Genomic DNA, 50015 nt, shown 5'->3' on the forward strand with positions numbered 1-50015 from the left:
GAACGATACTGAAGAAGATCATACTTACTGGCTTGAAAAACAATTAGGTTTGATTGAGCTAATTGGTTTACAGAATTATATTCAATCTCAAATGTAAGACACACTAAGCTTCTTGCTTAAGGTGAGACGTTTTAGATTAAAAAAGCCTTTAGACATTCATCTAAAGGCTTTTTTTATACTTCAGTCTTCATTTTTTTGAAAACTTCTGAATATCCGCTAAAACTTGATCAGCATGGGTTTGAGTATTTACACTACTATAGTGATAAACAATTGTTCCTTGTGGATCAATCAAAAAAGTTTCTCGTTTTGCTATTTTGGTGATACCTAAGTTTCGGATAATTCCAAATTGCTCTGCGAGTTGATGATTACTATCGGCAAGAATTGGAAAATTTAGTCCCAGCTTTTCGGAGAATTTTTGATGAGATTTCACATCATCCAAACTTACACCGAGTACCACCGCATTGTTTTTTATAAATTGTGGGTAGAGTGATTTAAACTGATTGGCCTCTTGAGTACAGCCAGGTGAATCATCTTTTGGGTAAAAATATAAAACAACCCATTTACCTTTATATTGACTCAGATCATGCCATTTTGAATTTTGATCTTGTAGTTTAAAACTTGGTGCAGGCTTACCTACCCATTGCTTTTGGTTGGAATCCAGTTTGGAGAGGATAGAGCTTTCCGCATGGCTGGGCGTGTTCAATACGCATAAAGCTGAAACGGAAAGTAAGCTAATACTGAACAGTCGTGATAATTTCATGACAAACACTTTCCTAAATTGATCCTGATTTGATCTTAGCAAATTTTAAGGTTTTGCCGGTATGTAAAATGTTTTGCAATTGTTCACATGCTATTTACGATGAAAGTACATTTAAAATAAATAGGACGTAGAATTATGGACGTTGGTGCAGTATTGATTCAATTAAAAGTGGCCATGATGGACGATGTTATTACATGGCAAAATGAGTTGAATAGGCGTAAGCATGAAGCGATTGAAACACTTCAGGCTGAAGGTGTGCATATTGAATCATGGTTCCATGTGGAACTCGATGGACTAGATTATTTGATTGCTTATACTCGTGCAGATGATATTGCAAAAGCACATGAAATTTCGAAAAAAAGTCAGTTTGCAATCGATCAAGTACATCAGCAATTTAAACGCACTTGGCAAAAAGTCATTCCAGCTAACTTATTGGTCGATTTACAAGATCAGAAATAGTTGTAAGTCTGATTGTCCTTCAATTTTAAGCATGATCTAATAAAACATCTTTACAGTTTTATAGTGATTTAAATTGAATCAATGTATTTTGCTGATCACCGGTTGGGGCGGTGGAACCAACCTACTCCATGCTTTACAACAGGTTCTACAACAGCAAGGCCATGAAGTTGTATTAATCAATATCTTTAATGCATTGGATGAAAGTGTCTTACAACAGCATGTGGAAATAGCCAAAGATTTTGATGTGATTTGTGGGTGGTCTTTAGGGGGGCAATTGGCGACTTTGTTAGTCAAGCAAATTGAACAGCAATATCAACAGCAAAAAGTCTTGATTACACTGGCTTCTAATCCTTGTTTCGTCGCAAATGCTGAATGGCAAACCGCAATGAGCCAAGCAATGTTTCATAACTTTAAACAGTCCTTTGAACATGATGCGATAGCGACATTAAAGAAATTTGGTTTTATGGTTTGTCAGGGTACCGCAACCACACGAGAAGATTTTGTACATTTGCAAAGTTTGGTTCAGCCACAAAATTTAGAGTTACTAAAACAGGGTTTGGCCTGTCTTGAACAATTAAATAATGTGGCTATCTTAAATAACTATGCAGGCAAACAGTATCATATATTTGCTCAACAGGATTTCTTAGTTAGTCACAAAGTCTATGAGAAATTTAAAAATTTCACAGCAAAGTTTTTAGATGTTGAGCTGGTCAATGGTTCACATGGTGTTCCAGTTTTTGATTTTTTAAGTCTAAGTGACAAAATCTGCCAATATTTACAAAAAATAGAATAAATCTATGGATCAGTGGTGAATCTCGCAATTTATTTTTATTGCGCGCAGGTTTAACATCGCTAAACTGTTTTTTGCTGTAATTGTAATGCACATGGAGTGAACGGATGACCGATTTAAACAATGGGTTTGATGATGTCAATCTTGAACAATCAAAGTTAGATGATCTGGACTTTGATCGGCAACATATTTGGCATCCATATACTTCTATGACCAATCCGTTACCGACCTTCAAGGTTAAAAAAGCCTATGCTGCAACTATTGAACTTGAAGATGGCCGCCAATTGATAGATGGGATGTCTTCGTGGTGGTGTGCCATTCATGGTTATAACCATCCTGAGTTGAATCAAGCGGTGACAGATCAGTTAAAGGATATGTCACATATCATGTTTGGTGGATTTACCCATGATCCTGCGATTCAGCTTGGAAAATTACTGGTTCAACTGACCCCACCTAATTTAGATAAAGTGTTCTTTGCCGATTCTGGTTCTGTCGCTGTAGAAGTGGCATTAAAGATGGCGGTACAGTTTTGGTCTTCACAGGGCTATACAGAGAAAACTAATTTTGTCACTCCGCGATCTGGCTATCATGGCGATACTTGGAATGCGATGTCTGTCTGTGACCCTGTAACAGGCATGCATCAAATTTTTGGTTCAAGTTTGCCCAATCGCTTATTTGTTCCAGCACCCCAAGTCGGATTCTATGAGCAATGGGATCAAAGTGATATTACTGAACTTGAGAAAAGCTTGGCTGAACAACATGCAACGATTGCAGGTTTAATTCTTGAACCGATTGTGCAAGGTGCGGGAGGGATGCGTTTTTACCATCCTGAATATTTGCGTCAAGCCAAACTACTTTGCGAAAAATACAATGTTCTGCTGATTTTTGACGAAATCGCTACGGGTTTTGGGCGTACAGGGAAACTATTTGCTTGGGAGCATGCACAAGTTGAACCTGACATTATGTGTATCGGTAAAAGTTTAACCGGTGGCTATATGACGCTTTCTGCGACATTAACCACCAAACATATTGCTGAAACGATAAGTCAGGGTGAAGTGGGGGTGTTTATGCATGGCCCAACCTTTATGGCAAATCCCTTGGCATGCGCGGTTGCTGTCAAAAGTACACAATTATTAATTTCTCAAGATTGGCAGAGCAATATTCAACGAATTGAAGCTCAGCTTAGACATGCTTTACAGCCCTTACAGTCCTTTAATCATGTTCATGACGTGCGAGTTCTTGGTGCGATAGGGGTGGTTGAATTGACTGTGAATGTCGATATGAAAACCTTACAGCAGGAGTTTGTACGTCGTGGTATCTGGATACGACCATTTGGTAAATTGGTCTATGTTATGCCTCCATATATCATCACAGCACAAGAATTACAAACTTTACTTGAGCAATTGGTTGAGGTGGTCAAGGCTATGGAGCAAAGCGCATGAGCTTGATCAATACACATCTTGAACATTTTTCACAGCAGCTTGATGGGCTTAAGCAGCAAGGCAATTTACGCCAATTTCGTTCGAATGTTCAGCAAGGTCGCTATATCTGCCTTGATCAGCATCAAATGCTCAATTTGGCTTCAAATGATTATCTAGGATTGGCATCTGATCTCACATTACGTGAACAGTTTTTTGATGAAACACCCCATGATCAACGACGAATGAGTTCTTCATCCTCACGTTTGTTGACGGGAAATTTTCCAGAATATGAACTACTTGAAAATAGTTTAAGTCAGGCTTTCCATGGTCGGGCGGCATTGTTATTTAACAGCGGTTATCATATGAATATTGGTATTTTACCTGCACTTGCAGACAGTAAAACGCTGATTCTGGCAGATAAATTGATTCATGCCAGTATGATTGATGGCATTCGTTTATCCTCAGCCAAATATGTACGTTATCGCCATAATGATTTAAATCATTTGACTCAGCTTTTACAAAAATATCATGCAGATGAGGCTTTTGAGCGCATTATTGTGGTGACTGAGTCGATTTTTAGTATGGACGGCGATGAAACTGACTTAGCAGCATTGGTGAGTATTAAGCAACAATTTTCAAAAGTCATGCTCTATGTGGACGAAGCACATGCAATTGGGGTGCGTGGTGAGCAGGGCTTAGGTTGTGCTGAACAATATACAGTGATTGATGATATTGATCTACTTGTGGGGACTTTTGGTAAGGCAATCGCTTCGGTTGGCGGTTATTTAATTTGTCATGCGGTAATTCGGAAATATTTGATTAATTCTATGCGCCCTTTGATTTTCAGTACTGCACAACCGCCAATGTGTATGGCATGGACAAACTTTATTTTTCAAAAAGTTTTAGGCTTAGATCAGCGCCGTCAACATTTACAATCTAAAAGTCAGTATCTACAACAGGCTGTTCAAAACAAAGGTTTTGAGTGCCCCTCAACATCACATATTGTTCCTATTATTCTGGGTGATTCGATTAAAACGGTTGAAAAAGCCAAAGCCTTACAAGATGAGGGTTTTTATATTATGCCTGTACGTCCTCCGACTGTGCCGCAACACAGCTCACGTCTACGAATTTGCTTAACTGCTCAAATCACCCAAGCTGATCTAGATCAGCTGATTCCGTTGTTGTGAGTTGAATGTGACCCCCCCAGAAATTGATAAATCACAGGTTGCCTTGCGTTTTGCACAGGCAGGGCAGAGCTATACCGAGCATGCAGTTGTACAAAAGAGTATTGCACAACAACTGTTTAATTTAATAAGTGAATATTGCCCAGCACAATATGAAAATGTGTTTGAAATCGGTTGTGGTTCAGGAAATTTAACTGAGCTTTTACTGCAAAATTTTCAAATTAAACATTTGATTTTAAATGATCTATATCCGGAAGTTCAGCAGCATTTTCCTGCGGATAAACCGATTAAATATCGGATTGGCGATATAGAGCAGCTTGAATTTCCAAAACATTTAGACTTAATTAGCTCAAGTTCGGTTTTACAATGGATGAGTGATTTAAATGGTATTTTTCAACAAGCCTTTCATCATTTAAATCCTAATGCGTATTTTTGTTTTTCAACTTTTGGACAGCATAATTTACTGGAAATTAAAAGCTTAACGGGGCAAGGTCTGAATTACTTATCTCTTGACGATCTGCAACAACAATTAAAGCGAAATGGTTTTGAAATTCTACATATTTCCGAGCAAATTGAGCATCTCAATTTTCCACATCCCAAATATATTTTGCAGCATTTAAAAGCCACAGGAGTGACTGCGACAGCATCTGGCTTTAGATGGACAAAGCAGAGTCTCTCCGATTTTTATCATCACTATCAACAGTTTTCACAGGCTGATCAGTCAGGCAATATACGCTACTCACTGACTTATCATCCTATTTATTGTATTTTGCGGAGAATGTCATGACTGGATCGGTTTACTTTATCAGTGGAATAGATACCGGAATTGGCAAAACCTATACCACGGGGTATTTAGCCAAATTATGGAATGAGCAGGGTCAGAAAACCATTACTCAGAAATTAATCCAAACTGGTAATACCGATATTTCAGAAGATATCGAACAACATCGTGAGATTATGGGAATGGGGTGGTTTCCAGAGGATGAAACCAAGCTGACTATGCCTGAAATCTTTAGCTATCCCGCATCTCCTCATTTAGCCAGCAAAATTGACGGACGTGAGGTTGATTTTCAAAAAATTGCAGATGCAACTCAACAACTTACAAAAAAGTATGATGTTGTCTTGTTAGAGGGTGCGGGTGGATTGATGGTACCCCTAACAACTACTTTGCTTTCAATTGATTATGTGGCAGAGAAAAAGTTTCCTGTGATTTTAGTCAGTTCAGGGCGATTGGGTAGCATTAACCATACTATTTTGAGTTTAGAAGCTTTAAAAAATCGTGGGTTAGAACTTTATGCACTTGCTTATAATTTAAATGATGAATCTCAGGATGCTGTCATTTCAAAAGATACTGCAGAATTTTTAAAGCATCATTTAATGAAACATTTTCCGAACAGTGCATGGATTGATATTCCAGTAATCTCTTAATTTGATTTCTTAATTGAGTGCTGAGACACAAGATTCACTATTTTGATTCTCTGTGTTTTTATTGCTTAAAATTTGAATGCTTTAAAAAAGCGATGTGTATAAAAGGTAATCCTGATGAGTTTTAAAATTCAAATTGAGTTATTTAAAGAACTTGAAATAACTTACCTTGATTTTGAAAGTAATGCGGCGACACAAATCTTGAGTAGTTTTGATCAGATTGATTGGATGCAGCAAGCTGTATGGGGATACATGGAAGAGCACAATGGTGATTTTCCCTTTTTTCAGATTGAGCATATTCAAACTGGACGTAAGTTTGGTGGATTATTTGTGGTTTATAGTCGCAATGAATTTAACTTTAATACACATGCTGAGCTCTACCAAAAGCAACAAAAATCGCATTTGTTTGGGCTATTTAAATCTGAAGCGATGCCAAGTTTTGATAATGATGATGTTCCTTTTGCTGTATTTCGAGATTGTTTAGAAAATTTTTTACGTGGCAATGATGTTGAAATAGAGCGTTTAATGAAAACAGTCTATCCAAGTTATACCAATACTGGTTTTTTTGATCATTAAACTTGGAATCAAAATTTAAAGTCATTTTTTGATGGCTTTAAAATTTTATATGATTTTGATAATAAAATGAATTTTCGTAATTTGGGTTTTGTGGCAATGCAGGATTACATAAAGAATAAAGTTATAACAAATTAATCTTTTTTAAACATGCAAAGTCATTTATATTTCATATCAGTAGCGTACTTTATGTTCAATCAGCGCTGTGAAATAAAATAAACCGAAAATAATGAAGAGGTGAAGCATGTCAGGATGGTATGAAATTAGTCAAGCTAAAGATGGTCAATATCGCTTTGTATTAAAAGCCGGAAATGGGGAAATTATTCTCACCAGCGAGCTTTATAAAGCCAAAGCTTCTGCACAAAATGGGATTGCATCCGTGCAAAAAAATAGTCCTGATGATGCACGTTATGATCGTTTAGAAGCGAAAAATGGTAAACCTTATTTCAACTTAAAAGCAGCAAATCATCAAATTATCGGAACAAGTCAATTCTATTCAGGCGATGCTGCTCGAGATAATGGTATTGAGTCAGTTAAGAAAAATGGTCTATCAGAGAAAGTAAAAGATTTAACAGAACAGGCATAGGATCAGCAATAAATTACCCACATCAATCACTAAAAGCATGTCATTGCAATGATGTGCTTTTTTTTGAACCAAAAACAAACGGTAAAAAAATGTATTATTAAGTTGTATAGAATAATTACCCTAATCACAATATATTCGCTTTAGGTCGGTATCGGTTTAGAGAGTTTATCTATATTTTTGGCTTTGAATTTCTCCTTATACTCAACAGTTAATATGATTTTTTTTCATGATCTTTTATGATTTTTTTAAAGCTTTTTAAAAGTTTAAATATGTTAGGCTAACTTCAATATTAAATAAAAGGAGAATGATTATTTAATAAAAGATTCAACATTAATTAAAATTATTATTAACTTTAATTAATGAGTTTTTAAAGTATTATTAATCAAATTAAGAGGTAAGTTTTTGATGATGAAAGACTAACTTAATATATCTATTTGTATTATTGAGTGATTTATTTTTGTGAAAGGTTTTGTTTATCTCTAAGCATAATATTGTTGTTTTATAAACTGATTAAATCGAATTAAGTAACTGTGATATTTGATTTAAATTGATTATGCTGGAAAAAATAAACAAAAAACTTCACATAATACTTATTAAGTGTTAAATTCATCACAAACAAGAATAATGAGGTTTTATGATGAAAATAGCAATCGATGGTAATGTGAAAATTGCTGACGAGATAATATCTCAAATTGAATTATGGGATGCTGCTGTTCTTGGTAATAAAATTGATCATCTCTTAGATCAATGTGCCGATGATGTCAATATGTTTGATGTGAGTATACAATTAGACGGTGTTGATGCATACAAAAAAGAATGGGAGAAGTTCAGTCCATATTTTAGTGAAAATGTGCAAATTGTACGTCGAAATATGAAAATTTATGTATCAAACGATTTAGCTGTATTGCATTGCCATTCAAAAGTGGAGAATGCTGTGCTTAAAGAAAAGATACAGATGCCATGGTGCCGAACGACATTATGCCTTAAAAAGAAAGGAGGCCAATGGTTAGTGGTTCATCAACATATTTCTATGCCAATTGATATGAGCACTGGTAAAGCCATCGTGATCAAGGATATTTCTAAATTGAAATTAGTGGTTTAGCCCATTAGATTTATTCGTTATTAAGCCCTTTGATTGGGCTTTTTATTGATGAATTTTTAAATTTTTCCGATACATTTTGGATCATTAACAAAATTGTCAAAAGAACTCAGTTTTTTACTTGAATGAAAGCTAGAGTTTTGAAAAAATCATGATAATAATCCCAATAATGTGAAAATAATGCCAAATTCATTATTTGTAAAATATGGGTGGTTAAAGCCACTTGCTCCACGAAATCCGCACGAACCACATCGCGCAGCAACCTCATTAGAATTATTATTTGACTTAATTTTTGTCGTAGCCATTGCCACAGCAGGCCAACAATTACACCATAGCATTATCGAAAATCATTTATCCCATGGCTTAACACTTTATTTTATGGTGTTTTTTGCATTGTGGTGGGCATGGATGAACTTTAGCTGGTTTGCATCTGCCTATGACAATGATGATGTATTTTATCGAATCATGACCTTTGTGCAGATTATTGGTTCACTTGTGATTGCAGCAGGGATACCTAGCGCATTTCAACAACAAGATTTTGATGTGATCATTATTGGTTATGTCATCATGCGTTTGGGCCTCGTTACACAATGGTTTCGTGTTGCTAAAAATGATCCTGAGCGTAAACAAACAGCATTGAGATATGCAACTGGTATTATCATCGTACAGATTGGCTGGTTACTTTTTCATTTTACGCCGATCAATTTCACCCTTTATTTGTTTCTACTTTTGGTGGTCGCTGAACTGACTGTGCCAATCTTTGCTGAAGCACATAATATGACGCCTTGGCATCCACATCATATTTCCGAGCGTTATGCCTTACTTACGATTATTGTCCTTGGTGAATCGATCATTGGTAGTTTTGCTGCAATTTCTGATGCATTAAACAATCAGTTATTAAGCCAAGAGTTAATCTTTTTGATGATTGGTGGGCTACTCATTATGTTTACTATGTGGTGGGCTTATTTTGATCATGATGTTGCTGAACGACTCAATAGCCGTAAGCGTGCATTTTCATGGGGCTATGGTCATTTTTTTATTTTCGTGAGTATTGCAGCTCTTGGCGCAGGTTTAGCTGCTGCCGTGGATGTTGTGACGCATAAAGCTGAAATCTCGGCTGACATTGTTAGCTATTTTGTTGCAATCTCTTTGATTGTCTATACTGCGAGCCTTTGGTTATTGCAGGAAATTCACCATCTTTCAGGGATTAAGAAATGGTTTTATCCAATTACAGCAGCCATCGTACTCTGTATTCCGATGATATTTACGCAAGTGGGTTATGCTGTTTTTGCTATGGCAATTGTTTATGCGCTACGTTTGATTTTTTCAAAATGTTATTTGGCAAGATAATAAATTAATTGGGTTCTGAGCAATGGGATTTCATGATTTTTATCGTTTGAGTTCGCACGCTGTGATTTTTAATGAAAATCGACAAGTCTTATTATTGAAAGCGACTTATGCTGATTGTGCATGGGGTTTACCTGGTGGTGGATTGGATCAAGGTGAAACAGTGCATGAAGCGCTAATTCGTGAATGCCAAGAAGAATTAGGTTGTGAAGTTTCGATCGAATATTTATCAGGGGTTTATTATCATTCTGCAGTAAATTCCCACGCATTTATGTTTAAGTGTACATTGCAGAGCGATCAGCCAATCAATTTAAGTGATGAGCATTCAGAGTATCGATGGTTTGATTTTGACCAACTTTCACCTGTGCAAAAAATTCGTATTGAAGATTGTTTTCATTTTGATGGTCAGGTAAAGAGCAGGGCATTTTAAGGATTGGATATCGCTATCAAACAGGGGATAGAATATCCGTCTCATTCAAAAAGCAGATTCACTTTCAGACAATGGTATGGGTTAAAATAAAGCAATAAAAAACAGGTCATCAAGACCTGTTTTTTATTTACCTCAATTTAATATTATTTATCTGGTAATGCATAAGCAACGATAGAGTCACCCATTTTGGTACCAAATGAACCATGACCACCCGCCATGATCACAACGTATTGTTTACCATTGCTTTCATAGGTCATTGGTGTTGCTTGCCCGCCCGCAGGTAGACGACCTTTCCATAGCTCATCACCATTGCTGACATTGATCGCTCGGATGTAATCATCTTGAGTTGCTCCAATGAACATCACATTACCCGCAGTTGAGATCGAACCACCTAACATTGGCACACCCATTTTAAATGGTGGCAATGGAATACCTGGCATACTGTCACGAATTGTACCAATACGACGTTTCCAAGCAACATCATGCGTTTTCAAATCTACACCAGCAACATAACCCCATGCAGGTTGTTTGCATGGTAAGCCAAATGGTGAAAGGAATGCACTGATTTCAACACCGTAAGGAACACCGTACATGGGTTGAACACCCGCTTCTGTGCCTGCACCTTTAGCTGTTTGTTTACGGTTAGGATCAGCAGGAATCAATCGACTGACAAAAGGTAGGCCAATTGGATTCATGACTGCGATTTGACGATCAGGGTTAAGTGATAAGCCACCCCATTCAAATACACCCAAGTTACCAGGGAAAACTAAAGTTCCGTTTTCTGAAGGTGGGGTATAAATACCGTCATAATTTAACTTGTGGAATGACACACGACAAATTAACTGGTCAAACATGGTTGCACCCCACATTTGTTTATCCGTTAATTTTTCTTGAGGAGCTAAGTTAAAGTCTGAGAACGGTTGTGTTGGAGAATAAAACTCACCTTTAGTTTGCGGACCACGTTTTACACTTTGTGGTACTGGACGTTCGTTAATCGGTACAATTGCTTTACCATTACGGCGGTCCAAAACAAAGGCATTTCCTGTTTTAGTCAATACATAGATTGCTGGAACAGTTTGCCCAGTTTTATCTTTGATATCCGCTAAGGTTGGTTGTGATGGTACATCCATATCCCATAAATCATGGTGAGTTGTTTGGAAGTTCCAGATCAATTTACCTGTTGTAGCATTGATTGCTAGCATTGAGTTTGCATAACGTTCATGCAGTTTTGTACGGTTACCACCCCAAATATCTGGTGTACCTACACCTGTTGGTACATAAACGATATCGAGTTTTGCATCATATGCCAGCGGAGCCCATGCATTCGGTGAGTTTTGGACATATTTCTGACCAGGACCCGGAATCTGATTCGGATTTTCAGCACCAGTATCAAATACCCAAAGCAATGCACCTGTATTTACATCATAACCACGGATAACACCAGAAGGCTCTTGAGTAGAATAGTTATCAGTTGTTGAACCACCAATAATAATGGTAGTGCCTGTTACAACTGGAGGTGATGTTGGAATATAACCACCTGGATAAGGGAATGGCATGTCTTTCTGTAAATCAACTTCACCGTTATGACCAAAGTCAGAACATGCTTTACCTGTTTCAGCGTTTACAGCAACAATACGACCATCATTGACTGGTAAAATAACTTTACGAGGACATTCTGTAGAAGTCGATTTTTTAGCTTGTAAACTTGCAGCGAACCCAACGGTATTATCTGCATCGTAATAAGAAACACCACGACAAGTTAAATGTTGGAAAGTATTATCGGCTTTGAGTTTAGGATCAAATACCCATTTCTCTTTACCTGTAGAAGGATCAAGAGAAACCAATTTTTGGTGTGTTGTACACAGGTACATGTTGTTACCGATTTTAATCGGTGTGACTTGATTGGTCGTCTCGCCTGAGTCATTTTCCGTCTTGACTTCGCCTGTACGATAGGTCCAAGCAACTTTAAGATCTTTAACATTCTCTGAGTTGATTTGGTTCAAAGGCGAATAGCGTAAACCTGATTGAGTCCGACCATAAGCTGGCCAGTCTGCATCTGCAATACCATCAATCGCTGCTGGTGTTGGCTGTTTACTGGTTAATGTCCCACGAATTTCTTGTGGATCATTAAAGATAGAATAAGCCATAACCGCTATGGTGATCGCCAATGTACCTGAGAGTACAATTTTAGCACCTTTGGCATCGAAACCACGTGTCACTGCTGGAATGAGTAGCCATAAGCCAAACACACCTAAAATATCTAAACGCGGTGCAAGCGCGAAGAAGTCTGAACCGACTTCCCATAGTCCCCAGACAACTGTGCCGAGTACTAATGCTGAATAGACGTATAAAGCAGAACTATTTAATTTGCGTAATAAGATTGCTGTTGCAATGAAAAGTATACCGGCAATGATGTAGTACCAAGACCCACCCAGTGCTGCCAGCCATACTCCGCCGCCTAATAGAACTACACCGAAAACAATTGCAATCACAATTGTTAGGGTTCTGAGTCCTGAAGATGGAGTTTGCATATTGACCACCTATCTATTTGATTAATTTTCTACGCTTTACCTTCCCATTAAGGAGTGATGAAGCACATTGTTTAAATTTTTAGATTTTAAATATTTCGATGCGAGGGGAGAGAAAGAGTTAAAATGGCATCGAAATATTTATGATCTATAACACTAGAATGCAGTTTGGAATTTGATACCGCCAACCCATGCATTTTCACCATCTTTATATGCACCTACATGACGAATATATTGCACATTTGGACGGATCGTCAGCCAATTTGTTGCATGTACACCGTAGTAAATTTCAGTGTTGTACTCTTCATCTTGTTGACGAATTTGAGTGTTATTCACATCATTGTTGATGCTGATACGAGAAAAACCAATTGCGACATCATCTTGAGGACGCGCATCGAAAGGACCTTTATAGACCAATCCAATATTTTGCATATTGTCGACAGTGTTTGTGTCTGAGTCATGAAGGGTTAAATTAATAAAACCCGTTAAGCCACGACGTGCATCACCGTGATGTGCTGTAAGTTGTTGCTTGGCAACCAGCCATCCACCTTGTTTATGATCTGTTTCATTTGGATTTTTAATGCGTTGTGTATCGACAGTACTGTAGTAATAGCCCAAACGGTATTCACCTGGCAATTTTGCAACACTGAGTTTCGGTTGCCAAACGATTTCCGCAGGAATAATTGCACCATGTGAACCATCTGTACTTAAGTTAAATCCTTTGCCACGTTCTAAGTTTTCAGGATTATATTCATAAGCGCCAACTTGAGCATATAAGTCAGATTGGATGTTATATTTAACCCGCGCAGCCCATTGGCTAACAGGCCAGTTATACCACTGATCGCCTACCCAGTTACCCACTTGAGAGCCACAAAGTGCGAGATTTTGAAAATCACAGTCAAAGCTGTTAAAATCCTCACCTTCGCCAAAACGACCCATTTTAATATCTAATTTTTGATCAAAGAATTTTTTCTTGATCCAAAAATCAGTTAAGCGCCAAGTTTGACCACGACCCCAAACTTCTTGGGTTGAGCTGAGTTGTCCTGCAAGGGCATCAGAGGTTTGAGACAATGAACGACCATTACGTTCAGTGATGGTGATTTGGGCTTCAGTGTCTTTCCATCCAAGCACTTTTTCCAAGTCTACATGACTACCAATTGCAAACTGGTCTGCATACTCAGTTCCATGGCTTGAATGGTTTTTTGAATCTAATAAGGTGGCTAATTCGCCAGTGTAGCCGAAGCTGAAGTCATAACCTTTTTGTTGGAGCTCGGTTCTTTTTCCGTTCCAATCACCAAACATCCATGGGCTTTCTGCATTAAATGCTTCAGCTGCATGAGCACTTTGAAAAGAACTACATAAAGATAATAAGCTGATAGCCCAATAAAAGTGACCTTTAGATTTATTCATATTTGGTGACCTTGATAACACTTTGTAACTAATTATTTATAATACTCTCATATTTGTATAAAAATCTATTATTTTTGACTTTTAATTGTAATTAATGTGAGTATTTTATCTCATGGTGATAATTTTTTAATAAATGAATATTGGCTTTTTGAATATTTTTGGTCAATTTAATCTATTGTTTTTAAACTACTAAATTTTATTTAAAAATTAATTAAAAACGATGGATTAAAATTGATTCGAGAAAATTAGGCCACCTGTGTAACTTATTTAGAATTAAGATTACACAGGATGCTGAGCTTACAAATTATACAAATTGTAAAGAAAATGACAGAATTGTAATTTTATTTAACTTGAATTGTGTTGTATTAACTGGGTAATTACCATTTCCCTTCACCCAATTGCTGGCCAATATAGTGATATTGCATTTGTGATCTTGAAAACTTAATTGGACAGGCTAACTGTGGTTCAGTTTGATCAGAATTGGGCTTCAATGGAACATTAACCACCCAATTGCGTTGTTGTGAAATTTGGGACTGTAGTGCTTCATCTAATCTCAGTACGGGTTCTACGCAAACGTCCAGTTGCTCAAACAGTTGATTCCATTCAGCCAGATTTTTACTTTTAATTTTATCTCGAATCGCTTGTTTGACCATTTGACGATCTTCAGTATCGAAAGAAGCACCTTTTTGTAGAAGGATTGGCAATTCTAAGGCGCTTGCCAGTCCTGTCATAAATTGTGGCTCTAAGCTACCAATAGATAAATAACGAGCATCGGCAGTTTCATAGTAATCATAAAAGGTTCCTCCATTGAGCTGTTCTGATTCACGTTGTTGGTGCTGACCACCAGCTAAACTGGCTGCTGCTGCCATATTATTGAGTCCCACCACACAATCGGTCATGGAAATATCAATATATTGACCCAGACCGCTACTTTGACGTTCCACTACAGCAGCAAGAATGCCAATGACAGCATGTAAGGAGCCTCCTGCCACATCTGCGATTTGAATCCCCATCGGCGGTGGCCCACTGTCTTGACGACCACAATGTCCAGCGATACCAGACAGTGCAATATAGTTAATATCATGTCCAGCTTTGTCTTTATATGAGCCTGTTTGACCATAACCCGTAATTGAACAGTAAATTAAACGCGGGTTAATTTCAGCCAAGGTTGGATAATCTAAGCCCAAACGTTGCATTACCCCCGGACGAAACTGTTCAACAACAATATCAAACTCGGAAATCTTTTGTTTGACTTGTTCAATACTGATAGGGTCTTTTAAATCTAAAGTGACGGATTGCTTATTTCTGTTGAGATAACTGTGTGAAGTTGCTTGTCCATTGGCATAAGGCGGGAACAAGCGAACCAGATCTGGACGCGTTGGTGATTCAATGTGGATCACTTCTGCACCTAAGTCTGCAAGGTATAAAGTTGCAAATGGACCAGGTAATAAAGTGGAAAAATCGAGTACTTTCAATCCCTTTAAAGCTGTTGTCATAATTGTTTTTACCAATAGTGTCTTGATTTTAGACCCATAATAGAAATATAAAATTAACAAAACAATGTCATGTTCAGCCATTTACCTTGATCATTTCGGCAATTTATGATGTAAAAAGGTGATCTGCACTGTTGTAAATCGCCAATAAAACATTTTTTAGCGTCATTTAGGTCAATTGTTAGTGAACATCAAAGAGAGTGAAGGATTTACCATGAGTCGTGATACGATCAGTATCCATTTTGTGAATGCCGCCTTAACAGGTGTGAAGCGTCTAGGAATGGACGTTGACACCTTACTTTCACATGTTGGCATAGAAGCAGAGTTACTTCGCCAACCTAAAGCACGTATTTCACCAGAGCAATATACACGTTTTGTAAAAATGCTGTGGATGGTGACCCAAGATGAACATGTTGGCTTTGATATCCAACCTCGTCGTTTGGGGTCTTTTGCCATTATGTGCCAATTGATTATCCACGCTAAAACTTTGGGTGATGCTTTAGAGTTATCATCACAATTTTATAAATTATTTGGGGATGAGTGGTCGGTCGCAGTTGAACGTGATAAACATGAAGCGCGTTTAGTACCACTGATTCCAAAAACCATGGATCCTGATCATTTTATTACTGAAAGTATGCTGATGATTTGGCATGGTTTAGCTTCATGGTTAATTGAACGTCGTATTCCTTTAGAACGGGTACATTTTGGTTACCCGCGTCCAAATCATGCAGATGAGTATGATGCGCTGTTCTTTGCACCTGTGATGCAATTTGATATGCCACGTACTGAAATTACTTTTGCCGCTGACTATTTGGATTTACCGATTCGTCAGGATGAAGCAAGTTTAGAAGAGTTTTTAAAAGCTGCGCCTGCTCAGCTTTTGGTGAAGTTTAAAAATACCAATTCTTTAACTTCTCGTATTCGTGAAGTCTTAAAGAGTCAAATTGGTGAAGAAATGCCAACCTTAAATGATGTGGCTTCAATGTTGTATTTATCACCACAAACCTTGCGCCGCCGCTTAGCTGCAGAAGGTAAGAGTTACCAAGGCGTTAAAGATGCCTTGCGTCGTGATGCAGCGATTCATTTGTTGTTAAATCCGGATTTAACCTTGGAGGATGTAGCACAACAAGTGGGCTTTAGTGAAACCAGTACCTTCCATCGCGCATTTAAAAAATGGACAGGGGTTACCCCAGGGCTTTATCGTCAATTGCATGGTTATCATTAATCAAACATAGATGAATTCAAAAGTATTTTTGTTGATCCTAAGCCCAAGTATCACTTGGGCTTTTTTATGCCTGAGCATTTCAGCTAAAATATCTTGTAAGATATAAGCGATAAAGCAAAAGAATTTTAAACAAATAGGGTATTAAAAAATGATTAGGCTGGCTGAGTTTGATGATATGCAGGTACAAGATTTACTCAGAATTCACTTACATGGTATGCATAAAAACTCACCGATTGAGCATAGTTTTGCATTAGATCTAACTGCGTTACAACAACCAGAGATTAGCTTTTTTACCCTTTGGGAGCAAAATGAACTTTTAGCTTGTGGTGCAATTCAAGAGCTTTCATCTACACATGCCGAATTAAAGTCCATGCGGACACATCCCCAACATTTACGTAAAGGTGCTGCAACAGAAATGCTGAAACATCTTTTAATGATTGCTCAACAACGTAAATACCAAAAATTGAGTTTGGAAACGGGAACACACTTATCTTTTGAACCCGCAATTTGCTTGTATAAAAAATTTGGCTTTATTAAAGGTGCTTCTTTTTCAGAATATCAGGAGTCTGATTTTAATCAATTCTATCATTTAGATTTATCCACTCAATAGCGCATTGAATAATATTAGTGATGATTGTGAAAAAAGAGAATATCGCACCTGCTTATTTTAGATTTGAGCTAAGTAATTAGGTGAGATTTGAATGTTTTTATACTGGATACATAGATGGCATGTTTAATTAGAAAAATTAATCCTTCGGATATAGCGCAACTGATCGAAATAGAAAAATCTGCTACACAAGCATTTTCAAGTATTCCCGAGTTATCTTGGCTTGTCGAAAGCCCCGTATTGTCAGCACAACATCACTTACAATTGATTTCTTCTGCTTATGCATTTATCGCGATTAATCAAAAGAATCAAGCTACAGGCTTTTTATATGCAGAAAGACAAGTACTTGATTTATATATCATTGAACTAGATGTGAGTGCCGCATTTCAAAAACAAGGGATTGGTCGGCAATTGATTGAATATGCGATTACTATAGCTCAGGGAGAGGGCTGTGATGCTGTGACATTAACTACCTTTCATGATGTGATTTGGAATAGGCCATTTTATGAAAAATTAGGCTTTGAAAAGATCAATGCGCTTGAGATGCCTCTCTATCTTGAGCATAAACTTGAGTATGAAGTTGCATGTGGTTTTTCTCGTAACAGCAGATGTGCAATGAGATTGGCACTTAATTGAAATACGCGATTTGTTTTCGTTTTCCCATTCAGAACGAACCAGCCAATTGACAAAAAATATCAACTGACTATTTCGTTCTCGTCATTGAACTCTCAACTTTATAACGTACACTCAAAGCAGATAACAACCTAGAAGTCATAAGAAGGAACAGCTATGAGCGAGGCTTACATCATTGATGCCATTCGCACACCACGCGGAAAAGGAAAAAAAGATGGTTCACTGTATGAAGTGAAACCAATTACATTATTAACCACATTGCTCAATGAATTGAAAGATCGTCATCAGCTTGATACTTCAAAAGTAGACGATATCGTACTGGGTTGTGTAACACCAATTGCCGATCAAGGCGGTGATATTGCTAAAACTGCTGCAATTGCAGCAGGTTGGGACAATGATGTTGCCGGTGTGCAAATCAACCGTTTCTGTGCTTCAGGTCTTGAAGCCGTCAATATGGCTGCACAAAAAGTACGTTCAGGCTGGGAAGACATTGTTGTTGCTGGCGGCGTAGAGTCTATGTCACGTATTCCAATGGGTTCTGATGGTGGACCTTGGGCGTTAGACCCTGAAACAAATTTAAAATCACATTTTGTTCCTCAAGGGATTGGAGCGGACTTAATTGCCACGCTAGATGGTTATAGTCGTACAGATGTGGATGAGTTTGCTGCCAACTCCCAACGTAAAGCTGCTGCTGCACAGGCTGCAGGTCGCTTTGATCAGTCAGTGGTTGCTGTTAAAGATAAAGCTGGTGTTACGATTCTTGACAAAGATGAATTCATTAAACCAACTACAACTGCTGAAGGCTTGGCAAAACTCAATCCAAGTTTTGAAATGATGGGTGGAATGGGCTTTGATGCGATTGCATTACAACAATATCCAGAAGCGCAAAAAATTAACCATGTACATCATGCTGGAAACTCATCGGGTATCGTAGATGGTGCAGCAGTGGTGCTGATTGCTTCTGAAAAAGCAGTCAAAGAGCAAGGTTTAAAGCCACGTGCAAAAGTGTTGGCAACGGCATTGGTTGGAACAGATCCAACCATCATGCTAACAGGCCCTGCACCTGCTGCGCGTAAGGCGTTGGCAAAAGCAGGTCTTAGCATAGATGATATTGATCTCTTTGAAGTGAATGAAGCATTTGCATCTGTAGTGATGCGCTTTATGACTGAACTTAAAGTCCCAGCTGAAAAAGTCAATGTGAATGGGGGGGCAATTGCAATGGGGCATCCGTTGGGTGCAACAGGTGCAATGATTCTCGGTACGTTACTCGATGAATTAGAACGTCAAGGTAAAAAACGTGGTCTAGCAACATTATGTGTAGGTGGTGGCATGGGTATTGCGACCATTATTGAGTTGGTATAAGGAGAATAATAATGAGTGCAATTCAATATGAAAAAAATGCGGATGGTATTGTTATTTTAACGATGGACTCTCCCAACCAGTCTGCAAATACCATGAATGCTGATTTTCGTGTGGCTTTAGAAAATATTGTTTCTAAACTTAAATCTGAAACAGACCTAACAGGTGTGATTTATCGCTCTGCGAAAAAAACTTTTTTTGCGGGCGGTGATCTGGATGAGCTGATCGAGGCCACGCCAGAACATGCCACTGAATTCTTTGATATGACTGCAAAGCTAAAAGGTGATCTTCGTACAATTGATACTTTAGGTGTTCCTGTGGTTGCGGCAATTAACGGAACAGCATTAGGTGGTGGATGGGAAATTGCTTTAAGTTGTCATTATCGTATTGCTTTAAATGATCCTAAAACCAAATTAGGTCTACCTGAAGTAACACTGGGCTTACTTCCTGGCGGCGGTGGTGTCGTGCGTATGGTGCGTTTGCTTGGTTTGCAAAATGCATTCCCATTCCTCATGGAAGGTAAGCAATTTGGAGTAGATAAAGCCAAGTCTCTAGGCTTAGTCAATGAGCTTGCAGATAATGAGCAAGACATGATGAATAAAGCGATTGCTTGGATCAAAGCCAATCCAAAATCACAACAACCTTATGATGTAAAAGGTTATAAAATTCCGGGTGGAGACCCAAAAACCCCTGCAGTTGCTCAAGTTCTCGCAATTGCTCCTGCAATGCTACGTGATAAAACCAAGGGCTGTTATCCGGCGCCTGAAGCGATCATGGCTGCTGCCGTTGAAGGGGCTCAAGTTGATGTAGATACAGCTTTCCGTATAGAGGGGCGCTACTTTACTTACCTTGCAACAGGGCAAGTTGCAAAGAATATGATTGGAACATTCTGGCACGGCTTGAATGCAATCAAAGCAGGTGTAAGCCGACCTAAAAATATTGCCAAGTGGCAAGCGACCAAAGTCGGTGTTCTTGGTGCTGGCATGATGGGGGCTGGTATTGCGTATTCGACAGCAATCAAAGGTATTCAAGTCGTTCTAAAAGATGTATCTACTGAAAATGCTGAAAAGGGTAAAGCATATAGCCAAAAACTATTAGATAAACGTGTTTCACAAGGTCGTATGACCGCTGAAAAACGTGATCAAGTTTTAAGTTTAATTACAGCAACTGCATCCGCAGAGGATTTAAAAGGCTGCGATCTGATTATTGAAGCGGTTTTTGAAAACCAAGAATTAAAAGCCAAAGTGACGCAAGAAGCGGAACAATTTCTTGCAGATGATGGTGTTATGGCTTCCAATACATCAACATTACCGATCACAGGTTTAGCTAAAGCTTCTAAAGACGATACGCATTTTATTGGTCTACATTTCTTTAGCCCTGTCGATAAAATGCAACTGGTCGAAATCATCAAAGGTAAAAATACCTCTGCTGAAACTTTGGCAAAAGCCTATGATTATGTGCAACAAATTGGTAAAACACCTATTGTAGTCAATGATAGTCGTGGATTTTTTACCAGCCGTGTGTTTGGTACATTTGTGCAAGAAGGTTTACGCTTGCTGCATGAGGGTGTGCATCCTGCGCGTATTGAGATGGCTGCACTCAAAGCAGGAATGCCAGTTGGTCCATTGGCAATTCAAGATGAAGTGGCACTCACACTTTCTGAACATGTTGCTAAAGAAACTCGTAAAGCACTTCAAGCAGAAGGTAAAGACTTACCACTTTCAGGCGCAGATGATGTCATTGAAACCATGATTCATACATTTGAACGTAAAGGAAAGGCTGCAGGAGCAGGATTTTACGAGTATCCAGAAGGTGGCAAAAAGCATCTGTGGGATGGTTTAAGTCACTGGAAGAAAGATGTTGATATTTCAGAACAAGAAATGATTGACCGTTTCTTATTTGTTCAGGCTTTAGATACTTTACGTTGCTATGAAGAGAATGTATTGGAATCTGTGATTGATGCCAATATTGGTTCAATTTTTGGTATTGGTTTTGCACCATGGACAGGAGGTGCGATTCAATTTTTGAATCAATATGGTTTAGAGAAAGCTTTAGTTCGAGCGAACACGCTTGAAGCAAAATATGGCGAGCGTTTTAAAGCACCACAAAAGTTAATTGATCAAATTCCACATGGAAAGATTATCTGATTTTATATATTGCTTTAAAAGTTGTAGATGAAGAGTCAATTCTAGGTTAGACAATGATTTAAAAAAGAGGCCAAGCGCCTCTTTTTTTGACTAGATTTAACTTTTAATTAAATAAATGTGTGAGAAAAATAGGCAGAACCTGTTAAGATTGACTACAGCTTGAGTGCAAAAACTCTATTAACATATATAACATAAACGGAGAAAATCAATATTACACAATAGAACTAAAAATTAATATAATTCAATCGATTGGTTTAAAATATCTAAGTAACTACATCAACTTTTCTGAACTCGCTCGCCATAATGAATAAAAGTTCTTGATGTGGATACAGTTGGTGCGCTTATCATTGTAGTGATTATCTATTCAATCATTTTTAAGAAACTATCGTTATTGTATCTTATCTCTTCAATAGCATTTATAGTGCCTAGAATATCAGTCCTTTCTTGTCGTTTACATGATGCGTGAAGAGTTGGTGGGTGATACCTGATCGTTTTTATTCCCTTTTATTCCCTTAGGTGTTTGGTATTAATCTACTTGTAAATTTCAGATATCAAGCCTCAGACAAAACTGTGGCGGGCTACAAAGTAATATTTTACATATCAACCAAATGGTCGATAGGTTTAATCATGATAAAAATGGATTGATTGGGTGTGAGATAGTGTTGCTATATTCAAAAAAATAGCAATAATCAAAGAACCGACTAAAGTCTAATATTTCCCTTATAAAAGGATTGGGAATTCACATGGATTTAATACAAAGCAATGGTCAACCCCGTTATGGGCGTTTTAAAGATATTCCAAGTAAGATTAATGTCAATCAATACATCTACAAAACACCGTATGGCAAAGTATTAACTGGTTGGCGTAAGCATTTAAAATATAAAAAATTTAAATTTTGTGGTATCCAGCATGAACATTATTCAATTGGTATCGCAATTGCAGATATTGGTTGGGCTGGGCATGGTTTTATTTATATATATGACCATTCTAATAATGACGTTTTTGAATGGAATGCCAATACAATCTTAGGGCGTGGCACAGCTTTAGATGAACAACCTTTATACAGCCAAAGCCACTTTAATAAGTCACCTTTTGAATTTGAAATGCAACATGCGAATGGTGTGCGTTATATTCGAGCGACAAGAAGTGGAGAAGAGCAGTTAAAAGCCCGCATTTTCTGTGCAGGAACAGAACCTTTAAGCTTATGTAGCCCCAACGGCATTAATGGTTGGACCTATACGCAAAAAAAAACAACATTGGCTGTAGAAGGTTTCTTTATCAATAAAAATAAAGTGCGTATAGATTTTAATGAAAAAACATTGGCATCTCTAGATGATACTTGTGGGTTTTTAAGACCAGAAACAGCGTGGTTTTGGCTATCGTGTAACTTTTGGGATACGCAAGGAAATCGTATAGGGTTAAATCTAGCTTCAGGGGTGAATGAGAGTTTTGGCAATGAAAATTGTCTTTGGGTCAATGGTATTCTATACCCAGTTGCAGATGTGCTTTTTGAAAAGTTAGATGTAAACGTGTGGTCAATTCGTTCTTTAGATCATAAATTAAATCTGACAGTGGAAACAGGCTGGCGTAGGTTTGAAAATCTAAATTTACGTTTGGTAGGAAGCCAGTTTAGTCAATGGCAATCACGTATTAGTGGAACTGTAGAATCTGAAATTGGTGAGTGTATTCAATTAAATCAAGTCTATGGTTTGTTGGAACAGCATTATGCTAAATGGTAAAGCTGTTCCGACTCTAAGGTTTTTAATTTTATAAAGCTGCTTTCCAAAAAGCTTCACCGGCTTGAATAGGATCATTGGTTTCAGCCAACACATCTATCCAAACCTGATATTGTCGTATCACAGGATGTTGGCTAGGATGAAAATTAGGCTTAAACCAGTCTAGATATTGTTCACGCATTGCAGATAATTTACCTTGTTTCCCAAAAAACCATGGAATGCCTTTGATAGCAAATTTAGCGCGTTGGAAACGACTAAATCCATCATATTTGAGCATGACATTGGCACGGTAGAAGGTAAATCCAAACATTTGTAAAGTGACAAAGGCAAGCGCAAATTTACGTAAGTTTTCAGGGACTTCTCCAACCTCTTTCATGACATCAAAAGCAACATCTCGATGTTCCATTTCTTCAATTGCATGCCAAGCAAATAGGGCCCGCACAAAAGGATGAACATCGGCTAAAGTTTCCCTTTTACTATAAAAAGTTTCTGCCATTAACGCTGTGAGATGCTCTGCTGCGGCAGTCATAGCAATGTTGTACTGTTTGGAACGATGTTTGAGTATATGTTCGAAATGCGCACTCATAAATTTTACAAACTGGTCAACAGGCATGCCTTGGTGCAGCATTTCTTCATTCATTTTGTCATGTGCAATACCATGCTGTGCTTCCTGTCGAATAAAATCTGTGACACGTTGCTGTAAATTTGGATCGGTAATTTTGTCACGCAGTGCCCGAACACTTTGAATGAAATATCTTTCCCCTACAGGAAAGGTCAAACTCAGGGCATCAAACATACGGGTACGAAAAGGGTCATTATCAAACCAAAAGCGTGGAACTTCATTCAATCTAAAATCTAAATTGCTGCGAACCACAGGATCAACTTGGTGTTTTACATATGCATTCATTGTTTTATTTCTCGCATTATTCAGTTCAAAGCCTTATTCAAGACAGAACTGATCAGTTTATATCAAGACGGCTATAATCCAGCCTGCCAAAATGCTTCACCTGCTTGAATAGGATCATTGGTTTCAGCCATCGTATCGACCCAAACTTGATATTGTCGAATTACAGGGTGTTGACTAGGATGAAAATCTTTTTTAAACCAGTCCAAATATTCACCTTTCATTGCAGATAAAATCCCTTTTTTACCGAAGAACCAAGGTAATCCTTGTGTTGCCATTTTTAAACGTTCTATACGGCTGAATCCATCATGTTTAAGCATGATATTGGCACGGTATAGGGTAAAGTTGAACATCATTATTGTGGTAAAGGCTAAAGCAAATCGACGTAAGTTATCTGGCACCTCTCCAACCTGTTTCATGACATCAAAAGCAACATCACGATGTTCCATTTCTTCAATAGAATGCCATGCCAGTAACGCTCGTACATAAGGATGTGCTTCAGATAGCGTTACTTTATGGCGATAAAATGTTTCTGCCATCAAAGCAGTTAAGTGTTCTGCTGCTGCTGTCATAGCAATATTGTATTGAGGCGAGCGCTGAGTCAGTTCAAATTTAAAAATTTTACTTAAAAACTGGATAAATTGATCAACAGGCATGCCTTGATCTTTCATGACTTGATTCATTTTGTCATGGGCAATGCCATGTTGTGCTTCTTGACGAATAAAATCCGCAACACGTTGTTGTAAATCTGGATCGGTGATTTTATTACGAAATAGACGGACACTTTCAATGAAATAGCGCTCACCATCTGGGAAGGTAAGACTTAGTGCGTCAAATAGTCGCGTGCGGAATGGATCTCCTCCAAACCAGAAGCGCGGTACTTCTTCAAGTTTAAAGTTGAGCTTGGTTCGAACCACAGGATCGACCTGATATTTAACTAATGCATTCATTTTATTTTACTTGCATTGCTGTTGATGAATTCAGTATGTCGGGAATTTGCAAGTTTGTTTTGACAGATATTGCCATTTTTTATACATTTTACGACAAAATGAAAATTTGGAATGTCAGTTTTTTACTTTAATGATCATAAAAGAGTGCAAGACTATGCATGAATTACAGATCCCTAATGGTTATTTTCATCTTTGGCAGATGTATTTGTCTGAACAAGGGATTGATCTTGCGACCCTTGATTTCTTACAAGCGGATGAAAAAAAACATTTAATTGAAATTCTATCGCAGCCGATTGATACACAATCTTCCTATTTCTTCTTTCATCAACTGATTGAAAAAACCAAACAAGTGCTAGATTGTCCTCAGATTGTTTTTGAAATGGCAGAATATGTTCGACCTGAACATTTTGGGGTTTTGGGCTATATGGCATCGCGAAGTACAACTGTCGCAGAAGCGTTACAAAATATTATGCGTTTTAGCCGTTTGGTGATTGATGGTGATGAAGTTATTCCAATGCAAATGCGGCTCAAGGGGGAATATGTACATTTAATTTGGCCCTTTCATCATGAAAAATACATTCTTATAAATGAATTTACCAATGCGTTAATGATGCATCTCGCACGTAAAATTGTACCGCCAAATCAATTTCCATTACATGCGGTGCGTTTTGCTCATGCACCACAAATGGCAATGTATCATTATCAAAAGTTCTACGACTGTGAAGTCTCTTTCCATCAACCGCAATACAGTTTTGTCTTAGCCTCAGCAGGTTTAAATTTAAAAATCCAACAGGCAGATCCATCCTTAATGCAGTTGTTGGTCAAGCAGGCAGAGGAGGCCATTGCGTCTAAACCTCGTTATGAAACCATTGCTCAACGCTTACATTTGATTGTGGCGGAATATTTAAAATTAAAACAACAAGCACCAAAAATAGAAGAACTCACTCAAGAACTTCATATATCTACACGGACTTTACAACGACAGTTAAGTGACTTACAGACATCGTTTAAGAAAATTGTAGAAATTGAGCGAATGAAACGTTGTGAATTTTTATTGGAAAGCCAAATGCCATTCAGTGAAATTGCAATGCATTTAGGTTATTCAGATCAGTCTGCTTTAACCAGAGCATATAAGGCTTTTAGTGGGCAAACCTTATTAGAGAAAAAACAAAAGTTGAAGTCAACATAAAAAACCAGTGCAAATAAAGTTAGCTTCAAAAGTCAAGCACCTTAGATCGCGTTACTGCGATCAAAGTGCTTAGTATGATTGTATTTTTTTAATTTATGCACAAAGTGCTGGTTGATCTGATTGTTGAATTGGTTTTTAAAACCCTGATTTAACATGGTTTCAAGTTCTTTTTAACTTAGGAAATCTAAATACGATTGCCAATACTGCAAATATCGCCAATACCCAACAATAATAAATTGAACCAATTAGTTCAACAGGGGACAGTTTGGCAATTGAGCATGCAAGTAAAAGTTGAGCGCCGTATGGAATCAAACCCTGAACCACACAAGAGAAAATATCCATAAATGCGGCTGCACGTTTGGGATCAACAGCATATTCTTTGGCAACTTCTCTTGCCATGTCTCCAGATAAGATGATGGCAACCGTATTATTTGCAACAAACACATTTGAGAAAACCACAAGAAAGCTAATTCCAATTTCTCCCGCATGTTGCTGACCGATTTTAAATCGGCGGGTTAAGGCATAAATATGTTGAATTAACCATTCTAACCCCCCTTCTTTTTGCATAATGGCAGATAAACCACCTAAGAACATAGAAAGTAAGGCAACTTCAAACATACCAACAAAACCATCATAAATAGCGGCATTGTATTTAAGCAGGGTAAATTCAGGATTTTCAATGATGCCAAGACAACCAGAAAGTACTATTCCAATGGTCAGTACTGCAAGCACATGCAAACGTGTAAATGCTAAAAAGAATACGATTACATAAGGCAAAATAAGCCATAGGTTATAACTTTTATATTCAATAGTTTGTGCATGATGGCTGGTCAAAATATAAATTAATATGGTGATGATCGCAGCAGGAAGTGCAATCCAGATATTTACCCGAAATTTATCACGCAGTTCTACATTTAGGCTTCGAGTAGCTGCAATGGTGGTGTCTGAAATCATGGACAAATTATCACCAAACATTGCCCCACTGACCACAGCACCAATTGCATAAATAGGTTGAATATCCGTTGCTTGAGAAAAACCAAAAGCAATTGGTGCACATGCTGCAATGGTTCCCATCGATGTTCCCATTGCTGTGGCAATAAATGCTGAAATGATGAAAAGCATCGGAAGGACAAATTCAGATGGAATAATTGATAAACCAAATTGAACAGTGGAGTCCACACTACCGATTGCACTGGTTACGCTGGCAAAGGCCCCTGCAAGCATAAAGACCATAAACATCAAAATTAAATTGGGATGGCTTGCACCATGCAAAAATGTTTCTATAGCGGCATTGATTTTCCCTCTATACAGCAGGATGGCTAAAATAATTGCAGGAAGAGCAGCAATAGGGGCTTTCACTTGATAAAAAGCAAATTCAGTACCAATGATCGTGTGATAAATACCACTGCCTAAAAAAATGGCTAAAAAAACAATAAGCGGCAAGAGCGCAAGCACGCTGGCTTGCACTTTAGCCTGAGAATGTGTGGTCATAAGAGGAGATAAAAAATCAGAATCCTGACTAGTATAAACAGCTTTTGCAATTTCTGAAAAATAATTAAGTAATGTGGGTGATAAGGTTTTTAGTTATAGGATTATGATTTAACTTTATTTTTTACTTATATTGATATTTTTTCACAAGCTTGAAAATAGGTAGCTTTGATCATTGTCCTCAACTTGAAAATAGCGCTAAATGTATCCATGGGTTGTTTTATTATTTGTGATATAAAACAAGATATGCGAGAGCGACTATGTGACTCTATCCTTTGAGTAAAAAATAGCGTTACAATGCAGTGTCTTGTATTTATACATTTGGATGATTAAACCGTAAATAAATCTATTTTGAGTTTGTTTACTGGCGTTTAATGATCTAAAAACTCCTCAAGTTTGAACAATTCAAGGAATGTACAATCCTATGTCACGTTTAGCCACTCGTTTTGCACAGCTTAAATCTCAACAGCGTAAGGCTTTGGTTTCTTATGTTATGGCGGGTGATCCTCAACCACATGTAACCGTACCATTGTTACATCAAATGGTTGCAGCAGGCGTAGACGTAGTTGAACTTGGATTGCCATTTTCCGATCCTATGGCAGATGGTCCAGTGATTGCACTTGCAGCAGAGCGCGCTTTAGCTGCGGGTACAAATACCTTTGATGCCTTGAATATGGTTAAAGAATTTCGCCAAAAAGACACGACAACGCCGGTTGTTTTAATGGGGTACTTAAACCCTGTTGAAGTGATTGGTTATGAAAAGTTTGTGGCTTATGCGAATGACTGTGGTGTTGATGGGGTACTTGTTGTGGATTTACCACCTGAAGAAGCACAAGATTTAGATGAAGTATTGCAAAAGTACAATATGGATCAAATCTTTTTGCTTGCACCAACCTCTACCGATGAACGTATTCAGCATGTAGTGAAACAAGCAAGTGGCTTTATTTACTATGTGTCTTTAAAAGGCGTAACGGGTGCAACAACATTGGATACAACGGAAGTTGCAGCACGTATTGAAAAAATCAAAACCTTTACCGATATTCCAGTTGGGGTAGGTTTTGGGATTAGTGATGCCGCTTCTGCAAAAGCAGTAGGTCAAGTTGCTGATGCAGTGATTGTCGGAAGTGCTTTTGTCAAACCATTTGCAAATCTTGCACCAGAACAAGCTGTTGAAGCAGCAGTGAATAAAGTCAAGGAGCTTCGAGCCGCGCTCGATGAGTTAGTATGAATCAAGAAGTGAAATCAGGGAAAATCCTCAGCGCAACAACGCCGTGGACAGATCGTACAGTTCCAGGCATTCATATGCCTGACCAACAACAAACACTCAAAGCGACGTTTACAGAACCAACCATTGAGTGCCCTGAATGTCATGCACTCGTGACTCGTACTGCAATGTCTTTCAATGCTTATGTTTGTCCATCATGCGATGAACATTTGAAAATGAAAGCACGTGATCGTTTAAATTGGTTTTTTGATAATGTGACCACTGAACTTGGTCAAGAATTTGCTGCAAAAGATCCTCTGCATTTTGTAGACAGCAAGCCTTATCCAGAGCGTATTAAAGAAGCGCAGGAAAAAACAGGTGAAACTGAAGCCCTTGTGGTGATGCAAGGTCAAGTTAAAAATATTGCAATGGTTGCATGCGCATTTGAATTCGACTTTATGGCTGGATCAATGGGTACTGTGGTCGGTGACCGTTTTGTACAAGCTGCTGAAAAAGCGATTAAAGACAAGCAACCACTGATTTGTTTTGCTGCTTCAGGTGGTGCTCGTATGCAGGAAGGCATGTTGTCTTTGATGCAAATGGCGCGTACCTCTGCGGCGATTCAAAAAATGAAAGATGCGCATCTTCCTTATATCGTGGTATTAACCCATCCTGTGTATGGTGGTGTAACAGCATCATTGGCAATGTTAGGTGATGTACATATTGCTGAACCTAAAGCGATGATTGGCTTTGCAGGTAAACGTGTGATTGAACAAACTGTACGTGAGAAGCTGGAAGAACCATTCCAACGTGCGGAATTTTTGCTTGATCATGGTGTAATCGATCAAATTGTTCATCGTCACGCATTACGTGATACTGTATATCGTATTGTAGCGAAACTGATGAATTTGCCTTGAACAACCAAACAACACCTTTAAATACTGATGATTTACAAACATGGCTCAATTATTGGAGCCATGTTCACGTTACAGGGATTGATTTAGGCTTAGAGCGCGTGATTCCTGTGGCAGAACAACTTGGAGTGATTAACCCCAAAGCCAAAGTGATTACCGTTGCGGGAACAAATGGCAAAGGTTCAACCACAACTACACTCGCTGCGATTCTCAATGCCCAAGGATTGAATGTTGGTTTATACCAGTCTCCACATATTTATCGTTTTAATGAGCGGGTTAAACTGGCTGGACAAGAAGTTGATGATCAAACTTTGATTGATGCTTTTGTTGCGGTTGATCAAGCCCGCCGTATTTGTGATTTATCTTTATCTTTTTTTGAAGCCACAACTTTGGCTGCATTTGTTATTTTTAAACAAAAACAATGTGATGTTTGGGTACTTGAAGTCGGTCTTGGTGGTCGTCTGGATGTGGTCAATGTGATTGATCCAGATGTGGCTGTGATTACCAATATTGGCTTAGACCATACCGATTGGCTTGGCGATACGATTGAAAAAATTGCTTTTGAAAAAGCGGGCATTATTCGGGCAAATATCCCCGTTATTTTTGCAGGTGCACAAGACATACCACAAGCTATACAACATAAAGTACAAGAAACCAATGCTACGTTATATGCGTTAAACCACGATTATTTTTATGATAACTCAGAAGATGGCCAATCTTGGAATTTTGCAAGCTCAGGAACGACTTTAAAACTTCCTTTGGGACACTTGGCACTGGAAAATATTTCTGCGGCTGTCGCTGCAATTTTGGTGAGTGGTTTAACAGTTCCACAACAGGCGATTTCGCAAGGTATCCTGAACGCACAATTGTCAGGGCGCTTTGAGATTAGAAAAATACACGATAAAACAGTAATTTTTGATGCGGGACACAATCCGCATGGTGTAGAATTTTTGTTAAAGCAATTGCGAAAATTCCTAGAATACAATAAACAGTACACAGAAGTTGTCTCTGTTTTTTCAATGTTGTCCGACAAAGATGTAGATTCTGTGGTCAAGTTGTTGAAAAATACTGTATTAAAGTGGAAAATTGCACCATTAACTGTGCCTCGTGCGGCATCATTGGAACAATTACAAACTGCTTTACAGTATGAGACAGTTGAACAGTTTGATTGTGTACAAGCAGCATTTCAATCAGCGCTTGCAGAAACCAATAATAATCAGCTGATTTTGGTGTGTGGTTCATTCCATACCTTAGAAGCGGTCTGGGAGTATTTAGACGAATGTCAATGAATAACAAACAACGCTGGATGGGTGGTGTTGTTTTATTAAGTGGTGGTGTTCTATTGGCGGCATTGCTTCTAAAAGGTAAAGAAGAAATCCACCAAAGCCAAGTAGAGACACAGCCGACAAGCCAAGCTCAGCAAAATAAAGCGACACCTGCAGGTGAGCCTGTACAATTGCAGCCGTTGACTGTCGACGTTGCGACTGAAAAACGTCTGTTAGAAGAGCAGAAGCGTGCCCGTGAAAAAGCGGTTGCTGAACAAGAAGCAAAAGCAGCTGATTTTTTACGTACGCAACAACAGGCAGAAGCAGATGCTGCACGTAAAGCAGCTGAAGAGTATGCCGCTGCAAATGCAAGACGTGGTGCAGCTGCTGCGGCAGCACAGGAAGGGGCTGATATTCCTCCTGAGCTGGTACAGGATGAAAAAGCCAAAGCGCAACAGAAAGCAGCAGAGCAGAAAAAACTTGAACAGCAAAATGCTCAATTAAAGCAAAAAGCCGATGCTGAAAAAAAGTTAGCTGAGCAGAAGCGTCAAGCTACCGCAGAAGCAGATAAAAAAGCCGCTGAAGACAAGAAACGTAAATTAGAAGAACAACAAAAAGCAGATGAAAAACGTAAGCTAGATGCTGAAAAGAAAGCTGCTGCTGAGAAAAAGCAAGCGGAAGACAAGAAAGTAGAAGCGGATAAAAAACATAGAGCACAAGAAGAAGCAAAGAAAAAAGCGGAAGCTGAAAAAGCACGTGATTTGCTTGAAAATGGTGATAAGCAATGGATGGTACAAGTTGCGCTTGCCGCCAATGAAGCCAATGCAGATGCTGTCGCTGCTAAACTACGTGCCAAGGGCTACAAAGTGACTAAGAGTCCAACCTCAAAAGGTATTCGTATTATGGTTGGACCATCGAAAGATAGAGAGACTGCTGATTCAGCACGTAAGAAGATCAATTCTGATGCGAGTCTAGGCATGAAGTCGGCTTGGGTAATCGAGTGGGTACCTCTAGACCGACGTTAAACGCTATGAATTAGGTCTTTGTGGTTAAAGATGGATTCGCGAGTTGCTCACGGATCCATTTTATATTTTCAGGGGTAAAAAGTTTTTCAATATTGCCCCAGATTGGATGGAAGCCATAACCGCCATGCTTCATTTCATTTAAAGCATCCTTCACAGACCAGTTCTCAAAAATAATTCGGTACATTGCAACACTTGCCCCAGTACGATCAGAACCATGATAGCAATGGATTAAAACCTTCTGGTTTTGGGCTTTTGCGATTTGAATTGTTTTCATGACATTGAGTAGATCATGACGATCAATTGCCCAAGTATTGATCGGGATATGAACCAATTGAAAGTTTTGTTTTGAAAAGACGGTTTTATCTTTATTGCGACTTCTTAAATTAATAACGACATCAATATGATTGGTTTTTAACTCAGGAATAAGTTCAGCACTGGGTTGTTCACTACGAAAAACGGTGTCACTGATTCGATAAAAATTATACTGTGGAGCAACAATAGTTCCCCATTGTTTTGGGCGCTCATGATCTGGAAGTGCAGCTGTTGTCATACATGCTGAAAGCTGTACGCTGAGTGCGAAGATAGTGGTATAACGTAATAATTGAGATTTAAGCATGCTTTAAATATCGGTCTAGTTCAACAGGATCGTGGGCACAGATAATTTCAATTTTTGCTTTATTCTGTGCAAGCTGTTGCAGTTGTGATAATGTTTTTAAGCGCAATGTATTATCTTCTGCTAGGAGATATTCAATTTTGTCGAGCGCGCGTAATTTATTCTTAGGGTTGAGTTCTAGATGATTAAAATAAGCATCGCCACAGAACAATAACCATCTCTTTTGTTGTTTGATCGCTATACCGCAATGTCCTACAGTATGACCGACTAAAGGAATTAATAAAATTTCATCATTGAAAATATTAAAACCTTGAACTTTTTGGAAGTTAAACCATGCTTCGCCATTTATAGGTTCAAGAAAATTCCAGTAGCGATGATTTTTAAATTGTTGTGGTCGATAGCGCAATTTATTCATGACTGAAAGTTTTTGTGCAGCATTAAACTCACTGGATAAGATGTGAACCGTGGCATTGGGAAAGTCTGAAATACCACCTGCATGATCTAAGTCTAAATGGCTGACCAAAATATGTTGAACATCGGATGGTTTAAAACCCAATTGTTGAATTTGAGAAATGGCTGTGAGATTGAAATCAGCTTGTATGCCACTTATTTTAGTAAAAGCTTTACCTAAACGTGTTTGTGGGTGAAGGTAGTCTTGCATCCCAAAACCGGTATCGACCAAAACAAGCCCCTTGTCTGTTTCAATCAATAGGCAATGACACACCATTTTTCCATACAAACCTTTTTGTCCGTATAGTGGTGCACACATCGGACACATGGTTCCACAATGTAAATGATGTACCTTATAAATCATAATTAAGCATTTGTTTTTAGGATTGTGCTTTGTTTATAAACTGAATTGAGAAAAATACCAATCTAAAAATACAATTGTTGTGTTTAATAGAGCTCAAATCACAGCTCATGGAATGAAGATTTTTAAGCGTTTACGTGTTGAAAAACCAGAGCCGTTGTTTCCCCAGATTGAAACAATATAAGTTTCATTTTTTAATAGGCACGGTTTTACTGTGGGGTGTTGAAATGCGCTTCCCCAAATACTCAGTTCATCATTGATCCCTTTTTTGAGTCTGATCTGTTGCTTATTATTTGCTTGATGAATGCTTACTTGATGAGTATTAATCTTTTGCCGATCTGCAGGGTAAAGAATGTGAGGGTGTTCAATTTCACAAATAAGGGTATGATTTTGTATAGATTGAATTTTTAGTTTATTGAAACCTAAATAATACTCACCTAAGAAAATGTTTTCTAAAATGATTTCATGCTCTTCATGATAAATACGAACATTAGGTGATTTAATAAAGGGATAACTGATAAGTAATCCAAGAATAATGACCAAGACATAAAGAATTTTTTTCATATTTAATCTAAGTTTTAAAGATGTTGAATAATTTTATTTTTTTCAAGGACATGTTCGATAATTAAATAGCACAGCTCTATTAAACAAACATTTCGAGTTTCAAACTGCAAGACTAAGTGTTTTAGTTCTTTGACTACTAGATAGAACTGAAATTTTTTTGCTAAGGGATTTTTTAGCGAAAGAGACATGTAACACAGTAACTTGTGATTCAGGTGTCCAAGGCTTTTCAACAAAGAAAATTTGATCATTTTGTACGTTATTAATATTTAATAACGTGGTGAATAAATCCATCGCATCTTACTTCTATCAAGCCTTGATTCTTTAATCACGTATCAGCGATTAAATGCAGTTTGGAGCTTACTCAAAAGCGCTTACATCGCCTACACCACGACGAATAATTTCAGGGTTCGCTCCTGATAAATCAACGATACTAGTGGTGGTTAAGGTACCTAAACCACTGTCAATAAACACATCAATACGTTTTTCCAGTAATTGTTCAATATCGTAGGGATCATCCATTGGTGCATCTTGACCAGGTAAAATCAAAGTACTGGTCAGTAAGGGTTCTCCCAACTCTTTTAATAGTATCTGACAGACGGGATTACTTGGAACACGTAAGCCGATAGTTTTTTTCTTGGGATGCATCAAGCGTCGTGGAACTTCACTGGTTGCGGGTAAAATATATGTGGTTACGGCTGGGGTATTGGCTTTAAGTAGACGATACATTGCATTGTCTACTTTGGCATAGGTTGCAATATCAGATAAATCTGCACAGATAATCGCGTACTGATGCTTTGCCCCTAGACCGCGGATCTGAGCAATACGCTCCATTGCACTTTTATTTCCAATTTGACAGCCGATTGCATAAGCGGCATCAGTTGGGTAAACCACAACATCACCTGCTCGAATTCTTTCGACTGCTTGGCTGATTAAACGTGGTTGAGGATTGTCAGGATGTACTCTTAAATGCAGCATATTTATTCTCCTGATTTATTGTTAATTCAATTATTACTTGGGAAAGTAAATCGTTGCAATCAATGTTTTAAAAAAATTACGGGTTTAATCAAGATCGTTACGATTAAATTCAGTGCTTTGTAATGTTTTGCCACCTCGAGTACATAGACAAATACACTGAATTAAATGTTTTGCATCGCGTGGAAGTTTGGCTTTACCCGAAAAAAATTCCTGAACTTGTACATAGACATTGTCTTTAAATGTCGAGCCGTCACCACCTTCACCAGTCAGATTATCCAGCGAAACTCGAAATTTTCGTCCAAATGCTTTGGAAAATAACCATTCAATGGCTTGAGGCTTGATTTCAACTTGCTCAAATAAGGCTTGTTGTTCAGCTGTACGACCATCGGGTGCATACCAGTAACCGAGATCAGGCAATAAACGGCGTTGTTCTCCGGCAATGCTCCAATGACTGATTTCATGCAGAGCACTGTTGAAAAAACCATGTGCAAACTGAATACGTGCAGGGCTGTGTTCGCTAGCAGGGAAATACTCTGGTTCAAAATCACCACGAACAAGCGTCACATTTAGGTGGGAAAACCAGTGATTAAAGTGTAAGATAAGCCAATCAACGTGTTGTACTTCTGTTTGTAAGTTAGCCCATGATAAGCGTTGCACATCGGCGGCTTGCAATGTGTTTTCAGAAGTTGAATGCGTATTGAATTGTAATGAAGTAGTGACTTCAGGTTGCGGCTGCAACTGATGCATGGCTTGTATTACTCAAGAGATCTGTCTAAATAAGTACAAAATTGTATCTTAATCTTTGACAGAGTACCTATGAATTTGTAGAATTGCCGCCTTAATTATGTCAGCAAATACCTTTCCGGCACAGATAGAGCCGTTTAAATGGGCTGAACAAGGCTTTACATGGTCAGGTACCCTGCCATTGTCTCGCTTTGTTCGTATTTCCCGTGAAGCTGTTGGATCAATTGATGATCAATTGATCAATATAGACTGTAAGCTATCAATGGATGCGTATCATCGTATTGTTTGGCTAGATGGTCATGTAGATACTAAAGTTCCAATGGAATGTCAGCGTTGTCTGGATTCTGTTGAAATTACACTAGTTTCTGATTTCCATTTAGCTTTAATAGATGATGAGTCACTGATAGAGCGCTTGGATGAGGATGCTGATTTCATCGTACTAGGTGAAAGTGAAGCAACAATTAAAGGGGATTATTTAACCAATACTCCTGCAACTGTTGATTTACTTGCACTTTTAGAAGATGAATTGTTATTGTTGATGCCTCTGTCTCCTAAGCATGATGCTTGTGAACATAAGCACCAACCAGCCGTTCAGGACACTGTTGAAGAAAAACGGGATAATCCGTTTGAAGTTTTGGCAGGTTTGAAGGGTAAACTTAACTAAATTTTGTGTTATACTGTTAAGTTAAGACAACCGAATTTGTTCTGATCCATTTTTTCGATTTGTAAGGAGCCATCATGGCCGTTCAGCAAAACCGTAAAAGTCGCTCTCGCCGTGACATGCGCCGTTCACATGACGCTTTAACCGAGAATGCACTAACTGTAGACCAAACTACTGGTGAAACTCACCGTCGTCACCATGTGACTAAAGATGGTTTCTACCGTGGTCGTCAATTATTCGCTAAAGCAGCTGATGCTGAATAATTGGTAAGTATTAAGCGCAAGCTTAGTAAAAAATGGGAGCGAAAGCTCCCTTTTTTTGTTTTGAATGACTGGTTTTTTTGTTGTATTTCGCAATTAAATTAATTTTTTTTTAATGTAAAATTGCGCCATCGGAAACGATCAAGATTAAATAAGGGACTTTTTATATGTCTGCCAAACGATTCGAACAAGCAGCTCAAGCAACAAAAACTGCATTTTTGTTTCCAGGTCAAGGTTCACAAAAAGTGGGTATGCTTGCTGAACTTGCAGAACAGTTTAGTGGTGTACAAGAAACCTTTACTGAAGCATCAGATGCCATCGGTTTTGATTTATGGCACATTGCACAAAGCGGTGAAGGTTTAGATCAAACTGAAAATACCCAACCTGTTTTATTGACAGCAAGTATTGCTTTATGGCGTGTATGGTTAGATCTTGGTGGTGTTGTACCAAAATACCTCGCAGGTCATTCATTAGGCGAATACAGTGCTTTAGTTGCTGCAGAGTCGATGACTTTGGCAGATGCAGTCAAGTTGGTAAATTTACGCGGTAAATTGATGCAAAGCGCTGTGCCTCAGGGGCAAGGCGCAATGGCCGCCATTCTCGGTCTAGATGATGCGAAAGTACTTGAATTGTGCGAGCAAGCCAATGTGCAAGGTCGTGGTTCTGTTGAAGCTGCAAACTATAATGCGCAAGGTCAAGTTGTTATCGCAGGTGACAAAACTCTAGTCGAAGCTGTCATGATCGTTGCGAAAGAAAACGGCGGTAAAGCAATTGCATTACCTGTATCTGTACCATCACATTGTTCTCTAATGAAACCTGCTGCTGTACAGTTTGCAGAAGCTTTGGAACAAACTGCCATTGAGCTACCAAGCATTCCTGTAATACAAAATGTCAATGCTGGAATCGCGACAGATACAAGCCAATTGCGCTTAGCGTTAACAGCACAGTTGTATCAGTCAGTACAGTGGACTAAAACCATGCAATTCATTCAAGACCAAGGCATTCAGTATGTTGCTGAATGTGGTCCAGGGAATGTATTGGCGAATTTAGCAAAACGTTTACCAAATATCGAAAAAGCATTTCCACTCGATACACAAAGTCGTATGGAAGATGCACTGAATGCTATCTTAGTGGCTGAAGGGAAAATTGCATGACACAAGAACGCAAAGTCGCATTAGTGACAGGCGCGAGCCGAGGGATTGGTGCTGCCATCGCTCAGCAATTAATTCAAGATGGTTATTTTGTTGTAGGTACAGCAACATCGGCAGCGGGTGCAGAAAAACTTTCAACAGTTTTTGCTGAAAATGGTGCTGGTGCATTACTAGATGTACGTGATGGTGCAGCAATTGATGCATTGGTATCAGACATTGAACAAAAATATGGTTCAGTGATGATACTGGTGAATAATGCTGGAATTACCAAAGACAATTTATTGTTGCGTATGTCTGAAGAGGATTGGGACGATATTCTCAATATCCATCTAAAAGCTGTATTCCGCTTATCTAAACGTGTATTGAAAGGTATGACCAAAGCTCGCTTTGGGCGCATTATCAATATTAGTTCTGTTGTTGCACATTTTGCTAATCCAGGGCAAGCCAACTATTCTGCTGCAAAAGCAGGGATTGAAGCTTTCAGTCGCAGTCTCGCAAAAGAAATGGGAAGCCGTCAGATTACAGTCAACTGTATTGCACCAGGTTTTATTGCAACAGAAATGACTGAGCAGTTGAGTGAAGATATTCGCAAAAAAATGAGTGATCAAGTTGCGTTAAATCGATTTGGTCAACCAGAAGATATTGCAAATGCAGTAAGTTTTTTGGCTTCTGACAAAGCCAGTTACATTACAGGCACAGTATTACACGTAAATGGTGGTTTATACATGGCGTAATGCGATGTATAAACTTTGAAAAAAGTAAATATTCAATTAAACTATCAGGCAATTAAAAGCCGCCACAAGCAATGAGGAGAATTCCTGTGAGCGATATCGAACAACGCATTAAACAAGCTGTTGCAGAACAATTAGGTATCAAAGCTGAAGAAATCAAAAACGAAGCATCTTTCATGGATGATTTGGGTGCTGATTCTCTAGACCTAGTAGAACTTGTTATGTCTTTCGAAAATGACTTCGACATCACTATTCCAGATGAAGATTCTAACGAAATCACAACTGTTCAATCAGCTATCGACTATGTAACTAAAAAACTTGGTTAATGTGTTGATTGTATAACACGGTGTTGTTATACGTAAAAAGACCACCTTTGGGTGGTTTTTTTACGCCTGAAGTTAGGGTTTCGAGCGAATCTTTGATTGGCGATGACTCAACCATTAATAACAACTAAATAAGTTTAAAATCAAAACATTGGTTACATATCGTTACCTTTTTATCACCAATGACAACGCACATCCTGATACTTTTTAGCTATAAAAATAGAGTTCGTAAATTTGTATAACAGTTCACAGTAATACATTCTCAGTAAAACAATTTTCAATAATGATATGGAGTACTAAATATGGGTCTTTTTGATTTTATTAAAGGAATTGGTAAGAAAAATACAGCACCAGCTGAGCCACAAGCAGCACCAGCAACGCCATCAGAACCATCTGCACAAGAAATAGCCAATAAGTTATTGGGACACATTAAAGCGTTAGGTTTACCAGTAACAGGACTTTCCGTAAGTTATAACGGTGCTTCTGATTTGGCGACAATTCATGGTCAAGTACAAACTCAGGCAGATAAAGAGAAAATCATTCTTGCTGTGGGAAACATTGATCATGTTGCGCAAGTTGATGACCAAATGACAGTTGCAACACCTGAACCTGAAAGTAAGTTTTATACGGTTAAATCAGGTGATAATTTGTCTAAAATTTCAAAAGAATTTTACGGTGATGCCAACCAATATAATAAAATTTTTGAAGCGAACCGTCCTTTGTTAAAAAATGCGGATGATATTTTCCCAGGACAAGTTTTACGTATTCCTGCATAATATTTGTTCGCTGATCTTTGATCATAAAAGGCACTTCGGTGTCTTTTATATTTTTTAATGATTTTATTGTTGTTTGAAGTGTTTTTTAAAGTGTATTGAAAATATTTTTTTATAACAAAAGGATGTAAAAAAAATCACATAAAATTGCTATGTGATCTTTTGAAGTTAATCGCTTTATTCTAAAAAATTCAATATTGTATATTATTTATTGGGTTGTGGAGTAAGACGAAGATAGGGCTTAACCGCCGTATAACCTTTTGGGAAGCGTTGCTTCAGCTCCGCTTCATCTTTGATCGACGGGATAATGACCACATCTTCACCATCTTGCCAATTTGCAGGTGTGGCAACTTTATAATTGTCAGTCAGTTGTAATGAATCAATCACACGTAGAATTTCTTTAAAATTACGTCCAGTTGATGCAGGGTAGGTAATGATTAAGCGAACTTTCTTATTGGGATCAATAATAACTAAAGACCGCACGGTGAGAGTTTCACTGGCATTTGGATGAATGAAATCATACAGCGTCGACACCTTACGATCTTTGTCTGCAATGATTGGAAAGTTTACAGTGGTATTTTGCGTTTCATTGATGTCGTTGATCCAACCTTTATGCGATTCCACATCATCCACTGAAAGGGCAATGGCTTTTACCCCCCGTTGTTCAAACTCATCTTTTAGTTTTGCGGTATAACCCAACTCAGTGGTACATACTGGCGTATAATCGGCAGGGTGTGAGAATAAAACACCCCAACTGTCGCCCAAGTAATCATAAAACTTAATTGGACCTTCACTAGATTCCTGAGTGAAATCTGGTGCAATGTCACCTAATCGTAAAGTCATTTTGAAACCTCAATATCTAAAAATGTTGTTTGTTATTTGGCTCGTCCAAACTACTATTACCCAGTTTTTTTATAATTAAAAATAGTGTTTTTGTATTTCTTTATGAAGAAAATAGATATTAATAAAAGAAGCATATGAAAAAAAACATATAATTGATCTCTACCTCACTGCAAATATCGGTTAAATTTGCTACATTAATGCGCCTTAGCTGATACGTGCTAGAACTAATCGTCAGATTTTTTTGATTGGATTTGTGCAAAACCCTTGTACTTCAAATTTCTACCACCATAATATCGTCTGAGAAAAATTTATTTCACAAAGATTTAGAGAGTTTATATGTTGGCAAGTCTGATCGGAGGAATCTTCGGTACTAAAAACGAGCGCGAACTAAAACGTATGCGTAAAATTGTCGATAAGATTAATGCGCTCGAGCCGACGACATCTGCACTCAGTGATGCAGACTTATCTGCAAAAACTGAAGAATTCAAACAAAGATATAAGAAAGGTGAAAGCCTAGATAAATTAATGCCAGAAGCGTTTGCGGTGTGTCGTGAAGCAGCAAAACGTGTCATGGGTATGCGTCATTATGATGTGCAGCTCATTGGTGGTATTACTTTGCATGAAGGAAAAATTGCAGAAATGCGTACAGGTGAAGGTAAAACCCTGATGGGTACTTTGGCTGTATATTTAAATGCAATTAGTGAGCAAGGTGTTCATGTCATCACGGTCAACGATTACTTGGCACAACGTGATGCTGAATTAAACCGTCCGCTTTATGAGTTCTTGGGTTTAAGCGTTGGTGTAATCTATTCGATGCAATCACCGATAGAGAAAGCTGAAGCATATCGTTCAGATATTACTTACGGTACCAATAATGAATTTGGTTTCGATTATCTGCGCGATAACATGGTTTTCTCTATGGCTGAGAAAAAGCAACGTGGTTTGATTTATGCGATTATCGATGAGGTCGATTCGATCTTGATCGATGAAGCACGTACACCGTTGATTATTTCGGGTCAAAGTGATGACTCATCACAGCTTTATGTTGCAATCAATAGTATTCCACCGAAGTTGCATGCTCAAAAAGAAGAAAAAGTCGCAGATGGCGGTCATTTCTGGATTGATGAAAAGCAACGCCAAGTTGAAATGACTGAAGTCGGTTATGAAACTGTTGAAGATGAATTGATTAAAATGGGCTTGTTGGCTGAAGGCGAAAGCTTATATTCACCATCAAATCTAAATCTCGTTCATCATGTGTCTGCTGCAATTCGTGCACATTTCCTTTATCAACGTAATGTTCATTACATCGTACATGATGGTGAAGTAATTATTGTTGATGAGAATACTGGTCGTACCATGCCAGGTCGTCGTTGGTCTGAAGGTTTACACCAAGCCGTTGAAGCCAAAGAGGGCTTAGAAGTTCAACCTGAAAACCAAACTTTGGCAACTACGACATTCCAAAACTATTTCCGTTTATACAAAAAACTTTCAGGTATGACAGGTACTGCTGATACTGAAGCTGCGGAAATGAAAGAAATCTATGGTTTGGATGTGGTGCTTATTCCAACCCATCGTCCGATGATTCGTAATGACCAAAACGATTTAATTTATTTAAACCGTAATGGTAAATACAATGCAATTATTGAAGAAATTCAGAAAATTCATGAAGCAGGTGTTGCACCTATCTTGATTGGTACTGCAACCATTGAAGCATCAGAAATTTTATCTGATAAGTTGCGAGATGCAGGTATTACCCATGAAGTCTTGAACGCTAAACAACATGAGCGTGAAGCAGATATTATTGCTCAAGCAGGTTCACCACGTGCAGTAACCATTGCAACGAATATGGCTGGTCGTGGTACAGATATTTTGCTTGGTGGTAACTGGAAAGCAAAACTTGCCAAAATTGAAAACTATACTGCTGAAGACGAAGCTCGTCTTAAAGCGGAATGGGAACAAAACAACGAAATGGTGTTGAGTTCAGGTGGTTTACACATCATTGGTTCTGAGCGCCATGAATCGCGTCGGATCGATAATCAGTTGCGTGGGCGTTCTGGTCGTCAAGGTGACCCCGGTGTTTCACGTTTCTTCTTGTCATTAGAAGATGATTTGATGCGTATTTTCGCAGGTGATCGTGTTGTGGCAATGATGCGTGCGATGGGATTACAAGAGAATGAAGCCATTGAACATAAAATGGTGTCACGCTCTATTGAAAATGCACAGCGCAAAGTTGAAGCACGTAACTTTGATATTCGTAAAAATTTATTGAAATACGATGATGTAAATAATGAACAACGTAAAATTATTTATTCGCAGCGTGATGAAATCTTAGAGGAAAGTTCACTTCAAGATTATATTGAAGAAATGCACCGTGAAGTCGTGAAAGGTTTAATCGAAACCTATATTCCACCTGAATCTATCCATGATCAATGGGATATTCAAGGGCTTGAAAATGCATTGAATGAAGATTTGGGGATTAATCTTCCTGTAAATCAATGGTTGGAAGAAGATCGTCGTCTAGATGAAGAAGCCTTGGTTGAGCGTATTTCTGATGAGATCGTTACACGTTACCGTAATCGTCGTGAACAGATGGGGGATGATACTGCTGCGACACTTGAACGTCACTTCATGTTGGGTTCATTAGACCGTCATTGGAAAGACCATTTGGCTGCGATGGACTATTTGCGTCAAGGGATTCACTTACGTGGTTATGCACAAAAGAACCCTGAACAAGAATATAAGAAGGAAGCCTTCAATTTATTCGTCAATATGTTGGGTGTGATTAAGTCAGACGTGGTTACTGATATTTCTCGTGTGCATATCCCAACACCTGAAGAGCTTGCTGAAATGGAAGCTCAACAACAGGCTCAAGCTGAATCTATGCGTCTTAACTTTGCACATGATGAAGTGGATGGTTTAAGCGGTACGGTCAGTAATGAAATTGTTGATGCACAATTCACTGATAGTGATGAGGTTGTTGCACCAGAAAGCCGAAATGCACCTTGTCCTTGTGGCTCAGGTTTGAAATACAAACAATGTCACGGCAAAATCTAATTAGTGAATAGACCCTGAAAGTGTTACGAAAAAGCAGAACAATTGTTCTGCTTTTTTTACAAGTTATTACCATGCGTTAATTTTTATTGCAGGAAATGTGATTAAGTGGTATTAAGTTGCTCAATTGGAAAAGATCTTTGGGAAGATAATGAAAAAATTATTAAAACCTTTATTTGTTGCAACTTTAGCAGTTCCAGCATTGGCATTTGCAGATACAGCACCACAAACGACGACAGTGGAAAAAGTACAAGCTGCTACAGGCGCAGTGACAGCCCAAGCAGAAGTAAAAAATGAAACCACGACTGTAATCAGTCCACGTACTGGTATTCGTTATACTTTAGGTAATACAGGCGGACGCCCAATTATTTTAAAAACTGCGGCAATTGCTGCGGTAACACCGGCCACGATTAATCGTGTTGTTGCTTCGAATCCAGCCTTGTCAGTATCTAGTCAAGAAAAAGTAAAGCAAGCATTGTTGGCTGCAGATACAACAACTGCTATTCAACAGTGATACGTTGCTGATGTAAAGCCAGTATATTTACTGGCTTTTTTATTTTATATTCAAATGAATAAGCTTTTCTTATAGTAAAAATAAATAAGCATTTTAATAAGCTCGATTTTTATGGAGAATTCTAATAAGCTGTATTTTCATTTTAATTCATGTGGACATTTGAAAATGGCTGTTGGTGACGTGTCTATGCCGCATATGCATGTGGTACAAGGTGTAAAAATTGGCTCTGCTGAGGCGTATGTCCGTTATCCAAATCGACGAGATTTAGTTATTTTTGAATTTGCACAAGGTACCAATGTTGCGGGTGTATTTACCCAAAATGCATTTTGCGCAGCACCAGTTCATGTGTCGAAAGCGCATTTAGCACAAGCTAATCCGCGCTATTTGGTCATCAATACTGGGAATGCTAATGCGGGTACAGGCAAATTGGGCATGCAAAATGCACAATTGACCTGTTTAAAGCTTGCTGAGTTAGCGCAGGTAGAAGAATTTGAGGTATTGCCATTCTCTACAGGGGTTATTGGTGAACAACTGCCCATTGAGCGTTTAACGCAAGGTTTACAGCCTGCACTAAATAGTTTGAATGACTCCACTTGGACAGACGCTGCGACTGGGATCATGACCACGGATACTACACCAAAAGGCACCTCAGAACAGTTCGAGCTTGATGGTATAACCTATACAATGACTGGGATTTCTAAAGGTGCAGGCATGATTCGCCCCAATATGGCGACCATGTTGAGTTTTGTTGCAACCGATGCGCCAATTGCACGAAATCTTGTGCAAAAAATGTTAAAAATTAGTGCAGACCAATCATTTAATCGGATTACTGTGGATGGTGATACTTCTACCAATGATTCATGCATCTTTGCTGCAACCGGAATGGCTGGTGGTATAGAAATTAGCAGTGAAGATGATGCTCGTTATACTGTGATCTTGGATGTTTTATCGCGTGTGATGAAGCGTTTGGCGCAACTGATTATTCGTGATGGGGAAGGGGCGACCAAATTCATTACTATCACGGTTGATGGTGGAAATGACACACAAGAATGCTGTGATATTGCTTATAGCATTGCCCATTCACCATTGGTTAAAACGGCAATTTTTGCGTCTGATCCAAACTGGGGGCGTATTCTTGCTGCGATTGGTTATGCTGGCGTGAAAGATTTGGATGTTGAAAAAATTCAAGTCTGGTTAGACGACGTGCAAATTTGTAAAGATGGTGGTGCTGCTGAAGACTATACCGAAGAAGCTGGTGCGCGTGTAATGTCACAGACAGAAATGACCATTCATGTAAACCTTGGTCGAGGGCAAGCCAAAGATACGGTATATACCTGTGACCTATCATATGATTATGTGAAAATTAATGCGGACTATCGTTCATAACTACTGATTTTTTAAGGAGCCTCATTCGTGAGGCTTTTTTATAACAAAACATTTTTCGTGGTGAATTTATGTGCGCTAAACCGTACAATCAATTCACAAGTGTATAAACGCTAGCATGATGCCAGCGACAAGGAAAGAGAAGACCTCTTATGAATGATGCGAATAATTTAATTGCCAACGAAGCAAAATCGGTTGTGCAAGCGCATTTAGATCGTTTAGGTGAACCTAAGGACAATAGTCTGAGTCCAGTGGTAAAACAGCAGAAGTTTGCGCAAATTAAAGCTGAGTTGCAAAAAAACAATGCTGTTTTGGTGGCACATTATTATTGTGATCCAGATGTACAAGAACTTGCGGAAGCGACGGGTGGTTGTGTTTCTGATTCTTTGGAAATGGCACGTTTTGGACGTGATCATGAGGCAACTACTCTGGTTGTCGCTGGGGTTAAATTTATGGGAGAAACCTCAAAAATTCTTTCTCCTGAAAAAACAGTACTTATGCCAACTTTGGAAGCAACCTGTTCGCTTGATCTAGGTTGTCCTGTAGATGAATTTACTGCATTTTGTGATGCGCATCCTGAACATACTGTTGTGGTCTATGCCAATACCTCAGCAGCAGTTAAAGCACGTGCTGATTGGGTGGTGACTTCAAGTTGTGCTGTAGAGATCATTGAACACTTAGACAGTTTGGGCGAGAAAATTATTTGGGCACCAGACCAACATTTAGGCCGTTATATTCAAAAGAAAACTGGTGCTGATATGTTGCTTTGGGATGGTGCCTGTATCGTGCATGAGGAGTTTCGTGCCCGTGGTATTGAAAAGATGAAAGCACTGTATCCGAACGCAGCTGTATTGGTACATCCTGAGTCACCAGAATCAGTGATTGATATTGCGGATGCGGTGGGAAGTACTTCACAACTAATCAAAGCAGCTCAAACATTGCCACAAGACACTTTGATTGTGGCTACAGACCGTGGCATTTTCTATAAAATGCAACAAGCTGTACCGCATAAGACCTTGATTGAAGCACCTACAGCAGGTGAGGGTGCAACTTGTCGTTCTTGCGCACATTGCCCGTGGATGGCAATGAATGAATTAGATGGCATTTTGTCAGTTTTGCAAAAGGCTGATCAAGAAATATTCGTAGATGCAGCTTTGGCTGAACGTGCTAAATTACCTTTAGATCGTATGTTGAACTTTAGTGCTCAATTAAAACGATAGAAATTGTATAAAAAACATCTGAAATGTTTGATTAATATACATTTGACGTGTTTTTTTAACTTTTTTTCAAGATAGGTGTTGACGTCTTGTGGCGTCACGCCTAGAATGCACACCGTACCGCACGATGTGCGATACACAAAAGCTGAGATGAACGGAGCATAGCACAGCCTGGTAGTGCACCTGGTTTGGGACCAGGGGGTCGTAGGTTCGAATCCTACTGCTCCGACCAATTCTTCAAGGCAAGTTAATCTGTGATATTAGTATCATTGGTCATGCGCCTGTAGCTCAGTTGGATAGAGCATCCGCCTTCTAAGCGGATGGTCACAGGTTCGAATCCTGTCAGGCGCACCATATGTTGCTTGATACTATAGATCCTAAAACTTAATGTGACGGTGGATGTAGCTCAGTTGGTAGAGCCCCGGATTGTGATTCCGGTTGTCGTGGGTTCGAGCCCCATCATTCACCCCAATTCCCTTAAGTTTGTTGTAAATTCGGAGCATAGCACAGCCTGGTAGTGCACCTGGTTTGGGACCAGGGGGTCGTAGGTTCGAATCCTACTGCTCCGACCATTTAAGTATTAGCTTAAGTATAAATTATCCGCTTAGATGCGGTTTTTTTATGCCTAAAATTTGTGCTTGTCAACGAGTGTCAAATTCTATAGATCTAAAAAAAGATCTCCGTAGAGATCTTTTTCAATAAAGAGAAGATTATCAAGGAATAATAATCACAGCAACACGACGGTTTTCAGCTTTATTTTCTTCTGAATCATTTGCTTTAAGTGGCTGGTCAGCCCCTTTTCCAATCACTTGGATATTTTGTGGATTGAATTTTTGCTCAATAAATATATTTGAAACATTTTGAGCACGTTCTTTGGATAATTTTAAATTGTATTCAGGATTTCCGATATTATCGGTATGACCTACAATTTTAAGCTTATCGAGATGATATTTGTTTAATTGCGTGGCTAAACGAACCAATTCAGTTTGTCGCTCGGTATTAATATTCGATTCATTAAAACCAAACAATAAACGTTCTGGTAGTCCTAGACTCCAGCCTTCATCCGTTAATACAAAACCTTCTTTCTTGAGTACACGAGCTTGTTTATAGCTCAATCCACCTAGATTCATACAACCCGTAAGTGCTAGGCAGAGTATTGCAAGAATAGAAAGTTGTACGTTTTTTAAAGTCATAAAAACCCCCTAATATTATGAATGGTAAATAAACCAATGATGCTGTAAAGATTTTGCTTTGTACATGGCTTGATCTGCTTGAGAAATTAAGTCTTCTGGGCTTGATGCCTGACTAGAGATGGCAATACCAATACTAAAGCTAAAAGAAATCGATTGTCCTTTATAAATTAAAGGATCTTCACAACATTTAATCAGATTTTCCGCAATAGAGATGAGGTGTTCAATTTTAGAAATGGAACGTAATATAATTGCAAACTCATCTCCCGCAAGGCGCGCGACAAAATCATCTTGACGAATATGGCGTCTTAATCGTGAAGCCATTTCTTTTAAAACTTCATCACCGACCAAATGTCCATATTGATCATTAATGGCTTTAAAATTATTATTATCAATAAATAATAAAGCTAAATTCTCACGTTGATTGGTATCTTCATATAGATTACATAACACTTGATAAAAATAATTACGATTAGGTAATTCGGTTAAATGATCATGTTGAACTTGATAAGAAAGTTCACTATTCTCGTTTTGAAGATGGGTGTGCCAAGATTGAATTTCATCTAAGAGTTGGTTGAACACACTGTTTAAGTCTTGAAATTCTTTTACATCACTTTTGGGGAATCTTAAGTTGTATGCTTTCTGATTCCTTAATAGTTGTGCAATTTGTATAATCGGTAAAAATGACCCCATAATATGGCGATAAGTTAAGTTTACTGACCACCATACAGCAAAAACCATAAATAGCATGCCAAATGCTAAGCCCGTAAAAATTTTAAAAATAAACATTAAAATTTCATTGGAACTTCCATAGAGCACAACTTGGCCGACAAGCTTTCCTTGATGTTGCACATTTAGCTTGATGGCATCTTTTAAAAAGATATGGTCAAAAAAGTTTTGAATATAGGAATAGTGTTCAACATTTTTTAGGCTTTCAGCAACTTTATGACCTTGATTATCATAAACCTCAATCAGACGTACTGAATGTTGAAAGGTATATTCATTGATAATCTGTGAAATCGCGATTCTATCAGAGAAGACTAGCGCAGGTTGAACACGTTCAGACACGGTTCGACTGATTAATAATAGGTTTTGTTTCGCATAAGATTCAACGGTAAATACTGAAATCGTGACAAAAGTAGACGTACTAATAAATAAAGTGATTGCAAAGGTCGTAAATTGAGATTTACGAAACAATGTTTGTAAGGAACTCGATTTAAAAAATTTATTCATCATTATTTTAATCCGAATTCTTTGCCAGCAATAAAACACGTGGATCAACATGTATTTTAGACTGAGCTAAACTATCTAAATTCACTTTAAAAATAGTATTTCCTGTTTTGTTGGTGGATAAGCAAAAAACGCTGCCAATTTCACATTCAGAATTACTTGAACTAAACGATAAAATAGATGAATTTAATGATTTCCCAATAAGGGCCTGTTCGGTTTGTGCTGAAGTATTCGAAAAAAATACCGCATCACAATGACGATTTTTTAGATCAGCGGAATGTATTGAATTTATATTAAAAGGAGACTTATTTGATTTGATATAAGCAGAAAATTGGTTTGCATAGGATGCATTATCAACGACGCACAATTCTGGATTAGGAGTGTTCCATTTGGCATAGCTTAATATAGACAATGTCATCATGAAAATATTATGTGACGAATTGGCTGAGGAATAGTTGCAACATAAGAGCAAAATTCCTAAACAGAAGCTTCTTCTATTTATAAAACAGGCCATATTCGACTTAATTTATTAAATGATAAAATTATTTCAAATAGTTTAAAGAAAAAAAACAAATATAAATAGCTTAAAATTTAAATAAAAACATGAAAGGGGTTGCTCTTATGATGAAAAAAGCGACAAAAAATAGCGGAAAAAGGACTTATTTTGCCATTTTGGTCGAAAAAATGTCCAACTGATAAAAAAGTTTAAAAAAAGGGGTTGTGTTGGGAATGGAATGCTGTAGAATGCACATCCATCGGCGGTGATGTTAAATAAAACTTCTGATAAATCAGGCACTTGATTAAGTTGTTAAGATTTCGAATTGAGATTT

General features: G+C 38.3%; 49 protein-coding genes and 4 tRNA genes (1 of these 53 only partly in view). 37 read left to right on the forward strand and 16 right to left on the reverse strand.

Going from position 1 to position 50015, the window contains the following annotated elements:
- Positions 1-97: the final stretch of a heteropolymeric bacterioferritin subunit Ftn gene (gene ftn / locus ACG916_RS12520; RefSeq protein ID WP_336954344.1), read on the forward strand. It extends 368 nt beyond the left edge of the window; only the last 97 of its 465 coding nucleotides appear in the window; its start codon lies beyond the left edge, outside the window; its stop codon occupies positions 95-97.
- Positions 98-187: 90 nt separating this feature from the next.
- Here ftn and ACG916_RS12525 read toward each other — a convergent pair whose 3' ends face one another.
- The gene (locus ACG916_RS12525) at positions 188-760 is read right to left on the reverse strand and encodes a peroxiredoxin (RefSeq protein WP_419328389.1); all 573 of its coding nucleotides are present in this window, start codon (positions 758-760) and stop codon (positions 188-190) included.
- Positions 761-895: 135 nt separating this feature from the next.
- On the opposite strand from ACG916_RS12525, the gene ACG916_RS12530 reads away from it, so the two are divergent.
- The 11 genes from ACG916_RS12530 to ACG916_RS12580 all read left to right on the forward strand — a co-directional run bounded on the left by ACG916_RS12530 (position 896) and on the right by ACG916_RS12580 (position 10074).
- On the forward strand, positions 896-1219 hold the full coding sequence (locus tag ACG916_RS12530) for a DUF6176 family protein (RefSeq protein WP_336954346.1): 324 nt from the start codon (positions 896-898) through the stop codon (positions 1217-1219).
- 73 nt (positions 1220-1292) lie between these two features.
- Complete coding sequence (locus ACG916_RS12535) at positions 1293-2012, forward strand: alpha/beta hydrolase family protein (protein ID WP_336954347.1); 720 nt, start codon at positions 1293-1295, stop codon at positions 2010-2012.
- A 104-nt stretch (positions 2013-2116) separates the two neighbouring features.
- Positions 2117-3451, forward strand: a complete 1335-nt coding sequence (bioA, locus tag ACG916_RS12540) for an adenosylmethionine--8-amino-7-oxononanoate transaminase (protein WP_336954348.1) — start codon at positions 2117-2119, stop codon at positions 3449-3451.
- On the forward strand, positions 3448-4617 hold the full coding sequence (locus ACG916_RS12545; RefSeq protein WP_419328390.1) for an 8-amino-7-oxononanoate synthase: 1170 nt from the start codon (positions 3448-3450) through the stop codon (positions 4615-4617). Before bioA ends, ACG916_RS12545 begins: the two co-directional genes overlap by 4 nt.
- A 7-nt stretch (positions 4618-4624) precedes the next feature.
- Positions 4625-5401 (forward strand): malonyl-ACP O-methyltransferase BioC, encoded by a 777-nt coding sequence (gene bioC / locus ACG916_RS12550; protein WP_336954350.1) that lies wholly within the window; start codon positions 4625-4627, stop codon positions 5399-5401.
- Positions 5398-6042 (forward strand): dethiobiotin synthase, encoded by a 645-nt coding sequence (gene bioD, locus ACG916_RS12555; protein WP_419328392.1) that lies wholly within the window; start codon positions 5398-5400, stop codon positions 6040-6042. Before bioC ends, bioD begins: the two co-directional genes overlap by 4 nt.
- 114 nt (positions 6043-6156) lie before the next feature.
- On the forward strand, positions 6157-6615 hold the full coding sequence (locus tag ACG916_RS12560) for a hypothetical protein (RefSeq protein WP_336954353.1): 459 nt from the start codon (positions 6157-6159) through the stop codon (positions 6613-6615).
- A 241-nt stretch (positions 6616-6856) separates the two neighbouring features.
- Positions 6857-7198: a YegP family protein gene (locus ACG916_RS12565; protein WP_336954354.1), complete on the forward strand. Its 342-nt coding sequence runs from the start codon at positions 6857-6859 to the stop codon at positions 7196-7198.
- A gap of 637 nt (positions 7199-7835) precedes the next feature.
- The gene (locus ACG916_RS12570; protein WP_336954398.1) at positions 7836-8300 is read left to right on the forward strand and encodes a YybH family protein; all 465 of its coding nucleotides are present in this window, start codon (positions 7836-7838) and stop codon (positions 8298-8300) included.
- A gap of 177 nt (positions 8301-8477) precedes the next feature.
- A complete protein-coding gene (locus ACG916_RS12575; RefSeq protein ID WP_336954355.1) occupies positions 8478-9647 on the forward strand; it encodes a low temperature requirement protein A in 1170 nt (389 codons plus the stop codon).
- Between the two features lie 22 nt (positions 9648-9669).
- Positions 9670-10074 carry an NUDIX hydrolase gene (locus ACG916_RS12580; RefSeq protein ID WP_336954356.1) on the forward strand — a complete coding sequence of 135 codons (405 nt, stop codon included), beginning with the start codon at positions 9670-9672 and terminating at the stop codon, positions 10072-10074.
- Between the two features lie 143 nt (positions 10075-10217).
- On the opposite strand, the gene ACG916_RS12585 is transcribed toward ACG916_RS12580, so the two are convergent.
- The 3 genes from ACG916_RS12585 to ACG916_RS12595 all read right to left on the reverse strand — a co-directional run bounded on the left by ACG916_RS12585 (position 10218) and on the right by ACG916_RS12595 (position 15508).
- Positions 10218-12605, reverse strand: coding sequence for a glucose/quinate/shikimate family membrane-bound PQQ-dependent dehydrogenase (locus tag ACG916_RS12585; protein WP_419328393.1), 2388 nt, complete (start codon positions 12603-12605; stop codon positions 10218-10220).
- 153 nt (positions 12606-12758) lie between these two features.
- Entirely contained in the window at positions 12759-14012 is a 1254-nt protein-coding gene (locus tag ACG916_RS12590) for a carbohydrate porin (RefSeq protein WP_336954358.1), read from the reverse strand.
- A gap of 377 nt (positions 14013-14389) precedes the next feature.
- Positions 14390-15508, reverse strand: coding sequence for a CaiB/BaiF CoA transferase family protein (locus ACG916_RS12595; protein ID WP_336954359.1), 1119 nt, complete (start codon positions 15506-15508; stop codon positions 14390-14392).
- 211 nt (positions 15509-15719) lie between these two features.
- On the opposite strand from ACG916_RS12595, the gene ACG916_RS12600 reads away from it, so the two are divergent.
- The 6 genes from ACG916_RS12600 to ACG916_RS12625 all read left to right on the forward strand — a co-directional run bounded on the left by ACG916_RS12600 (position 15720) and on the right by ACG916_RS12625 (position 23215).
- On the forward strand, positions 15720-16730 hold the full coding sequence (locus tag ACG916_RS12600; protein WP_004724010.1) for an AraC family transcriptional regulator: 1011 nt from the start codon (positions 15720-15722) through the stop codon (positions 16728-16730).
- Between the two features lie 148 nt (positions 16731-16878).
- Positions 16879-17340 (forward strand): GNAT family N-acetyltransferase, encoded by a 462-nt coding sequence (locus ACG916_RS12605; RefSeq protein ID WP_419328395.1) that lies wholly within the window; start codon positions 16879-16881, stop codon positions 17338-17340.
- Positions 17341-17454: 114 nt separating this feature from the next.
- On the forward strand, positions 17455-17973 hold the full coding sequence (locus ACG916_RS12610; RefSeq protein ID WP_419328397.1) for a GNAT family N-acetyltransferase: 519 nt from the start codon (positions 17455-17457) through the stop codon (positions 17971-17973).
- 153 nt (positions 17974-18126) lie between these two features.
- Positions 18127-19332, forward strand: coding sequence for an acetyl-CoA C-acetyltransferase (locus tag ACG916_RS12615; RefSeq protein WP_004724005.1), 1206 nt, complete (start codon positions 18127-18129; stop codon positions 19330-19332).
- An 11-nt stretch (positions 19333-19343) separates the two neighbouring features.
- The gene (locus tag ACG916_RS12620; protein WP_336954362.1) at positions 19344-21476 is read left to right on the forward strand and encodes a 3-hydroxyacyl-CoA dehydrogenase NAD-binding domain-containing protein; all 2133 of its coding nucleotides are present in this window, start codon (positions 19344-19346) and stop codon (positions 21474-21476) included.
- 743 nt (positions 21477-22219) lie between these two features.
- Positions 22220-23215: a DUF2804 domain-containing protein gene (locus ACG916_RS12625; protein WP_336954363.1), complete on the forward strand. Its 996-nt coding sequence runs from the start codon at positions 22220-22222 to the stop codon at positions 23213-23215.
- A gap of 28 nt (positions 23216-23243) precedes the next feature.
- Here ACG916_RS12625 and ACG916_RS12630 read toward each other — a convergent pair whose 3' ends face one another.
- Positions 23244-24119 carry a metal-dependent hydrolase gene (locus ACG916_RS12630; RefSeq protein WP_419328398.1) on the reverse strand — a complete coding sequence of 292 codons (876 nt, stop codon included), beginning with the start codon at positions 24117-24119 and terminating at the stop codon, positions 23244-23246.
- 71 nt (positions 24120-24190) lie between these two features.
- Positions 24191-25066, reverse strand: a complete 876-nt coding sequence (locus tag ACG916_RS12635; RefSeq protein ID WP_419328399.1) for a metal-dependent hydrolase — start codon at positions 25064-25066, stop codon at positions 24191-24193.
- Between the two features lie 154 nt (positions 25067-25220).
- Here ACG916_RS12635 and ACG916_RS12640 point away from each other — a divergent pair, with 154 nt between their 5' ends.
- Positions 25221-26255, forward strand: coding sequence for an AraC family transcriptional regulator (locus ACG916_RS12640; RefSeq protein ID WP_419328400.1), 1035 nt, complete (start codon positions 25221-25223; stop codon positions 26253-26255).
- A gap of 159 nt (positions 26256-26414) precedes the next feature.
- Here the strand turns inward: ACG916_RS12640 and ACG916_RS12645 are convergent, their stop codons facing one another.
- Positions 26415-27746 (reverse strand): Na+/H+ antiporter NhaC family protein, encoded by a 1332-nt coding sequence (locus tag ACG916_RS12645; RefSeq protein ID WP_336954369.1) that lies wholly within the window; start codon positions 27744-27746, stop codon positions 26415-26417.
- Positions 27747-28167: 421 nt separating this feature from the next.
- On the opposite strand from ACG916_RS12645, the gene trpA reads away from it, so the two are divergent.
- From trpA to ACG916_RS12665, 4 genes are read left to right on the forward strand one after another with little or no spacing between them, the layout of a single operon-like run.
- Positions 28168-28971, forward strand: coding sequence for a tryptophan synthase subunit alpha (gene trpA, locus ACG916_RS12650; RefSeq protein WP_419328401.1), 804 nt, complete (start codon positions 28168-28170; stop codon positions 28969-28971).
- Positions 28968-29864 (forward strand): acetyl-CoA carboxylase, carboxyltransferase subunit beta, encoded by an 897-nt coding sequence (gene accD, locus ACG916_RS12655; RefSeq protein WP_336954371.1) that lies wholly within the window; start codon positions 28968-28970, stop codon positions 29862-29864. The genes trpA and accD overlap by 4 nt, the downstream gene beginning before the upstream one ends.
- Complete coding sequence (gene folC, locus ACG916_RS12660; RefSeq protein ID WP_419328403.1) at positions 29861-31150, forward strand: bifunctional tetrahydrofolate synthase/dihydrofolate synthase; 1290 nt, start codon at positions 29861-29863, stop codon at positions 31148-31150. Before accD ends, folC begins: the two co-directional genes overlap by 4 nt.
- Positions 31141-32151, forward strand: a complete 1011-nt coding sequence (locus tag ACG916_RS12665; protein WP_336954374.1) for an SPOR domain-containing protein — start codon at positions 31141-31143, stop codon at positions 32149-32151. The genes folC and ACG916_RS12665 overlap by 10 nt, the downstream gene beginning before the upstream one ends.
- Positions 32152-32161: 10 nt before the next feature.
- Here the strand turns inward: ACG916_RS12665 and ACG916_RS12670 are convergent, their stop codons facing one another.
- The 5 genes from ACG916_RS12670 to ACG916_RS12690 form a co-directional block, all read right to left on the reverse strand.
- Complete coding sequence (locus ACG916_RS12670; protein ID WP_336954375.1) at positions 32162-32767, reverse strand: dual specificity protein phosphatase family protein; 606 nt, start codon at positions 32765-32767, stop codon at positions 32162-32164.
- Complete coding sequence (locus ACG916_RS12675) at positions 32760-33578, reverse strand: MBL fold metallo-hydrolase (RefSeq protein WP_419328404.1); 819 nt, start codon at positions 33576-33578, stop codon at positions 32760-32762. Before ACG916_RS12675 ends, ACG916_RS12670 begins: the two co-directional genes overlap by 8 nt.
- Positions 33579-33683: 105 nt before the next feature.
- Entirely contained in the window at positions 33684-34139 is a 456-nt protein-coding gene (locus ACG916_RS12680; protein ID WP_419328405.1) for a hypothetical protein, read from the reverse strand.
- A 357-nt stretch (positions 34140-34496) separates the two neighbouring features.
- Complete coding sequence (locus tag ACG916_RS12685; protein ID WP_336954379.1) at positions 34497-35114, reverse strand: L-threonylcarbamoyladenylate synthase; 618 nt, start codon at positions 35112-35114, stop codon at positions 34497-34499.
- Between the two features lie 84 nt (positions 35115-35198).
- Entirely contained in the window at positions 35199-35861 is a 663-nt protein-coding gene (locus ACG916_RS12690; RefSeq protein WP_336954380.1) for an elongation factor P hydroxylase, read from the reverse strand.
- Between the two features lie 97 nt (positions 35862-35958).
- On the opposite strand from ACG916_RS12690, the gene ACG916_RS12695 reads away from it, so the two are divergent.
- The 6 genes from ACG916_RS12695 (at position 35959) to lysM (ending at position 39760) form a co-directional block, all read left to right on the forward strand.
- Positions 35959-36522: a YceD family protein gene (locus tag ACG916_RS12695; RefSeq protein ID WP_336954381.1), complete on the forward strand. Its 564-nt coding sequence runs from the start codon at positions 35959-35961 to the stop codon at positions 36520-36522.
- Between the two features lie 74 nt (positions 36523-36596).
- Positions 36597-36782: a 50S ribosomal protein L32 gene (rpmF, locus tag ACG916_RS12700; protein ID WP_004723964.1), complete on the forward strand. Its 186-nt coding sequence runs from the start codon at positions 36597-36599 to the stop codon at positions 36780-36782.
- A 164-nt stretch (positions 36783-36946) separates the two neighbouring features.
- On the forward strand, positions 36947-37933 hold the full coding sequence (gene fabD / locus ACG916_RS12705) for an ACP S-malonyltransferase (protein ID WP_336954383.1): 987 nt from the start codon (positions 36947-36949) through the stop codon (positions 37931-37933).
- Positions 37930-38664, forward strand: a complete 735-nt coding sequence (gene fabG / locus ACG916_RS12710; protein ID WP_336954385.1) for a 3-oxoacyl-ACP reductase FabG — start codon at positions 37930-37932, stop codon at positions 38662-38664. The genes fabD and fabG overlap by 4 nt, the downstream gene beginning before the upstream one ends.
- Positions 38665-38750: 86 nt before the next feature.
- The gene (gene acpP, locus ACG916_RS12715; protein WP_004723957.1) at positions 38751-38987 is read left to right on the forward strand and encodes an acyl carrier protein; all 237 of its coding nucleotides are present in this window, start codon (positions 38751-38753) and stop codon (positions 38985-38987) included.
- Between the two features lie 299 nt (positions 38988-39286).
- The gene (gene lysM, locus ACG916_RS12720) at positions 39287-39760 is read left to right on the forward strand and encodes a peptidoglycan-binding protein LysM (RefSeq protein WP_336954387.1); all 474 of its coding nucleotides are present in this window, start codon (positions 39287-39289) and stop codon (positions 39758-39760) included.
- Positions 39761-39961: 201 nt separating this feature from the next.
- On the opposite strand, the gene ACG916_RS12725 is transcribed toward lysM, so the two are convergent.
- Complete coding sequence (locus tag ACG916_RS12725) at positions 39962-40600, reverse strand: peroxiredoxin (RefSeq protein WP_336954388.1); 639 nt, start codon at positions 40598-40600, stop codon at positions 39962-39964.
- Between the two features lie 336 nt (positions 40601-40936).
- Here ACG916_RS12725 and secA point away from each other — a divergent pair, with 336 nt between their 5' ends.
- The 8 genes from secA to ACG916_RS12765 all read left to right on the forward strand — a co-directional run bounded on the left by secA (position 40937) and on the right by ACG916_RS12765 (position 47337).
- Positions 40937-43654 carry a preprotein translocase subunit SecA gene (gene secA / locus ACG916_RS12730; RefSeq protein WP_336954390.1) on the forward strand — a complete coding sequence of 906 codons (2718 nt, stop codon included), beginning with the start codon at positions 40937-40939 and terminating at the stop codon, positions 43652-43654.
- A gap of 148 nt (positions 43655-43802) precedes the next feature.
- Complete coding sequence (locus tag ACG916_RS12735) at positions 43803-44165, forward strand: hypothetical protein (protein WP_336954391.1); 363 nt, start codon at positions 43803-43805, stop codon at positions 44163-44165.
- Positions 44166-44330: 165 nt separating this feature from the next.
- Positions 44331-45551 (forward strand): bifunctional glutamate N-acetyltransferase/amino-acid acetyltransferase ArgJ, encoded by a 1221-nt coding sequence (gene argJ, locus ACG916_RS12740; protein WP_419328406.1) that lies wholly within the window; start codon positions 44331-44333, stop codon positions 45549-45551.
- 149 nt (positions 45552-45700) lie between these two features.
- A complete protein-coding gene (gene nadA, locus ACG916_RS12745) occupies positions 45701-46768 on the forward strand; it encodes a quinolinate synthase NadA (protein ID WP_336954393.1) in 1068 nt (355 codons plus the stop codon).
- A 152-nt stretch (positions 46769-46920) separates the two neighbouring features.
- A tRNA-Pro gene (locus tag ACG916_RS12750) sits at positions 46921-46997 on the forward strand.
- A 45-nt stretch (positions 46998-47042) separates the two neighbouring features.
- Positions 47043-47119 (forward strand) — tRNA-Arg (locus ACG916_RS12755).
- A gap of 41 nt (positions 47120-47160) precedes the next feature.
- Positions 47161-47236, forward strand: a tRNA-His gene (locus ACG916_RS12760).
- 24 nt (positions 47237-47260) lie between these two features.
- Positions 47261-47337, forward strand: a tRNA-Pro gene (locus ACG916_RS12765).
- Between the two features lie 141 nt (positions 47338-47478).
- Here ACG916_RS12765 and yfiB read toward each other — a convergent pair.
- Genes yfiB through yfiR form a run of 3 tightly spaced genes read right to left on the reverse strand, consistent with a single transcriptional unit; the run spans position 47479 to position 49699 of the window.
- Positions 47479-47958, reverse strand: a complete 480-nt coding sequence (gene yfiB / locus ACG916_RS12770) for an outer membrane lipoprotein YfiB (RefSeq protein ID WP_336954394.1) — start codon at positions 47956-47958, stop codon at positions 47479-47481.
- Between the two features lie 15 nt (positions 47959-47973).
- On the reverse strand, positions 47974-49191 hold the full coding sequence (dgcN, locus tag ACG916_RS12775; protein ID WP_151958163.1) for a diguanylate cyclase DgcN/YfiN: 1218 nt from the start codon (positions 49189-49191) through the stop codon (positions 47974-47976).
- Positions 49192-49195: 4 nt separating this feature from the next.
- Positions 49196-49699, reverse strand: a complete 504-nt coding sequence (gene yfiR / locus ACG916_RS12780) for a regulatory sequestration protein YfiR (protein WP_512700214.1) — start codon at positions 49697-49699, stop codon at positions 49196-49198.
- Positions 49700-50015: the final 316 nt, after the last annotated feature.

The sequence above is a fragment of the Acinetobacter legionensis genome (assembly GCF_048552295.1).
Lineage (GTDB): Bacteria > Pseudomonadota > Gammaproteobacteria > Pseudomonadales > Moraxellaceae > Acinetobacter.

Excerpts from the sequence above, each read along its gene's own strand:
- ACG916_RS12525 (WP_419328389.1), bottom strand. The coding sequence starts at position 760 with ATGAAATTATCACGACTGTTCAGTATTAGCTTACTTTCCGTTTCAGCT.
- ACG916_RS12530 (WP_336954346.1), top strand. The coding sequence starts at position 896 with ATGGACGTTGGTGCAGTATTGATTCAATTAAAAGTGGCCATGATGGAC.
- bioA (WP_336954348.1), top strand. The coding sequence starts at position 2,117 with ATGACCGATTTAAACAATGGGTTTGATGATGTCAATCTTGAACAATCA.
- ACG916_RS12545 (WP_419328390.1), top strand. The coding sequence starts at position 3,448 with ATGAGCTTGATCAATACACATCTTGAACATTTTTCACAGCAGCTTGAT.
- bioD (WP_419328392.1), top strand. The coding sequence starts at position 5,398 with ATGACTGGATCGGTTTACTTTATCAGTGGAATAGATACCGGAATTGGC.
- ACG916_RS12560 (WP_336954353.1), top strand. The coding sequence starts at position 6,157 with ATGAGTTTTAAAATTCAAATTGAGTTATTTAAAGAACTTGAAATAACT.
- ACG916_RS12565 (WP_336954354.1), top strand. The coding sequence starts at position 6,857 with ATGTCAGGATGGTATGAAATTAGTCAAGCTAAAGATGGTCAATATCGC.
- ACG916_RS12570 (WP_336954398.1), top strand. The coding sequence starts at position 7,836 with ATGAAAATAGCAATCGATGGTAATGTGAAAATTGCTGACGAGATAATA.
- ACG916_RS12575 (WP_336954355.1), top strand. The coding sequence starts at position 8,478 with ATGCCAAATTCATTATTTGTAAAATATGGGTGGTTAAAGCCACTTGCT.
- ACG916_RS12580 (WP_336954356.1), top strand. The coding sequence starts at position 9,670 with ATGGGATTTCATGATTTTTATCGTTTGAGTTCGCACGCTGTGATTTTT.
- ACG916_RS12585 (WP_419328393.1), bottom strand. The coding sequence starts at position 12,605 with ATGCAAACTCCATCTTCAGGACTCAGAACCCTAACAATTGTGATTGCA.
- ACG916_RS12590 (WP_336954358.1), bottom strand. The coding sequence starts at position 14,012 with ATGAATAAATCTAAAGGTCACTTTTATTGGGCTATCAGCTTATTATCT.
- ACG916_RS12595 (WP_336954359.1), bottom strand. The coding sequence starts at position 15,508 with ATGACAACAGCTTTAAAGGGATTGAAAGTACTCGATTTTTCCACTTTA.
- ACG916_RS12600 (WP_004724010.1), top strand. The coding sequence starts at position 15,720 with ATGAGTCGTGATACGATCAGTATCCATTTTGTGAATGCCGCCTTAACA.
- ACG916_RS12605 (WP_419328395.1), top strand. The coding sequence starts at position 16,879 with ATGATTAGGCTGGCTGAGTTTGATGATATGCAGGTACAAGATTTACTC.
- ACG916_RS12610 (WP_419328397.1), top strand. The coding sequence starts at position 17,455 with ATGGCATGTTTAATTAGAAAAATTAATCCTTCGGATATAGCGCAACTG.
- ACG916_RS12615 (WP_004724005.1), top strand. The coding sequence starts at position 18,127 with ATGAGCGAGGCTTACATCATTGATGCCATTCGCACACCACGCGGAAAA.
- ACG916_RS12620 (WP_336954362.1), top strand. The coding sequence starts at position 19,344 with ATGAGTGCAATTCAATATGAAAAAAATGCGGATGGTATTGTTATTTTA.
- ACG916_RS12625 (WP_336954363.1), top strand. The coding sequence starts at position 22,220 with ATGGATTTAATACAAAGCAATGGTCAACCCCGTTATGGGCGTTTTAAA.
- ACG916_RS12630 (WP_419328398.1), bottom strand. The coding sequence starts at position 24,119 with ATGAATGCATATGTAAAACACCAAGTTGATCCTGTGGTTCGCAGCAAT.
- ACG916_RS12635 (WP_419328399.1), bottom strand. The coding sequence starts at position 25,066 with ATGAATGCATTAGTTAAATATCAGGTCGATCCTGTGGTTCGAACCAAG.
- ACG916_RS12640 (WP_419328400.1), top strand. The coding sequence starts at position 25,221 with ATGCATGAATTACAGATCCCTAATGGTTATTTTCATCTTTGGCAGATG.
- ACG916_RS12645 (WP_336954369.1), bottom strand. The coding sequence starts at position 27,746 with ATGACCACACATTCTCAGGCTAAAGTGCAAGCCAGCGTGCTTGCGCTC.
- trpA (WP_419328401.1), top strand. The coding sequence starts at position 28,168 with ATGTCACGTTTAGCCACTCGTTTTGCACAGCTTAAATCTCAACAGCGT.
- accD (WP_336954371.1), top strand. The coding sequence starts at position 28,968 with ATGAATCAAGAAGTGAAATCAGGGAAAATCCTCAGCGCAACAACGCCG.
- ACG916_RS12665 (WP_336954374.1), top strand. The coding sequence starts at position 31,141 with ATGTCAATGAATAACAAACAACGCTGGATGGGTGGTGTTGTTTTATTA.
- ACG916_RS12670 (WP_336954375.1), bottom strand. The coding sequence starts at position 32,767 with ATGCTTAAATCTCAATTATTACGTTATACCACTATCTTCGCACTCAGC.
- ACG916_RS12675 (WP_419328404.1), bottom strand. The coding sequence starts at position 33,578 with ATGATTTATAAGGTACATCATTTACATTGTGGAACCATGTGTCCGATG.
- ACG916_RS12680 (WP_419328405.1), bottom strand. The coding sequence starts at position 34,139 with ATGAAAAAAATTCTTTATGTCTTGGTCATTATTCTTGGATTACTTATC.
- ACG916_RS12685 (WP_336954379.1), bottom strand. The coding sequence starts at position 35,114 with ATGCTGCATTTAAGAGTACATCCTGACAATCCTCAACCACGTTTAATC.
- ACG916_RS12690 (WP_336954380.1), bottom strand. The coding sequence starts at position 35,861 with ATGCATCAGTTGCAGCCGCAACCTGAAGTCACTACTTCATTACAATTC.
- ACG916_RS12695 (WP_336954381.1), top strand. The coding sequence starts at position 35,959 with ATGTCAGCAAATACCTTTCCGGCACAGATAGAGCCGTTTAAATGGGCT.
- rpmF (WP_004723964.1), top strand. The coding sequence starts at position 36,597 with ATGGCCGTTCAGCAAAACCGTAAAAGTCGCTCTCGCCGTGACATGCGC.
- fabD (WP_336954383.1), top strand. The coding sequence starts at position 36,947 with ATGTCTGCCAAACGATTCGAACAAGCAGCTCAAGCAACAAAAACTGCA.
- fabG (WP_336954385.1), top strand. The coding sequence starts at position 37,930 with ATGACACAAGAACGCAAAGTCGCATTAGTGACAGGCGCGAGCCGAGGG.
- lysM (WP_336954387.1), top strand. The coding sequence starts at position 39,287 with ATGGGTCTTTTTGATTTTATTAAAGGAATTGGTAAGAAAAATACAGCA.
- ACG916_RS12725 (WP_336954388.1), bottom strand. The coding sequence starts at position 40,600 with ATGACTTTACGATTAGGTGACATTGCACCAGATTTCACTCAGGAATCT.
- secA (WP_336954390.1), top strand. The coding sequence starts at position 40,937 with ATGTTGGCAAGTCTGATCGGAGGAATCTTCGGTACTAAAAACGAGCGC.
- ACG916_RS12735 (WP_336954391.1), top strand. The coding sequence starts at position 43,803 with ATGAAAAAATTATTAAAACCTTTATTTGTTGCAACTTTAGCAGTTCCA.
- argJ (WP_419328406.1), top strand. The coding sequence starts at position 44,331 with ATGGCTGTTGGTGACGTGTCTATGCCGCATATGCATGTGGTACAAGGT.
- nadA (WP_336954393.1), top strand. The coding sequence starts at position 45,701 with ATGAATGATGCGAATAATTTAATTGCCAACGAAGCAAAATCGGTTGTG.
- yfiB (WP_336954394.1), bottom strand. The coding sequence starts at position 47,958 with ATGACTTTAAAAAACGTACAACTTTCTATTCTTGCAATACTCTGCCTA.
- dgcN (WP_151958163.1), bottom strand. The coding sequence starts at position 49,191 with ATGATGAATAAATTTTTTAAATCGAGTTCCTTACAAACATTGTTTCGT.
- yfiR (WP_512700214.1), bottom strand. The coding sequence starts at position 49,699 with ATGGCCTGTTTTATAAATAGAAGAAGCTTCTGTTTAGGAATTTTGCTC.